Annotated in this window: 35 protein-coding genes and 2 pseudogenes; 23 read left to right on the top strand and 14 right to left on the bottom strand. The window is 42.5% G+C overall.

Going from position 1 to position 54,398, the window contains the following annotated elements; translation table 11 throughout:
• Positions 1-500: 500 nt before the first annotated feature.
• Positions 501-779, top strand: coding sequence for a helix-turn-helix domain-containing protein (locus QWZ17_RS25560; protein WP_290308174.1), 279 nt, complete (start codon positions 501-503; stop codon positions 777-779).
• Between the two features lie 50 nt (positions 780-829).
• Here QWZ17_RS25560 and QWZ17_RS25565 read toward each other — a convergent pair whose 3' ends face one another.
• Complete coding sequence (locus QWZ17_RS25565) at positions 830-1,711, bottom strand: universal stress protein (RefSeq protein WP_290308175.1); 882 nt, start codon at positions 1,709-1,711, stop codon at positions 830-832.
• 160 nt (positions 1,712-1,871) lie between these two features.
• Between QWZ17_RS25565 and QWZ17_RS25570 the strand changes: the two genes are divergently transcribed.
• The 5 genes from QWZ17_RS25570 (at position 1,872) to QWZ17_RS25590 (ending at position 12,839) form a co-directional block, all read left to right on the top strand.
• On the top strand, positions 1,872-2,621 hold the full coding sequence (locus QWZ17_RS25570; RefSeq protein ID WP_290308176.1) for an adenine nucleotide alpha hydrolase family protein: 750 nt from the start codon (positions 1,872-1,874) through the stop codon (positions 2,619-2,621).
• Positions 2,622-3,825: 1,204 nt separating this feature from the next.
• A complete protein-coding gene (locus tag QWZ17_RS25575; RefSeq protein WP_290308177.1) occupies positions 3,826-7,983 on the top strand; it encodes a PKD domain-containing protein in 4,158 nt (1,385 codons plus the stop codon).
• A 14-nt stretch (positions 7,984-7,997) separates the two neighbouring features.
• Positions 7,998-11,834 carry a DUF6443 domain-containing protein gene (locus QWZ17_RS25580; protein WP_290308178.1) on the top strand — a complete coding sequence of 1,279 codons (3,837 nt, stop codon included), beginning with the start codon at positions 7,998-8,000 and terminating at the stop codon, positions 11,832-11,834.
• Positions 11,831-12,256 (top strand): hypothetical protein, encoded by a 426-nt coding sequence (locus QWZ17_RS25585; protein ID WP_290308179.1) that lies wholly within the window; start codon positions 11,831-11,833, stop codon positions 12,254-12,256. The genes QWZ17_RS25580 and QWZ17_RS25585 overlap by 4 nt, the downstream gene beginning before the upstream one ends.
• 175 nt (positions 12,257-12,431) lie before the next feature.
• Positions 12,432-12,839, top strand: coding sequence for a hypothetical protein (locus QWZ17_RS25590; RefSeq protein ID WP_290308180.1), 408 nt, complete (start codon positions 12,432-12,434; stop codon positions 12,837-12,839).
• A gap of 1,419 nt (positions 12,840-14,258) precedes the next feature.
• Here QWZ17_RS25590 and QWZ17_RS25595 read toward each other — a convergent pair.
• Genes QWZ17_RS25595 through QWZ17_RS25620 form a run of 6 tightly spaced genes read right to left on the bottom strand, consistent with a single transcriptional unit; the run spans position 14,259 to position 24,498 of the window.
• Entirely contained in the window at positions 14,259-16,601 is a 2,343-nt protein-coding gene (locus QWZ17_RS25595; protein ID WP_290308181.1) for a glycoside hydrolase family 2 TIM barrel-domain containing protein, read from the bottom strand.
• A 7-nt stretch (positions 16,602-16,608) separates the two neighbouring features.
• Positions 16,609-17,634, bottom strand: coding sequence for a glycoside hydrolase family 53 protein (locus QWZ17_RS25600; RefSeq protein ID WP_290308182.1), 1,026 nt, complete (start codon positions 17,632-17,634; stop codon positions 16,609-16,611).
• A 60-nt stretch (positions 17,635-17,694) separates the two neighbouring features.
• Positions 17,695-18,759, bottom strand: a complete 1,065-nt coding sequence (locus QWZ17_RS25605; RefSeq protein WP_290308183.1) for a glycoside hydrolase family 53 protein — start codon at positions 18,757-18,759, stop codon at positions 17,695-17,697.
• A gap of 39 nt (positions 18,760-18,798) precedes the next feature.
• Complete coding sequence (locus tag QWZ17_RS25610) at positions 18,799-19,842, bottom strand: glycoside hydrolase family 53 protein (RefSeq protein ID WP_290308184.1); 1,044 nt, start codon at positions 19,840-19,842, stop codon at positions 18,799-18,801.
• Between the two features lie 8 nt (positions 19,843-19,850).
• Positions 19,851-21,362, bottom strand: coding sequence for a RagB/SusD family nutrient uptake outer membrane protein (locus tag QWZ17_RS25615; protein WP_290308185.1), 1,512 nt, complete (start codon positions 21,360-21,362; stop codon positions 19,851-19,853).
• A gap of 19 nt (positions 21,363-21,381) precedes the next feature.
• Positions 21,382-24,498, bottom strand: a complete 3,117-nt coding sequence (locus QWZ17_RS25620) for a SusC/RagA family TonB-linked outer membrane protein (protein WP_290308186.1) — start codon at positions 24,496-24,498, stop codon at positions 21,382-21,384.
• Positions 24,499-24,760: 262 nt separating this feature from the next.
• Here QWZ17_RS25620 and QWZ17_RS25625 point away from each other — a divergent pair, with 262 nt between their 5' ends.
• Entirely contained in the window at positions 24,761-28,903 is a 4,143-nt protein-coding gene (locus QWZ17_RS25625; RefSeq protein ID WP_290308187.1) for a hybrid sensor histidine kinase/response regulator transcription factor, read from the top strand.
• A gap of 1,461 nt (positions 28,904-30,364) precedes the next feature.
• Here the strand turns inward: QWZ17_RS25625 and QWZ17_RS25630 are convergent.
• The gene (locus tag QWZ17_RS25630) at positions 30,365-31,174 is read right to left on the bottom strand and encodes an alpha/beta fold hydrolase (protein ID WP_290308188.1); all 810 of its coding nucleotides are present in this window, start codon (positions 31,172-31,174) and stop codon (positions 30,365-30,367) included.
• 23 nt (positions 31,175-31,197) lie between these two features.
• Positions 31,198-32,001: a LuxR C-terminal-related transcriptional regulator gene (locus QWZ17_RS25635; RefSeq protein ID WP_290308189.1), complete on the bottom strand. Its 804-nt coding sequence runs from the start codon at positions 31,999-32,001 to the stop codon at positions 31,198-31,200.
• Between the two features lie 220 nt (positions 32,002-32,221).
• On the opposite strand from QWZ17_RS25635, the gene QWZ17_RS25640 reads away from it, so the two are divergent.
• The 5 genes from QWZ17_RS25640 to QWZ17_RS25660 all read left to right on the top strand — a co-directional run bounded on the left by QWZ17_RS25640 (position 32,222) and on the right by QWZ17_RS25660 (position 37,485).
• Positions 32,222-32,905: a hypothetical protein gene (locus QWZ17_RS25640; protein ID WP_290308190.1), complete on the top strand. Its 684-nt coding sequence runs from the start codon at positions 32,222-32,224 to the stop codon at positions 32,903-32,905.
• A 109-nt stretch (positions 32,906-33,014) separates the two neighbouring features.
• Complete coding sequence (locus QWZ17_RS25645) at positions 33,015-35,465, top strand: redoxin domain-containing protein (RefSeq protein ID WP_290308191.1); 2,451 nt, start codon at positions 33,015-33,017, stop codon at positions 35,463-35,465.
• A 441-nt stretch (positions 35,466-35,906) separates the two neighbouring features.
• Positions 35,907-36,653 carry a hypothetical protein gene (locus QWZ17_RS25650; RefSeq protein ID WP_290308192.1) on the top strand — a complete coding sequence of 249 codons (747 nt, stop codon included), beginning with the start codon at positions 35,907-35,909 and terminating at the stop codon, positions 36,651-36,653.
• 254 nt (positions 36,654-36,907) lie between these two features.
• A complete protein-coding gene (locus QWZ17_RS25655; protein ID WP_290308193.1) occupies positions 36,908-37,171 on the top strand; it encodes a helix-turn-helix domain-containing protein in 264 nt (87 codons plus the stop codon).
• 2 nt (positions 37,172-37,173) lie between these two features.
• The gene (locus tag QWZ17_RS25660; protein ID WP_435404587.1) at positions 37,174-37,485 is read left to right on the top strand and encodes a hypothetical protein; all 312 of its coding nucleotides are present in this window, start codon (positions 37,174-37,176) and stop codon (positions 37,483-37,485) included.
• A 1,185-nt stretch (positions 37,486-38,670) separates the two neighbouring features.
• Here the strand turns inward: QWZ17_RS25660 and QWZ17_RS25665 are convergent.
• The 4 genes from QWZ17_RS25665 to QWZ17_RS25680 are packed head-to-tail and all read right to left on the bottom strand — an operon-like array spanning position 38,671 to position 41,618.
• Positions 38,671-39,141: an ArsB/NhaD family transporter gene (locus tag QWZ17_RS25665; protein WP_290308195.1), complete on the bottom strand. Its 471-nt coding sequence runs from the start codon at positions 39,139-39,141 to the stop codon at positions 38,671-38,673.
• Between the two features lie 5 nt (positions 39,142-39,146).
• On the bottom strand, positions 39,147-39,914 hold the full coding sequence (locus QWZ17_RS25670) for an SLC13 family permease (protein WP_290308196.1): 768 nt from the start codon (positions 39,912-39,914) through the stop codon (positions 39,147-39,149).
• On the bottom strand, positions 39,911-41,029 hold the full coding sequence (locus QWZ17_RS25675; RefSeq protein ID WP_290308197.1) for a metallophosphoesterase family protein: 1,119 nt from the start codon (positions 41,027-41,029) through the stop codon (positions 39,911-39,913). The genes QWZ17_RS25670 and QWZ17_RS25675 overlap by 4 nt, the downstream gene beginning before the upstream one ends.
• 4 nt (positions 41,030-41,033) lie before the next feature.
• Positions 41,034-41,618, bottom strand: a complete 585-nt coding sequence (locus QWZ17_RS25680) for a hypothetical protein (RefSeq protein ID WP_290308198.1) — start codon at positions 41,616-41,618, stop codon at positions 41,034-41,036.
• Positions 41,619-41,878: 260 nt separating this feature from the next.
• On the opposite strand from QWZ17_RS25680, the gene QWZ17_RS25685 reads away from it, so the two are divergent.
• The 11 genes and pseudogenes from QWZ17_RS25685 to QWZ17_RS25730 form a co-directional block, all read left to right on the top strand.
• Entirely contained in the window at positions 41,879-42,190 is a 312-nt protein-coding gene (locus QWZ17_RS25685) for a hypothetical protein (RefSeq protein WP_290308199.1), read from the top strand.
• Between the two features lie 95 nt (positions 42,191-42,285).
• Positions 42,286-42,906 carry an RNA polymerase sigma factor gene (locus QWZ17_RS25690; RefSeq protein WP_290308201.1) on the top strand — a complete coding sequence of 207 codons (621 nt, stop codon included), beginning with the start codon at positions 42,286-42,288 and terminating at the stop codon, positions 42,904-42,906.
• Between the two features lie 74 nt (positions 42,907-42,980).
• Positions 42,981-44,159, top strand: a complete 1,179-nt coding sequence (locus QWZ17_RS25695; protein WP_290308202.1) for a FecR family protein — start codon at positions 42,981-42,983, stop codon at positions 44,157-44,159.
• A gap of 177 nt (positions 44,160-44,336) precedes the next feature.
• On the top strand, positions 44,337-47,630 hold the full coding sequence (locus QWZ17_RS25700) for a SusC/RagA family TonB-linked outer membrane protein (protein WP_290308203.1): 3,294 nt from the start codon (positions 44,337-44,339) through the stop codon (positions 47,628-47,630).
• Between the two features lie 24 nt (positions 47,631-47,654).
• Positions 47,655-49,277, top strand: a complete 1,623-nt coding sequence (locus QWZ17_RS25705; protein WP_290308204.1) for a RagB/SusD family nutrient uptake outer membrane protein — start codon at positions 47,655-47,657, stop codon at positions 49,275-49,277.
• Positions 49,278-49,303: 26 nt separating this feature from the next.
• A complete protein-coding gene (locus tag QWZ17_RS25710) occupies positions 49,304-50,269 on the top strand; it encodes a glycoside hydrolase family 18 (protein WP_290308205.1) in 966 nt (321 codons plus the stop codon).
• 16 nt (positions 50,270-50,285) lie between these two features.
• Entirely contained in the window at positions 50,286-51,449 is a 1,164-nt protein-coding gene (locus tag QWZ17_RS25715; RefSeq protein WP_290308206.1) for a DUF1735 and LamG domain-containing protein, read from the top strand.
• A gap of 21 nt (positions 51,450-51,470) precedes the next feature.
• Complete coding sequence (locus QWZ17_RS25720; RefSeq protein ID WP_290308207.1) at positions 51,471-52,913, top strand: BT_3987 domain-containing protein; 1,443 nt, start codon at positions 51,471-51,473, stop codon at positions 52,911-52,913.
• Between the two features lie 174 nt (positions 52,914-53,087).
• Complete coding sequence (locus QWZ17_RS25725; protein ID WP_290308208.1) at positions 53,088-53,267, top strand: hypothetical protein; 180 nt, start codon at positions 53,088-53,090, stop codon at positions 53,265-53,267.
• Between the two features lie 35 nt (positions 53,268-53,302).
• Positions 53,303-53,553 (top strand): annotated as a pseudogene (locus tag QWZ17_RS29710) (glycoside hydrolase family 97 N-terminal domain-containing protein).
• 1 nt (position 53,554) lies between these two features.
• A pseudogene (locus QWZ17_RS25730) lies at positions 53,555-53,809 on the top strand (glycoside hydrolase family 97 N-terminal domain-containing protein); the annotation flags it as partial.
• A gap of 313 nt (positions 53,810-54,122) precedes the next feature.
• Here the strand turns inward: QWZ17_RS25730 and QWZ17_RS25735 are convergent.
• Positions 54,123-54,398: hypothetical protein (locus tag QWZ17_RS25735; RefSeq protein ID WP_435404588.1), on the bottom strand; the 276-nt coding region annotated here is incomplete at its 5' end.

A 54,398-nucleotide genomic window follows, 5' to 3' on the forward strand; every position in this document is an offset into this window, starting at 1 on the left:
ACAATAATAATAACCCTTATTATTCTGTTGATGCCAATCTAAAGGAAATGACAACGTTTTTTATCTATATGATAAATTAAAAAGATGTGTACACACAATAGATAAATGGGAGGGCAATGAGTTTTCAAATAACTTTCAAATCTGATTTTTTAAATTCATTGCTGTTTGGGCTTTAGCCAACGGTTAAAGAAAGTAAACATAAACGTGGCTTTAGCCCCAAATTGCATAGCCGGGTTTTAAAAGCGGTTTTCCGATGATTGTAATAAAGCAGGGCATGCCTCACCTAACGGTGTTACATAGCGTGTAATAGTTAAGGTCACAAATTGTATTGATAAACAGCATATTGGCTTTAGGCTTTGTGCATTCTGCTTTTAGCATCAATATAACACTATCCTAAAACAGCGCCGGATAATTGCCAACTTCAGATTTGCTTCAAATTTGGGCAATAATTTAGAATAGGTTTAATAATAATTTGCCTGCACACCGTTACCCCCAAATAAATGGTTAACCCATATCAATACAGATCATCCAAATCCCGAACCACAAAACAACAGGAGTTATATGACCAGCTAAGTGATCAGATAGTTGGTTACATCAGCACCCTCGCCAATGAAAAAGATGCCGAAACTATTTGGCTGGAAATGCGCGAAGAAGGATACCCGCAAAGCAGGAGTGCTTTTAATAACAGGTTAAAAAGATTGGTTAACGCAGGCCTTGTTGAGAAAATATCTATAGGGTATAATAAATATTTCTATAAGGCAGTACAGACAAGGGCGTAAGCGGTGCTTTATGAATTAGTTAACTTAATTAAACTGCCTGTAAATTATCGTTAATTGGCATTTGATCTTGTGTTAAAAATTAACAAAGGAATATCAATCAACGCCAACATGCTTTTAGTGTGGCTTCCTTTAAACATTCGTTGAAATGTGTTTAAATCGTGATGAACCATTGCTAATACGTCAATCTTTTCTTCGTTGCATAAAAGCTGCAAGCCACGTTCGGGCGTGTCGTCAATTACTGTTTTGGAACTCATTTTTTCAAAGCTGCCTTGGCTAATAAGTGCATCGAGGCTGTCTTTTACGCATTTTTCAAAAAGGGGGGTATGTGCCTGCTCATCATAAATATTGGCAAGCATTACAGTTGCATTTAGTTGTTCGGTAATGGTGTTTAACAACTTTAAAGCAGTTACATCTTCGGCAGCAAATTTCAAATCTGTCGCAAAAGCTACTTTTTCGATATTTTTAAATGCAGCATTGGGTGGTATCAGCAATAGTGGCAAATCAATATTATTAATCATAATGTTAACGTTATTTCCGCTCAAAACATCGCCTAAAAAACTACTTTCATGCGTGCCAGCCACTATCATTGAAATTTCATTTGCCGGTACAAGCTCTTTAATTACACTGCTAACGGCACCAAAACTGCTATGGATAGCAATTTGTGGTGTAAAGTTATCTGTGTTTTGCAAAGTTTCGGCCCAGGTTTCAAGCTGTTCCTTAAGTAGTTTAAGCATATCAACACTCTCCTCGCTTAATAAGTTATACTCTTCTATCGGCCATGCTATGGTATACGCACTTGGAATTTCTGCCGGTACAAGGTAGGCGTTGCATAACACAAGGTTGGCTTTTAAGCTATTTGCCAGTTGGAATGCATAATGAGCAGCATGGGTGGCATTGGGCGAAAAATCAGTTAAGGCAATAATTGTTTTCATAACAAAGTGTTTTGTTTATAGTGTAAAATTAAGTTGCAGTTTATTGTAAAAGAGTGATTTATATCATTGTTGTTATTGATTCAGATCAACTAATTGCGCATTTAACTTTACTTACTTTGACTAACATTCGGTTGCGATTAACCTAAAAATATATTTGACTATGAAAACTATTTTGGTAATTAATGATCAGTCGGTGGGGGCAGTGAATGCCGCCTTATTTGCGATAGATATTGCTAAAAAGATGGAGGCTAATATTTTACTGGCGAATATGAATGAGGTATGTGAGCCATCACAACCGGCGCTGGTAAAAATTGCAAATAATGATGAAGCAGATACTGGTGAACAGCCTTTTTTATTGATTGATAAGCTGCGGAACGGCTGTAATATGGATGGGGATTTTAAACCATGCATCGATGTTATAAGTTTTGATGGTTTAACAGATGATGAAATGATTAGCAGCGTTATCAACCACAATATCTGGCTCATGATAAAAGGGTGCGCGGATGGTTTTGGCAATCTCGAGGTGAAGAAACCTAACATGCAGGCTATTTTAAATAGGGTGAGATGCCCCTTGCTCATTGTACCCGAAAATTACACCGGGATTGGGTTTAAAAATATCGTTTATTGTGCAGACCTGAGATTTTGCAGAGCTGTTGTTGCAAAATATCTGGCAGAACTGGCTCAGTGTTATCTTGCCAAACTAATGTTTGCAAATTTATCAGCTAAAGGGCTGCCGCATATGGAAGATAGTTATGCGCTTACTGTGTTCAAAGAAGAAATATATAATAAAGTGCATTATGACCAGTTGTATTTCAATAATATAAAGGAGCGCGATTTATGTAAAGCTGCCGATGTGATGATTAATACCATGAATGCCGATCTTTTGGCGGGAATTGAACAAGCCTTGTAAGTCCTTAAATTATAATGAGTTATAAATAGCCAATAGATCATTCAACGATTTATACAACTACAGATTTGGCCATTAATCGTTATAATACAAATATATAAGTGTTCTATCTAATAGTGAAACTTTAAAAAGATTTTAATGATGGAAATTAACTTAGATTTTTTATTAGAGAGAAGGAGAGATTTGTTTTAACCCTGTTTTTCTGCGCTTATCGGTTTTCCCGAATGGTTTTCAATTTCGTACTCACCGAATTACTTACCACTTTTTGTTGATAAGTATATAGCAGTAAATGCTACATACCAATATACGAAAAAGAGAAAAATAATTCTTTTTAAATTATGAAACCTCTGTTCGAATTGATTACTCTACCCCCCCCCTGTAGTCGAGGCCATAAGTGATAGATTGACCACGTCCGCAAATCAGTAAATCATCCTTTAAAAAATCATTAAAGTCCCCAAAAACGGTGGAGTGTAATGACAGATATTAAACCCGTTCCATGTACCTTGATTTGAAGTAAATTTTCAAAAAGTTTATTTGGCGGCGTTTTATTAAATAGTTCAGTAATTCACTAAATATCAACTGTGTAACGTGTATCAGTGTCGAATGTCGCGTTCTCAATTATGGGGCAAGGTATACTTAAGTACGGCAACGTGACGGATGGCTTCTAAATTGTTTATCCCTCAACAAAAAACTGTTTATTAGAATTGTAGCTGTCTTGGTATGGCTTAAAGGTTTGCTAATTAGATGCTGAATTACTACTTTTTTTTAACATATGTCTGAAAAATCGGGGCTAAGCTGGTTATTGTGGTTTAATAAAGCTAGTCTCTATTTAAAATAAATTGACCGGTCGCATTTATGCAGCCGAAGCGGGAAGTCATACCTTAACCTATTGAAAAAAAATGCTTAAAAGTAGTTGCCGTGATCTTTTAAAATTAAGATTTGAAAAAGAATGTTATTAAAGTGTTTTTTTTACAATTATTTTTTATATTTAAAACGCCAAACATAAACTTTAAAACAAGCCTTAACATGATTCCAAACTTCCAATATATCGGTACAAACCGTAATAATCTCATTCGACAGGATAATATCCAATTACGATAGTTTATTGATTTCCTATCAATGGCGACCAAAACTTTAGGGTTAGCTCTAAAGTACAATTTTGAAACCTGAACGCAAGCACTATAAAATGTGCTTTTCACATGATCATATGAAACCTATAACCAAATTAATACTATTCTTACTGTTATTATCCATCAACAGGTCGCTGGCGCAAATAAGTGTTCCGGTCGACCTGCAAAGTGGCAGGCCCATCATCAATATTCCTATTTACACAGCAACGGTCGGGGATATTTCTCTACCGGTAAGCCTTCATTACACAGCTGGTATACCCGAAACCCAGGAATACGGCAGCGACAATTATGCCCTTGGGATTGGGTGGGGCTTAAGCGCAGGCGGAAGTATTATACGTACGGTTAAAGGTTTACCTGATGATTTTCAGGGAACCGGTGCGGATACCAGGATGGGTTGGTTATATGGAAGCGGTGCTTCGGCGGTAAATAATTTTGCCATTCAAAGCCGTACCAATTGTGCAGGGGATGCTGCCAATTACAGCACCTTATCTTCATTCACCAATAATAATACGGATACAGAGCCGGACGTTTTCAGCTTTAATTTTGGTGGCTACTCCGGGCAATTTGTATTTAATAACAACAAAGTCATTCAGCTGTTGCCTTATAATGATTTAAATATACAGCCAACTTACGCGTCCAGCGGCGGTGCCATAACTTCATTTACAGTTACCACACCGGATGGCACCCAATACTTGTTTGCGCCGACCAGCATTGTTACTCAAAAAATTGTTCCTACAGGTATTTATAAATCTGTGGCATACCTTAGAGATCAGCTTATAAAATATATTACATCGACAACCTATACCACCGAATGGAGCCTTACACAGGTAACATCGGCAACAGGGGCAACCATTACATTAAGCTATGGGGGGACGAACAATCAGGGGATCAACCTGGATTATACTACGACAATTTCCAGCCCTACCGATATCTTTTTAGCTAACGGGGCCATAAACACCGCATACAGGAGGAGTCTGTTTACTACACAGAATTCAACCGAGGTGAAATTGCTGAACGGTATTACTACAGCTAATTATGTATTGTTGCTCAATTATTCGTGGAACCCGGGCGTGAAGGTAGTTCCCGGCGGGCCTAATGGGGTAACCAATTATCCTTACATCATATTATCTATCAATAATTTCCAGCTTAACAGCAAAACTGGGCCGCTGATCAAAAACATTAATTTATACTATGCCAAAGTCCAGGGACGTACGTACCTTCAATCATTGAACGAATCTAACGCCTGTCTGTCCACACCATTTTACCAGTTTGAGTACTCCGGTACAGTTCTTCCAGCTACGGTTTTCAGTTCGTCAGTCATCACACCAAGCGCAGTTTTACCTGTTCCTTCCACTGATTATTTTGAGCAGGATTACTGGGGTTATTACAACGCAAACGGGGCAAAAAAACTCGTCCCCAATTTATATGTTTACCCAAACGAGCCATTGCAGGAAAAATACAGGATAGAGCAGATCCCCAATTACCAGGGCACATCTTATTATGCTACCGGTGGTGCAAACCGGGCTGCTAACCCGGCTGCTGTAGCTGCAGGCTCTTTGTCGAGGATCACTTTTCCCACAGGTGGAAATGTTAAAATAGATTATGAATCCAACCAATATTTTGATAGCAAAGCAAATCAGACATTTAACGGCGGAGGGATAAGGGTTAAAACAATAACGATGCACGATGGGATCAGCGCTGCTAGTGACATTATTAAAAATTATTCTTACACGGGAGGAGCCCTGCTTAATCGTCCTCAATTTGCATTTTCGGTACCGGTTTATCAGGACAGTACAGCAGGGGCTTTGCATACCATCGATCAATATGCCGATCCGCAGACCCAGGCTCAATATTTCATGGCTAGATCTGAATATGACTTAAACCCTTATACTTTCGATGCGCCAAACGTTATTTATCAATCTGTAAAGGAAAGTCAAACGGGGCGTGGTTCTACGAGTTACCAGTTTTTGCAACCTGCTACCTATGCCCAGCTTACCTCGCCCGAGTATGCTGCCCCCTATCAATGGCAGGCTGTTAAATCACAATATGCAACCACAAGCAATCCTTCAACCTCTGCATGTATGAGCCAGGGGACGATGATGGATGGTTATTATGGTTTCCCGTTTGCACCTAACCCCAATTACAATTTTGAAAGGGGCCTGTTACAAAGTGTAAAGGTTTATAATGAAACCGGGCAGCTGCTTAAGGAAAAGGACTATCAATACACGCCTGTTTTTCAAAATGCAACGCCAAACGCAATTTATGGCCTCGCTGCAGATTATTTTACCTACAGCTTTACCGACTCACTTACCAGGGCGTATGCTTATAGTAAATATGTATTGTACTCTGGGGTGAATAAACTGCAAAGTGTCCAAAAAGATATTACCTACGATCCAGGTACCAACTTTACCAAATCGGCAACCGTGGAAACCGATAATTTTTACACGGGCGCGAACCATCTTTTACTGAATAACACAACTACATCGGTCAGTAACGACGGAACGAATTTTACCATCTATAAAACCCGTTTTAAATACCCCCAGGATTTTACCAATACGAGTACAGGAGGTGGCGCTGATGCCATGACAGCCGCATTGCAAAACCTGAAAAACGCCTTTATCCATAATACGGTTATTGAAAAAATATCCTCCATAACCAAATCCGGGGGGAGTGAGCAGGTAACCGGGGCTGAACTAGTGAAGTATAATACTTTTACGCTTAATTCGGTAGCCAGGCCGCTTCCTGCACAAGGCCTGATTTTAAAGACGAATACACCGCTGACCGATTTTATGGAATCCGGTGTGAACGCCAGTTATCAGTTCGGCTGGGATAACAGGTATAAAGTTACAGGCAATTACCTGGAATTTAATAAAAGCTCAAACGCCGCCTCTGTTTCTGATCTACAGCAAAATCTGTCGGGGATACACTACGATCACACCGGGCAGTTCGCGGTGGCCGCCATTAATGGTGCGACAGCCAATCAGGTGGTTTACTCGGGCTTTGATTACCAGTACCAGGGACAACCGTTCGCGTCTGAGTTAACCACCACTGCTGATAATCCGTATGCCTTCGTGATCAGCACCTTATCCGGTGTATCGATGACTAACGGGCGTGCAGGAAATGCCATTTCCGTACCTTCTGGTTTCACTTTTTCAAAAACGGGCGTAAATAAAGGTACAGCCATAAACTATACCTTTTCATGCTGGGTACAATCCACATCGGCGGGCAACCTGACTGTCAGCCTGAGCGATGGCTCGGGCCATGCGGTATCCAGATTGGTGGCGTATAGCAATACCTCCGGGAGCTGGGTATTTTGTAAACTTTTCTTACCGGTCAGTACGCTCAATGCTGCTTTTAATGTCAGTGTAGTTAACAGCACAGCCATTTATGCTGATGATATGCTGTTGTACCCTTCTTCCGCACAGGTATCACTTTCCAATTATGATTACCTGCATATGCTCAAATCATCCGATACAGACCCTCATGGCAATACTATTAATTATCAATACGATACATTCGGGCGACCCACTATTACAACAGACAATAATCAAAACATCTTAAAGCAACTTTCTTACGTTTATAATATTTCCCCGATGGTGAGTACGTTTTTTAACCTTCCGGCGCAAGCTTACGTAAACGCAACCATCAACTTATCTGCAACTGTACCAGCATGCGAGGCAGGCACGACCACCAGGACATGGAATTTTGGTGATGGTTCGTCGGCTACGGGAGCCAGTGTCTCTCATGCTTACAATACAGCAGGTACCTATAATGTCAATTTAACCGTATCTAATGCTCAGTACCAGCTAAGTTCCACCCAGCAGATTACCATTAATCCCAACACGCCGCAACCTTCTTTTGGACTGTATGCCTGCGGAGCGGTGCTTTATAATGTATGCAACAGTCAGGTAATCAATTATGGTTACAGCAGTTCGGGTACGGTTTGCGGTACCAGTATGCCGGTAGGTACCAATACCTTTACCGCCGCCAATTTTGTCGGCTGTAGTACGGGGACTTTTACCTTTGAAATGGCTTATGATTACGCACCCAATAATTGGTTGGCAGTTTCCTCGGGGAGCGCCCCTACGGCAAGTTTTACATCGCATTATACAGGAAGTACGCCGTCATCGCAATCCTACACCATGCGATGTACCTTTACTCCTAATTGCGGTTCCGGCAGCCCATTAGTGCAAACCTATCACATCGGCTACATTGCACCTAATTGCAACAACTAATAATGCAGCTTATCATGAAAAAACACCTAACCTTCCCATTTTTGTTTATCGTTGCTGCAAGCTTGCTGTTTAGTATACAAGGCTTTTGTCAAACAGATAACCCAGCGCTGGTAAGCAATAACAACATACGAACCGATATCATCAAGGTTTCAGGCGTAACCTCGGCAAGCCAGATTTCACCTTCAAACTCACAAAGCCGTCTCAGCTACATGGACGGTTTAGGACGACCTGTGCAAAGCGTCGGCATACAAGCCAGTCCTTTACAAAAAGATATAGTACAGCCGCTGGCCTATGATAAGTACGGCCGGCCGGCTACCGTATACCTGCCCTATACGGCTACTACGACAACCGGGGCCTACCAGTCAACGGCGATTACCGATCAGGCATCTTTTTACCAACAAAGCGGGCAACAACGGGCTACCGACAACGCGCCCTATGCTGTTACAGTCTATGACCAGTCCCCGCTGGACAGGGTAGTAGAGTCCGGCGCTCCGGGGACAAACTGGCAGCCAGGGACGCATACGGTTAAACCTGTATTCAGGCTGAATGTGGCAGCTGACAATATCAGGATATGGACAACTGCTGGGCCCTCGGCAGGATATTATGCAGAAACTACGCTTTCGGTAAACGATGTCAGCGATGAGGGGGGCCACCATATTTTAACTTTTACCAATAAATTAGGCCAGACGGTAGAAAAGAAAGTACAGGGGGATAGCGGCACCTGGCTTGAAACAGTTTACATTTACGATGATCTGGGAAACCTTAACTATCAATTATCTCCCGAAGGAGTAAAAAGGCTTTATGCAGGATCTGTAAGCTGGGGTGCTACCTTTACAGCAACCTGGGCCTGCGTTTACAGCTACGATGCCAAAAACAGGCTGGTAAGCAAACAGGCAGCCGGTGCGGCGCCGGTTTATATGGTGTATGACAGCTACAATCGTTTGGTGCTCATGCAGGACGGGCGCATCAGGAATGCCTACGGCACTGCGGACAAATGGTATTTTACCAAATATGATGTATATAGCAGGGTAATACTTTTGGGGTTGTATACCTATGCAACGCCGCCAAACGCCACGGGAACCACTAACCAGCAAAAGCTTCAAAACTACCTTGACGGACTTGTTTACGATAATACAAGCACGTTTGCCTATGAAAAGAGACAGGCTGGCACCACTTATGGCTATAGCAGCCAGTGCTTCCCGGCAACAGTAGCCGACGCAGATGTGCTGACAGTGAATTACTACGACGATTACGATTTTAATAATAATGGCACACCACCTAATCAGTTTGTAAACCCCAATCAAAGCGGGTTTGCAACTGCGTGTACCATAGACGCAGGGGGAATGCTTACCGGTACTAAAAAGCGGATAATCAACGTTAGCGGAAATAACGGTGGCTGGATAAATCAGGCTGTTTTTTATGATAATTTTGGCAACCCTATTCAAAAGCAGACCAATAACCTGATTAATCAAAGCGCTCTGGATATCAGCAATATCGCTTACGATATATATGCCGGCCACATTACCCAAACCCTGCAGGCAAAAACACAAGGCACCGCCATTAAAGTATTGACCACTCCTACCTACGATATACAGGGAAGACCGCAGCAGGTAAGCATACAGATCAATAGCAACGCCCCGAAGGTTATAGCCGTCTATGAGTATAACGAATTAGGACAGCTGAAGGACAAAAAGCTGGGCAATACCACAGGCAGCAATTATCTGCAAACGGTAGATTTTCGCTACAACATACGGGGCTGGATAACGGGCATCAATAAAAGTAACCTTACCGACGACAGCGGAACGGCTACCAATGACATCTGGGGGATGACGATTTTGTACGACCAGGCAGACGCTTCGGGCGGGATAGTAAACACGCCAAGGTATAACGGCCAGGCATCGGCCATCAAATGGAAGGCTAACGATGTGTCCTCCACCTCAACCAACCCGGTACGGGAACGGGGATATGCCTATGCCTATGATGCGATTGGCCGGTTATTATCTGCTCACTACACCGCCAATGGCGGCACTTCGTGGAACGCCGAAATAAGCGGTTATGATGAAACTATAACCAGCTATGATCAGAATGGTAATATTCAGGGCCTCACCCGTAATACCCTGGCATCAGGCGCTACAGTTGCCACAACGATAGATAACCTTGCTTATGCCTATAAAAACGGCACTGTTGGCAGCAATCAACTTGATGCCGTAAAGGATAATGCCACAGGTACTACGGCCACCATGGGTTTCAATGACGGAGCCAATACTACTGGCGAATACCAGTACGACACGAATGGCAACCTGACAGGTGATGCCAACAAAAGCCAAACCATTACGTATAATGATTTGAATAAGGTAAGTAAGATAGCCGTAACGGGTGGCGGAAGGATAGAGTATATGTATGATGCATCGGGCACCAGGATAAGGAAAACGGTTTATAACAGTTCCGGGACGGTAATTAATCAGCTGGATTATATGGACGGTTTTACTTATCAGAACAGTGCGTTAAGCTACTTTAACATGCCCGAGGGAAAAGTCGATGTAAGCGGGACAAATTTTACCTACGAGTATTTTATTGCCGATAACCTGGGTAATACAAGAGTAAGCTTCGTTGACAACGGGAGCGGCATGGCAAAAGTGGTACAAGAGAACGAGTATTACGCTTTCGGTATGACTATGCAGGGTATGGTGGTACGCACAGCCCAGCCCACAAATGCAAATAAACTATTATATAACGCTGGCAACGAGTTGCAGGACGACCTGGGATACGAGAATAGCTACAGTACTTTTTACCGGGACTATGACCAGGTTTTGGGCCGTTTTAATGCCATCGACCCTATGGTAGATAAATACGCGGACTGGACACCTTACAATTTTGCTTTTAACGACCCGGGAAACAAGAATGACCCCGGTGGTGATGACCCGAATGTAAGGTTCCTTTCTCCTCTTGCGCGACAGGCGGTACAAGGGGGGTGGAGTCCGGCATTGCCGCCCCAACTTCCCTCACCTGACCAGCAGGCCGCACAGATGTCACAAATGGCTGCGGGGGGCTGGTATCAATTCATACAGGATGCTCAGTCCTGGGAACAGGGCGCCATAGAGGTAGCAGCGGAGGCGTCAGCAAATGAAACTGCCCAACTGAATTTACAAAATACAGTTAAAAATGCGATGGCAACGCCGGGGGATACGAGGATTTCTAACAACGGAGATGGCACATTCTCCGTAACGCCCATCAAGGTACAATTGGTATACACAGAGACCGGACAGATCGATCCGCAAACAGGAGAACATTTTAATGTAGAAACATCAAATTACCACTATGAAATTGTTGCTGCTTTCGACAACAATCAAAGAAGAGATCCCCCATTAACACATGCTCAGGAATTGGCAAAATATGGTTACATTTTACAAGGGTTTTCAGCGATTGGAGGAGGGGGAATCTTAAAAGTTGGTAAAACCATTGAAATAGGATCAATTACCACAAATAAGGGATGGGTACAAGATTACATGACGGTCTACAATACTAAAACGGCACTTGCGCTTTCGGGATCAGTTACTTATTTTAATGTTTCAAACAAACCGGGATTTACTAGTACATTTTCTGATTGGGCAGGGCCGGTAACAGAATGGGGGGGCAATTATGGCATTGTGTCATTATCATTTGGCTCCTCAACAACTTATACTACTTGGTCTTTGGGGTTTGGCCCCGGTGTATCTCTTCCGGAAAAAGGAACGGGAACATATAATTATGGCATTACTTATTTACTAGGCTCTCCCAGGTATATGGGACCTACTCAAAACAATACAGGCCCTATTTCAAACTGGTATATTAACGGAGGATATAATCAATGATTAAAATAAAATATGAAATTTCTACAAAAACACAAATTCAGTCTAAGATAATAAAAGAACGATTCTTGGAACAACTAAATAAGAAAAATAGTTATCAAATTATGGAGAATTATCCGAATATCGTTAAGTTTAGAAATAATATTTGGAGGGTAGGGTCACGTATGAATTCGTTTGGTACGGTAGACGGAGGAATCCTCGAAATTCAAAATGGGGAGGAAAATACGGTTAGATTTTCTTATTATATTTCGTCTGTTTTTGATTTTCTCATGGTAGTTTTTTTTCTGTTTGCTTCTTTTTTTGTAGATTATCATATCGTTTTTTTAATCCTGCCAATTTTAATAATCTTCATTTTTAGAATTATAAATGTCAAAAGTATAGGTCGCGAGATGTTTAACAATATTTTGCTTAACAATGCTGCCTAATAATGACTCTGTTACTGCTGATAGTCTATTGATCTGTTATTGATAGACTCTTGTTTTTCATATTTGTAAGTTCAACTACATTTAGAGATAAAGAGGTAGTAAAACAGGCAAAAAACCGTTCGCTATTTGATATTTTTGTATAAAGCTCACTTGTATTTTAAGATAATTATTAATAATGATGAAACGAAAACTTAGTGTTAAAGCCTTAATAGTTTTATTATTCATGGTTTCTTGTGCCTACAACTCAAAGATTGCTACAGTGAAAAATAATACGTCGAGCACTGTAGCTTGTGCATTACTTAAAAATGGAATTATGACGGACAGTTTGCTTTATAGCGATACATCATATATGGGATATTTGATTCAACCCCAACATTATGATACGTATACTCTGCCCGATAGCAATCTAACTAATGCGCCAAATTCAGCGAAAACGTATATTTATATACTCAAATTAGACTCTTTAAATAAGTTTCGAAAACTAAAGCTTGTGAATGGAATTTTGACACATTCCTTACTGAAAAAAATTGAAGTTCAATTGAACAAAGTTCAGGAACCTGTAGATACCATTTATGTAAAATGATTACAACTGGCTTTGTTTTGGCTCCTTGGTGTCACCTAACTGAATACTGTTGTGTGTTCTCACCAACATAGATTCGTGATCTATCATGTATTAGCCAAGGATATTTTATCAGACCTAACCATAACCATATCATTGGGCTTTATTGGGAGTGCTTAGCCAACCAAGCACAGCAAACTTTTCAGTTTTCGCGACGCAAGCAAGATTTCCTATCAGCATACGCCGGCTTTAATGAATTATACAATTGGCAGTTCGCTCCCCGTCCGGAGAAGTTGGAGCAGGCGCAGGAAGTGTTACAGCGCCTGCTCGAACTTGCTGGCATCTCGTTTGAGGAACTGGAACACCCAATCGAATAAACATTGAAGACAGGTCGTTCTGTCGGTGCAGATCTTTCAAAAACAAGGGGATTGCGATCATAAAACCACCCAATCCCCCACGAGGGTCGTTATTATTTGGGCATCGGTGTTGGATACATTCCAGTATTGCTGGAGATCATATAAATAAAATAATATTAATCCGCCACCTGTAGACGTACCCAAAGTTGCAAGGGAAAAATACTTTTCAGAGACGGAGCTTATGTAAGAATATGAAGATTTCTTTTTTGATTCTTGATGGGGCTTCTGGCCTTGTACATCATCATAGTTTCGGTTCAATTTTCGAAAGGGCATAGCTCTGGATTGTTGTAAGGTTTTAGCTAAATTATGACTTTTTAATGCAAATTTGATGTTGCTTGCTTTGCAGATGCCGTCACAAGTATAAAGAAAATCACTTTTTTAGATAGAATCGACTTGAGAGGGTCAGCTGAAGCTTTTTTAGTCGAGAATAGATGAAAAAAGACTAAAAATCACAAAAAAAGTCAGTATTTTTATAAAAGGCAATTTTGAAAAAGTTTAAAAACCGCATTTTTGATATCATAGACAAGGATTTTGGGAATGATTTTCCGGCGAGAAACTCTGCCAAAACACTGCCAAAATCACTTAAAAACTGCAAAATGAAAAATCAAAAACCGCTCTCAGAGCATCAAAAACGTAGTTTGAGTAATGCAATAACGGCTCTTAATAATCCGATATTCTCCACATTGATGCATTAGCATTTAATTCTTTTTTACTGACGACAGGATTTTATCATCCGTGGACATAAGGTAGCGCTTTGTATTAAAAGGCGAAGAGGTGAAACAAAAGAAACCGGGGCTATCATTACAAGGGATTGGAATTTAGTACAAAAGGGCACAAGGATGGCGACAGAGGTGACAATTCACTACTTGCCGCGTATTTTGATACAGATTGGTTACAAATCTTGCAATATAAAAGTAAGCATTTAAAATGTAACAGTAAAATATTTGCTCATCATTATTGACATAACCACGGTAGGTTTACTTTTCCAAATTTGACATAGTAACAACCTCAAGTTTTTACTATGTTTCTATTTGATCTCTAATACTCCAGGAATTAAATTATCCGCAGCGGCCGAGAGTTTTAATGCTCCCGCTTTTATCCCGGTTGTTATTACAAATGCTGCAATGCCTGCTTCAGCATCCACTATTTTTTTTCCAACAATATTTCCGTCACCGCTCAAGCTTAATTTTACTTTCTGTTTTGCATCCGGAATAATTGTTCCGTTTTGATCAACGATAGCGGCATAAACAAAAAGTACATCATTTTTACCGGCGATCAATTTTCGCCCGCTGTAATCAACCGAGAGCTTCACAGCATAAGGAATTGCGGGAGTTCTTCGTTCGGCGCTTTCAACTACCGATCCATCTAAATACCCCTTCGCTACCAGGCTGCCCGCCTGATATGCTATATTGAAAGTGAAAGGGGCGTGCCTGAGGTTACTGCTCATTTTGCCGGTATCGGGAGTTTGTTTTCCTATCAGCTTTCCATTCAAAAACAGTTCTACCTGGTCGCAGTTGCTATAGATCTTCACGCTTTCTGTTGCAGGATCATTCCAGTAATTGGCGATGAATAGCATGGGCTTGCTTTCCGCCGCGTCGCGCTGGCTTTGGTAAAAATAATAAGCAAACTTGGGCAGCCTGAAAATATCCATAATGCCCGATGATTCAATATCCGGCGCGTAGCCTCGTTTATAATCAAACATCAACCAGTTGGCATCACCGGTAATGTTCCCGTTAAGGTTGTCATTATGGGCCTCCTGGAAATTTACAGCCTGTTGCAGCATCCGTTTTTCGCCATCGCCACGCAGCTGGCGCGAAGTTTTTTCTTCGGCGGTTAAATCTTTGTATTGGGTTTGATTAAAGCCCGCGTTTTGCGCGTAATACTCCCAGTCGCCATACTCGGCAATCAGGATAGGTTTGCTGTTAAACTTTTTCCAGTAATCTGGCGCTTTGGCATGCTGGCGGGCGGGGATAAATACATCATACACGGCGTTCATCCAGCCACAGGTATAGGTATCGGTGTATGGTAATTCGGTATGTACAATGGCATGGGCCTTTTCCATGTAATCGCGCGTCATATCGGTTTCGTTCAACGATGCTTCCCATAAAATAATAGAAGGGTGGTTTCTATCACGATGGATCATATCGGTAATGTTTCGCAGGCTGTTTTGCTGAAACGTAGCATCGCCAAAAAACTGCCAGCCGGGGGTAGAATCCATTACAAAGATGCCCAACTCATCGCAGGCCGCTAAAAACGCGGGCGATGGCGGGTAATGCGAGCATCGCACAAAATCAAACCCGGCCTGCTTTATTTTATAGACATCGCGGTATTGGGCGTTATCTGATAAGGCATAACCTATATAAGGATATTCCTGGTGGCGGTTGGTACCACGCAATACATATTTGCTGCCGTTAAGATAAAAGCCATCGGTTTTAAAGCTAATTTCCCTGATGCCGGTTTGTATGGATACAGAATCAACCAAACGCCCATCGCTCAACACACTCACCACCAGCTTATACAATTGCGGATGCGCCGGCGACCATAAAGCAGGCTTCGGCACTACTAATTGCTGCTGTATGGTAGTTGTGCCATTTGCATCAATTACCTTCAGCGCTGCGGTAGTAGTAACAACTTGCTTGCCCGAAGCATTATAAAGTACCGCTTTAAGCTGCACGCGCTGTGCTTTAGTTAAATCGTTTTTCAACTCGGCTTTTACAGTCAGGGTTGCTTTTGCCGATGAGATATTGTCATAATGGATCAGCACACCTCCTCCATTTACATGGTTTGTTTCTATAGCATCGGTTAGGTATACCTTATTTTTTTTGATAAGCCAGGCATTGCGGTAAATGCCGCTGTAAAAATTAAAATCGAGATCTTTGATGGGTTTGCCCGGCGGAATTACCGGGTTATCCTGGTTATTGAGCCTGATGAGCAGGCAATTTTGCTTGCCAAATAAAGCCTTAGCTGTAATATCAATGTAAACCGGCAAATAGCCGCCGATGTGCGTTTGCAGGAGTTTGCCGTTCAAATAAACATCGGCCAGGTTCATGGCCGCGTCAAGGCGGATGGCGATATGTTTGCCGGCATCGCCTTTATCCAGCCTAAAAAACTTGCGGTAAAAACAAATGCCCTGCCATTGCTGCACAGTTTTAATAACCGGCTCAATGTTGGCAGTATGTGGCAGACTAACCGCCTGCCACGCTACCGCTGTTTTAAGGGGATTAAAAAGTTGTTGATTAATACTGGTATCGGCATTTTTTACAAACTCCCAGTTATTGTTAAAAAGCGTTGTTGATATGGCCTTATCCTGCTGTGCCTTGGCAACAGCCGCTGTAAAAGCGATAAGGGATATTAAAATAATTTTCTTCATTTAGGTATTACTGGCTGATGTGATAAGCTTTGCTGATGTCATCATAGGTTTTGATGAACGCGTTTGTATTGCCCTGTTTATCAACAAAGGTTTCGCCCCAGCTAAAGGGTTCCCAAATAAATGAGCCTTTAACCTTATTGCCCGGTAAGGATAAGGCAATATCATTCACCTCCTGTTTATGCTGCGAATATTCGGCTACTATCACATCTTGTTTGTAGCGGGTGGTTAAGTCGGTAAGGTTTTTCTTCAGGCTATCGGGTGTGCCGTGCCACTCGGGATAATACGATTCGCCGATGATGTCAAAATTCACGCCCCGTTTAAGCATGTTATCTAAAAAGTATCTCGATTCGGCATTTTGGCCGCCACAGGCTATGTGCAGCATAATACGGATACGCGGATCAAAAGTCCTTACGGCGCTGGTACCTGCTTTTAAAAACCCGGCCAGGGTATCCAGGTTTTTGAGCCTACCATCGGGCCATAAAATGCCGTGGTTTATTTCGTTACCTACCTGCACCATATCGGGCAGGGTACCTTGCTTTTTAAGCTCTTTTAAAACCAAGGCGGTAAAGGCTTTGATAGAGTCCTGCAACTGTTGGTTGCTGGCATTTTTCCAGGCTGCAGGTTTGTATTGTTTGGCCGGATCGGCCCAGGTATCGCTGTAATGAAAATCGAGCAGAAAACCCATACCTGCCGCTTTGATGCGCAGGGCCATTTTTTTGGTATCTGCCAGGCCGCAATAACCTTTTGGCGAATATCCGCTATCTGCCTTAGGGTTATTAAAGATACGTAGCCTTACATAGTTAAAGCCATGATCTTTTAAAATGGTAAAGGGATCTTTGTTTACCCCATTATCATAAAACTTACGCCCTTCGGCTTCTAATTGGGGTATAAAAGAGATATCGGCACCTACAATCTGCTTAAATTTAACAGGTGAAGTTTTAGCCGGTGAAAGTTTATAAGCCGATAAAGCACCAGTGAGCAGCAAGCCTGCCGTCAACATCCCTAACCTGTTAAAAGTGATTTTCATTTCCATATTATTATCGTATAAATTTAAAACAAACCGGGCGTGTTATCATACGCCCGGTTTTTATCTTTAATGCACAAACGCATCCATGGCAACGGTAGGCTTGCCGGTGCTGTCAAAAGCGCCCATGGTATAGCCTTGCCAGCTTGCATAAGCTTCTGGCTCCCAATAAAACACGCCCAAGCCGCCCGATACCGATTTTGTTTTGGTGATCAGATCGGTAAGAAATGATTTACAGGTTGTGGCTGCCGTAACATCCATCCCAGCCTCGCAAATCATTACCTGTTTGCCATAACGGCTTACCATATCCTGCATATTGGCCAGGCATTGGCTGTTGATAGATGCCCAGTTGCTGGTTGTTGGGTAGATAGAAAAGCCGCAAATATCCCAGCTGGCACCATTGGCTTTAAGGCCATCAAAAATCCAGCGGGTGGTGGTATTGTTAAAACCATTAGCCACATGCACAATAACTTTTGCCGATGGAAAAACAGCCTTCGTAGCATTATAGCCACTGTTAACCAGCCAGGCAAAGTTTTTAAAATTGGTAGCCGATACCGATGCCCGGCCATCCTGCCATAACATACCATCGCTGGTTTCATTACCTACCTGTACCCAGGTTGGGGTAATGCCGGCGTTTTTTAACGTAGTTAACGTATTATAGGTATAATTATACATGGTGTTCATGAGGGTGGTAAAATCCAGGCTTGCCCAGGCGGCCGGCTTGGTTTGATTACCCGGATCGGCCCAGGTATCGCTGTAATGAAAATCAATCAGGATGCTCATACCCGCCGCCGCGGCCCTTTGGGCTTTGGCCACTACGTCGGCAGTGCTGTTATAGGTTGATGACGGGTTTACCCATACCCGCAAACGGATGGCGGTAATCCCTTTACCTTTCAGCACGGTAAACAAATCCTGTTGGGTGCCGCTGCTGTTATAAAACTTTTTGCCCGATGCTTCCATCTGTGTAACCCAGCTGGCATCAGAGCCATAAGCAAAGGTGCTTGTAGCCTCCGTTTTTAATTTAGATGTCGCGGCGGCATCTGTCGCGCCGCTTTGTTGTTTTGCGCCTTCTTTTTGGCAACTCATGCCCAGGCAAAGCACAACTGCTGCCGATAGGGCGGTGATTTTTCTCATAATGGATTGTTTTTTGGTTTATAGATTTGGTTTTAATTGCTATTTAAAGGCATCCAAAGCAACCGTTGGCCTGCCCGAAGCATCAAAAGCGCCCAGCCCGTAACTTTGCCAATTGTAGGCTTCTGGTTCCCAATAAAATACACCCAATCCCTGGCCACCGCTCACCGTATTTACTTTGGATAACAGATCGCTTAAAAATGCTTTACACGTTGTGGCCTCTGTAGCCGGCATCCCTACTTCAACAATCATTGATGGTGTACCATAGCGGGTAAACATATCATTCATGTTGGCCTGGCATTGCGTGTTATAACTTTGCCAGTTTGTTGTTGAGGGATATAAAGACATGCCTACGATATCCCATTTTGCGCCGTTGGCTTTTAGCCCATCAAAAAGCCAGCGGAATACGGCATTATCATAACCATTTGCCAGGTGTACAATTACTTTGGTGCTGCTGCTTACCGATTTTACCGCGTTATAACCGCTGCTTACCAGCGCCGCGAAAGCGGCCATATTTGTGGAAGCGCGGCCACCTTCCCAGAGCATCCCGTCGTTGGTTTCATTACCAACCTGCACCCAATCTGGCGTTATGCCTTTTGCTTTCAGCGCGTTCATTACAGATAGGGTGTAGGTGCTCACAGCCGCTTTTAATCCGGTAAAATCAAGGCCTTGCCAGGCCGCGGGTTTAGGCTGTTTGCCGGGGTCGGCCCAGGTATCGCTGTAATGCAGATCGATCATGATTTTCATACCTGACTTTTGCGCACGCAGGGCTTTGGTTATCACATCATCGGTGTTGCACCAGCCATCGGCCGGGTTAACCCAGGCCCTCAGCCTAATGGCGTTCATGCCTTTATCTTTTAATAAAGCCATGCAATCCTCCGCCGTGCCATCGCTGTTATAAAATTTATACCCCGATGCCTCCATCTGCGTTAGCCAGCTTACATCGGCACCTTTAATAAGCGCCGATGTACTGCTTTTGGTAGTATCTGTTGTATTGGTGGTTTTGGTGCCCGATGCCGGGTTATCCTTTTTGCAGGCGGCCAATGCCAGGAATGCAACACATACTATTATATTTTTACCTTTCATATGTTGGTTTAGTAACCGGCTGTTTGTGTTAATTTGCCCTTACTGGCTGTAATTTCATAAGTAGGTACCGGGAACAGGTACGGACCGGCGGTTTTACCAACCGATGACAGCGCGTTTTGCCATTGGCCGTGCCTCACCAGGTCCATTTTACGGTAACCCTCAAAGTAAGTTTCCCAACCCTCTTCTTTCAACACCCAGGCATCAAAAGCCGCTTTGCTTGCCGTGGCAGCTACCGGCATATTGCCAATTGCAGCGCCGCCATGTGCCAGCCTCACCAGGTTTACTAGGCCAACGGCTTCGGCTGTAGGGCCGCTGTTTTGGTTAATAGCCTCGGCTAATAAAAGCATTACATCACCTAAACGGGCTTTAGGAATATCATTACCCTGGTAAGCATCTACGGTGGCACCGCCATTGTCAGGATATTTGGCAACAACCGGGCCCGATAAGCCGTTGGCCTGGTTACGTACCATACCGCTTTTATTGATATAACTGGCTATTAAAAGCGCGCGGCGTTTATCGGCGGGATCAAATGAGTTGTAAAACGACCATGTGCATGATATTGGCGCATCGCCACCAGCAAAAGAATCTTTTACACGGTTGCCGGGATAATCTTTAGGATAGGTGTAAAAATCCCAGGGGTTAAAGCTGGCGTGGTTTTCGTTACCGTCCTGATCCGGCACGCAGGATACCGCCCACATAGTTTCGGTGTTTTTTTCTGTCGATTCATTAAATAAGCTGGCGTAATCATTCACCAACGTGTAACCCATACCGGTAATTTGCCTGCCTGTTTTTTCGGCGTTTACAAAATCTTTTTCGTTCATGTAGGTACGCATCAGCACAGTAAGCGCTATGGCCTGGTTAAACCTGCCATAATCTGAAGGCGTTTTTGGCAAATTGGCCGCGGCATAAGTTAAATCGCCCACTATCGAGGCCAGGAAAGCCTCCCTGGTGGGGCGGGTTAAATCAGTCTCGGCGGTGGTATTGATCTTGCTGGCGTCTAATATCACCGGTACCGGGCCGTATAACTGCAACAGGTAATACATGTTCCATCCGCGAGACATGCGGGCTTCGGCAGTCAGTTCTTTTTTGGCATCATCGCTGATAGTTGATTTATTGATATCATCAATAATTTGGGTAATGCGGGTAACAAACCTGATTTTTTCAAAATGGTTATTACCTGTGCCCTGGTTAGCCAAAAAGGTAAAACTGGCGGTGCTAAACTGGGTAAAAATACCACCCCAGCCTGTCCATATATTTAAATTATCTGTAGGATAATCAAACATCATGATATCGCCATACTCGGGGCTAAACCAATCATTTTGGTAACCTGCCGGATCATTATAGCCCCATTTTGATTGAAATGGTTTGTAAACCTCGGTAACGTAGTTTACAAAGTCGGCCTCGGTTTTTGGAAAGTTGGTGGTAGATAGCGAACCATAAATTTGCGGCTCCAATCCTTTTTTGCAGCTGCTTACGGTTACCGCGGCGGCTATTAAACATATGCTTATAATTTTTTTCATGTTGATTGCTGATTATAGGTTAGAACCCGGCCTTTAAGCCAAAAGAAAACGTCCTGAACATAGGGTAAGGCGCATAGCCGCCTTTTACGCTGGCATAGCTCACCTCCGGGTCAACACCTTTGTATTTGGTAATGATGAACAGGTTTTGGGCATCGGCAAAAACACGTACCGATTTAGCAAATTTGCTTAGCCATGGCGAGGTAATGGTATACCCCAGGGTAAGGTTGCGGCAGCGTATAAAATTGGTGCTCACCAAATTGATATCACTCCCTTGTGGCAAACCTGTAGCGTTTTCAATGTAATTAACACCCGGCCTTGTACCGCTTTGGTTTGCCGATGTCCAAACGTTAAGCGCCTGCACGGTACCGCTTTGTGTGCTTGATACGATGCTTGCCGGATCGGCCCAGGCATAGTTGTAGTTGATAGATTTACCACCAAACTGGCCGTAAAAGAAAATACCCAGGTCAAATTGCTTATACCTGAAATTGTTACCAAAACCAATACTGATTTTAGGATCGGGGTTCAGTTTATAAATATCACTGCCGGTAAGTTTACCGTCGCCATCAGCATCTACATATAAAGGCGAGCCGGGTAAACTGGCACCGCCCGCGGTAGGCTGCGATGATGGTATAGTTTGCCCGGCCTGGATCAGCCCCTTGGTTTTAAAATAGTAGATCTCATCTACCGGGTCATTAACTGCCTGGTAGGTTACGCCCTGGTAAGTAAGCAGGTTATCATACACAAAACGGCTTTTCCATTTGTAAACATAGTGCGATACATTGATCACCGAGCTCCAGCTAAAATCTTTAGATACCAGGTTTTGTGTATTTAGGGAGATATCATAACCTTCCCTGTACTGGTGCCCGCCATTAACCGGCTGGGTTGACAGGTAAGAAAGCGGCGCGGTTGGACCTGCTGTTCTCAGCAAATTAGTAATATCATCCTTAAATACATCAACAGAACCCGTAACGCGGTCTTTAAAGAAACCAAAATCCAAGCCTATGTTTTTGTTCTCGGTTTTTTGCCAGGTTAGTTCGGGGTGATCGATGGCATAGCGGGCAATAGTAGCATAGTTAGCGCTGCCATTGTTAAAGAAAAGCGTATTGCCATCTGGCGCGTAACCACCGTAACCTGCCGCGCCTATGGTGCTGCCTGTTCTACCGGCACTTGCACGCAGCTTAAGCTGACTTACAAACTGTACATTTTTCATAAACTCCTCGTTGGTAATTTTCCAGCCGATAGAAGCTGATGGGAACGAGGCATATTTGGTATTAGGGAAAAACAAGCTGTAACCATCATAGCGGTATGATAGTGTTAACAGGTACTTATCTAAAAAGCCAAATGAGCTACGTGCAAAATACGAACGTGTTTTGCTTGCTGTTTTTAAAGATGTTATACCGATGTTGGCGGTTTCGGCAGATAGATTGGTAGCACCTATTACATCGGCACCACCGGCACCCTGGCTGCCAAACGCGTTGTAAGTACTTTTGTACTGGCCTGCGCCAGCAACCGCGTCGATATTTAAAAAGCTGGTTACATCCTTTTTGAAGGTTATGGTAGCTTCTAAAGTCTGGTTTTCGCGGTTGTTATAGTTCATGGATGCCCTTGACAGGTTTTGCGAGAAATAGAAAACCGTGCTTGGCACAAAAAAGCTGCGGTTGGCCGCCTCATAATTATCGCCAAATAAAATATGACCTGCCAAAACACCGGGGATAACCTTCAAATCGGCAGATAGATTGGCGTTTAGGGAATGGTAATTGGTATTGTCCTGCACATCAAGTAAGGATACCGGGTTGGCAATAACGCCGTAACGGGTATAAGCACCGGTAGCATCTCTTACAGGTACCGTTGCAGGGTAACCTAAAGTGGCCTGTATAATACCAAAGCCTTGTGTGCCCGAGCCACCGGTTTGCCCGCCCGATGACGAGTTCATATAGCTGTTGGTATTACCGGTAAAGTTGGCGTTAATGGTTAAAAACTTAGCCGGGGTAAATGACATATTAGCCCTGCCGGTATATTTATTAAGTCCGGCTCCTTTTAAGGTACCTTCTTCATTATAATAGCCGCCAGACAGGTAGTAGGTAGCCTTTTCGCTGCCGCCATTGATATTAATCTGGTGGTTGTTGATGTTGCCTGTACGGAAAATCTGGCCCAGCCAGTTGGTACCGTCGCCAGCGGCAGCGATATCAGCAGCCGAAAATTTGGGTGCAGGAATGCCCGATTGTGGGTTAGGACCATAAGGTGTTTGTTGTTTACCGGCCAGGTACTGATCTGTAATTAATTGATTGTACAGGGTTTCGTACTGGTTGGCTTTTAGTGGCTGCAGGTAAGGGTAGTTTTTCTCGAATGAATAGCTGCCGTTGTAAGTGATGTTCAACCTGCCCGCTTTACCTTTTTTGGTGGTAATGAGGATAACACCATTGGCAGCATTAACACCATAAATAGCGGCGCTGGCATCTTTCAATACTTCGATAGATTCTACATCGTCGGGGTTTAAACCGGCAAGACCACCACGGCTTACGCCATTGGTTTCACCAGCGATGGTACCGTTGCCCGGCTCCAACGCGTCGCCCGGGAATATCACACCATCAACCACATAAAGCGGGTTGCCACGCCCCCTGATAGATAGGTTAATGTTACCACCGGGCTGCGAACTGCCCTGTGCTACCTGCAAACCTGCCGCCCTGCCAAACAATAGCTGCGGGATAGAGTTATTGGCCGATTGCGGGATCTTTTTAGGGTCGACCTTGGTAACTGCGGTAGTAATATTTTGGCGGGTAGTTGTACCATAACCAATTACCACAACCTCGTTAAGGCCGTTTTGGCGGGTTTCTAATACCACATTTAAGGATGAGCCAGAAACCGTGATTTCCTTTTGCTCATAACCCAGGCCGCGGAATAACAATACCGCGCCATTGGCCGCTTTAATGGAAAATTTACCGCTGGCATCTGTAGCAGCACCCTGGGTAGTGCCTTTAACCAGCACCGAAATGCCGGGCAACGCGGCGCCATCGTCTTTAGCGGTTACGGTGCCCGTAACCGTTTGTTGGGCATAAACACCAGAGATGGATACTGTTAGCAGGATAAAAGCCAGCCAACAAAATCTTCTCCAAAATTGGAAAGTAGCATTTTGCATATATATAAGTTTAATTGGTTTGAAAAAAACTTTTCCCGGTTTAAAAGAAAAGCCATTGGTTTATTGGCACAAATGACAGATAAATAGCGCAAGCCGACTTGTTCAAATCATCATACTTTTGGTCCAAACTGTTATACTTTTTAATCAAACGACGCTTACAGGGTGTTTATAGCTGTATTTTTAACATTTATTAATTATCATTGTATCAGCCAAAGGAAAACCGGTTTTACCAGCCGGTTAAAAATCAATTGTACTGTTACCCATGTTAAAAAAATACCCCGCCCTTTTTAAAAGCGTGGCGATATTAAGGCTTAGCACTTTAATGTTATTGGTAACGTGTGCCGTTTTTGGGCAGGCACCCAAACTTAAATTCAGCCATATTAATAGCTTCCAGGGCTTATCAAACAGTACGGTTGAATGCATTTACCAGGATAGCCGGGGCTTTATGTGGTTTGGTACCCGTGATGGCTTAAACCGTTACGATGGCTACCAGATCACTGTTTTTAAAAACAACCCTGTCGATGTCGGCAGTATCAGCGATAATTACATCCGCTGTTTATATGAGGATAAGCAGCACCGGCTATGGATAGGCACCAGCAACGGGTTAAACCTGTTCAACCCGTTTAAAAACACTTTTGCCCGGTACAAATACTCGGCTACAAATAAGCTAAGCATATCCGGCAATACCATTAATTGTATTTACAACGATAAGCAGGGCAACCTTTGGATTGGCACCACCGATGGCAGTTTAAATCTGTATCAACCTCAAAATAATTCATTCGGCCATTTTTACGGCACTGCTACCGGTGCTGTAAACTGTGTTTTTGAGGATAGCAAAAACACCCTGTGGATAGGTACCGAAAGGGGCCTAAAACACTTTGACCGGCGTACCCACTCATTTAATGACGCTATTAGTTTACCAGGTTATAATGTTATAAACCTGCCGGTAAATACCATACAGGAAGACCACGCCCATAACCTTTGGCTGGGTATTGAAAACGGCGGCCTAATGGCGCTTGATTTTAATTCAAAAGCGGTTAGACGCTATCAACACCACCAGGATGCAGATGGCAGCCTGGGTAACGATCAGGTTAAATGTTTGCTTATAGATAGAAAAGGGAATATCTGGGCTGGCGGTATTAACGGCGGCCTTAACCTGTTTAACCCACAAAACGGCTTGTTCAGCAACTATCAAAACGTTTCTGAAAACCCCGGCAGTTTGTCGCAAAGAACCGTATCGGCTATTTTTGAGGACAACCAGAGTAATCTGTGGGTGGGCACTCATCGCGCGGGCGTTAATTTATACACGCCCAAAGCCAATAAATTTAAGCTACTGCAAAACGAACCCGAGCACAACAGTTTAAGTTATAACGATGTACGGGCATTTTGCGAAGATGAAGCACACCAGGTTTGGATAGGCACCGATGGCGGCGGCATTAATATTTATAACCCGGCAAAAAACACCTTTAGCTATTACCGCAACAACCCCAATAACACCCAAAGCCTGGCTGCCGACGCGGTACTTGATATTTATAAAGCCAATGAGGCTAAAGTATGGGTAAGTACCTGGGGAGGCGGGCTGAATTGCCTTGATAAAGCCAGTGGAAGCTTCAGGCGTTTTACTAATAATGCCGCTGATAAAACCAGCATCAGTTCCAACTATGTGCAGCAATCTTTTAAGGATAGCGAAGGCAATTTTTGGGTAGCTACTTATTACGGTGGGCTAAATGTTTTAAATGAGCAAACCCTGCAATTCAGCAGGTTTACCCAAGCACCCGATGGGAAAACCAGGATACAAGGCAACAATATAGTGGCGCTAAATGAAGATCATAACAAAAACCTGTGGATAGGCACCGACGACGGCGGCTTAAACTGCTATAACCTGCGCAGCAAAAAAATAAGCCACTACTTTAACAACCAGGAAAAACTGCCCGATCTGCGGGTTATTTTTATTGATCATACCGGCAGGGTCTGGCTTGGTCAAAACGGGCTTTACCTGTTTAACCCCAATAAAAACAAGTTTGAAATTTATACTGATAAAGCCGGCCTGGGTATAGATATAATAAAGGCGATACAGGAAGATGCCACCGGTAATTTTTGGATCTCGGGATCAAACGGTTTAACCAAATTCAATCCGGCAAGCGGCGCGTTTACCCGGTATAACATTGCCGATGGCTTGCAGGGCCAGGAGTTTGAGGCGGGCTCATCGCTTAAAGCAAAAAACGGCACCCTGTATTTTGGCGGTGTAAATGGATTTAACGTTTTTAACCCGGCGGCTATTAAGGCTAATCCTTATTTACCACCGGTATACGTTACCGCTTTGCAGGTGTTTGATAAAATAATGAAGCCCAATACGGCGGGTTCGTCACTTACGAACGATATCAGCCTCACTAAAAAAGTTAAACTATCTTATAAACAATCCAGTATCGGTCTGCATTTCGCGGCGTTAAACTATACCGCCACCGAAAATAATAAATACCAATACCGTTTGGATGGATTTGAACCTGGATGGCATTTTACCAACGATGGCAAAGCTTCCTACACCAACCTATCTCCCGGCGATTACACTTTTATAGTACGGGCCGCCAATAACGATGGCTTATGGAACAACCAGGACACATCATTAATGATCACGATTACGCCTCCGTTTTGGGCTACTTGGTGGTTTAGGGTGTTAATGGGCCTGTTTTTTATGGTAACGGTTTACCAGTTGCTGCGCTTTAAAGAGAACCAGGACCTGCGTAAACTGGAAGAATCCCGCAGGGAGGAAATGCACCAGTTGCAGTTGCAGTTTTTTACCAATATCTCGCATGAGTTTCGTACGCCTTTGTCGCTTATATTAGGTCCGCTGGAAGCCTTGCTGCAAAAAGGTAGATCAGAGTCGAGCCAGTTCTATGAGGTGATGTACCGCAACGCCAACCGGTTGTTGCTGCTTATTAACGAACTCATGGATTTCAGAAAGGTAGAAACCGGCACCTTACAATTAAAAGTGATGGAGGGTAATCTGGATAGCTTTGTGGCCGAACTTGCAGCGGAATTTAATGAAGCAGCCAGCCAAAAAAATATCAGCCTGAAAATACAAACGGGTAAAAATACCACCGCTACTACCTGGTTTGACAGGCAGATATTGGAAAAGATAGTACTTAACCTGCTTAATAACTCTATCAAATACACACCGGAGGATGGTTGCGTAATTGTTGAGGCGTTAGATAGTTTACAGGGTTTTAAATCGTCGCATGAAAATGAACTAATCCTTAAAAACAGCTTCAGGGCGGCAAAGTATGCCTACATCCGCATTTCTGATAACGGCATCGGGATTTCCAAAGAATCTATCCAGCATCTTTTCGAAAGGTATTACCGCATTACCGAAACGCATTTAGGATCGGGCATAGGGCTGGCCTTTGTAAAAAGCCTGGCATTACTGCACAAGGGTGATATTTACGTATACAGCCAGCGCCATGCCGGTACCGATATCATTATTGCCCTGCCGGTTGCCCAGGGCGATTACCAGGCCAACGAAAAATGGACCGCAGCCTCCCAACCGGGTGGCACCCGGCTGGAGAGCATTCAGATGGAACCGCCCTTACCTACGGGATCACTGTATCCCTCGAAAGCAGGCCCCGCTGGCAAGCATAAATACAGGATATTGGTTGTGGAAGATAACGACGAGATCCGCGCGTTTATCAAAAACTCGCTCGAAGAGCATTACACCATCACAGAAGCCGTTGATGGCAATGCCGGTTTTGCAGCCGCCAAAAGCGAATTTCCGGACCTCATCATCAGCGATGTAATGATGCCGGGCATGAACGGTATAGACCTTTGCCAGGCGGTTAAACAGGATATTGATACCAGCCATATCCCCCTTATTATGCTTACCGCCAAAACCAATTTACAGGCCGAAATAGAAGGGATCGATTCTGGCGCCGATATGTATTTGCCCAAACCCATCAGCATTAATTTGCTTACCCTAAGCATCCGCAATATTTTTGAGCAAAGGCAAAAACTGAAAGACCGCTATCAAAAAGACCACCACATTGAAGCGCGTGCGCTTGTGCATTCATCAAAGGATAAAGAATTTATTGATAAATTACTGGCCATTATTGATAAAGAACTCAGCAACCCCGACCTGGATGTTGACAGCCTTTGTGAATCCATAGGCATGAGCCGCACCAAGCTTTACCATAAGATCAAAGAAATATCCGGCCAGGCACCAAACGAGTTTATAAGGAGTATACGGCTTAAAAAAGCAGTGGAAATTTTAACCCATGAAGATGTGCTGCTAACAGAGGTGATTTATCGGGTGGGCATTCAAACACAATCCTATTTTACAAAAGCGTTCAAAAAAGAATACGGTAAGACCCCGACACAGTTTATTCAAGATCTGTCCAAAATAAAACTTCATTAAATCGCGTAATCGAATTAAGCTGATAAGCAAGCTACAGCACAGGAAAAAACAATTGATACGTAAATGTCAGCAGATCGTTGTCATTGATCAGATGGGTTTCGTGATGTTAATATGAATTTTGAGATGGTTTAGTGCTGATAGAGTACTTTGGCATTTTCCCATGCAAAAAATTTTCAATGAGGTTTTCTACTTCAATTTGAGGGATTACAAATCTATTACCAATTGGATCAAAAAAGCTTCTTTCATAATTCATTGAGGAGTATGAGTAATTTGTTCGATTATTGCAGCTATTGTTTTACTGTCGACACCTTCATTTTAGTGGAACGTATATTCAACTGATTTTTCTATCCTTCTGCCGTCCGGATGTACTTCAATGTATTTTTGCTTGAACTTGGTGCCTTTTCTTTTTTGCAGCAGATACGCTACAACAGCTACTAACATAGGGGTACTAAAAGAAAGAACGTAAGTTGGAATATCCCCCAATGAGTTTTTCGGGATTTTTGTTTGCTCGAAGCTTGTCTCCCTTGGCCTTGTCGGATCAAATACTTCGGATGCTGACCATCAATAAATTTATATTCAGTAATCATTAATAGTAAGGTTTAAACAAATTCAAGGTAGGTATATTTTTCGTATTTCACTTATCCCTAATAATAAATCCACATGATTAAAACAAAAGTATTTTCTACTTCCAGATTTTCGCAATCGAACATGTTGAGGGTGAATGAGATAAAAGCTTGGCTGTCAGAGATAGTGATGAAGAAAAGCCACAGCGAATGGCGCACACTCACACCCGCAGTCACTCCGGCTTTTAAGCCCGTAGGGGAAGCTTTTCGAACCCCTTTTTAGCGGATTTACGGCTTTTGGCCGGATGAAATAATCCATCTAACACCGCCCAGCCCCATTTACACTTAACCTTAGGCAACCCGTTGTGCCGCGATTTTTTTTCTTTACAAAGAAAAGAAGCAAAAGAAACAAATACTAACTATTCTTGGTTGCATCCCTGGATAGACCACATTATATTGACCGCTCTTCGTCAATTTTGATTTGACCACTTTTTGTACTGACAGCCAATTTATTGTTAGGAATTTGCAAATTGGCGAAGAGGGGTCAAAGAAATTGGCATTTCCACATAACATCGAGGAAGCTATTGCAATGTAAATGCAAAAAATCTGGAGCTTTGTGTGGATTAAGCAGCGGGGGGAGTAGCCCATAAACGCGCACGTGGAAACAGGGTGGATAAAGGCCAATTATTGTAGACATATAGAATTAGTTGGTCAGATTAAGTAGGTAAAGCCTTTTTAGGAGGGCATATTTATATATGCCAATAGATACTTATACAAGTATGTGCAACCTCGTCTTATTATGAAAGTCATTTCGACTTTTCTTTTAAACCAAATTTCTTGATTTTTTTCGCCGTTTTTAAATTTTCAATAATCGAGTTATTATCAGTATCAAAAGTGGTCAATATAATATGGCTTGTTTCTGAAAGCAATCTATTGCAAAATTCTTAATTAAGTCAGCAACTACGCTTGGCTGATCAAGGTACGCAAAATGTCCGGCGTCCTTGATCAAGATAATTTCGTCCATCCATTTTTTTATTGTTGATTTATTGAGATAGTTAACGTTGTTTATCTTTTCCATCTCACCGTAAACGATGGCAACAGGTATATCTATATTTTTATTTTCTAAGTTCCCAATTTCATCGCCCCATTCTTCAGTGGCTATAGCTTTACCTAATGTTGATCTGAATAAAGGATCGGTGCTCCAAAAACTGTCTCTATACTTCTGCTTCATTTCTTCCGATATGCAGTAAGCTATATCATCAATGAAGGCATTTAATTCCTCATCAGTAGGGTATGATATGAATGACGCTGCTAAATTGGGGTTGGGTTGTAATATGTCCGATGTGGTAAGCCCTTTACCAATTACACATGCCCCTGTTAAAAATAGTCCCTTGCAGTTAATCAGGTTTGGCATTATTTCTGAAACGAAGTTAGTAGCAATTGAGCAGGCGACAATAATATATTCAGAATATTGAAACTTTGAGATGAACTCATAAATCAAAGCGCCCATACCCTTTAGTGTATATTCCGTTTCAGGGTTTAAACTTCTATCTGATTTTCCATGCCCGGGCAAATCCAAGGTTACTACCGTATAACCGTTCAAGGCGTCTGTATTGATTACATTATCCCAGGTTTCATGCGATGATGAATTTCCATGTAAAAAAATAATATGTTTATTTCCTGAGCCGGTAGTTTGACTATAAAGCATGATTGTTAAAAGCTATTTTATAGTTAGATGATGCGGTTTCTAATGGAAAATGCAACAAGTTCAGCCACATTTTTGGTGTTGGTTTTTTTTAACATGTTTTTACGGTGGGTGATAATAGTATGCTCACTAACAAAAAGCTTGTCGGCTAATTGTTTACTGCTCCATCCTTCGGCTAGCCATTTCAGTACATTTATTTCCTGATGAGTAAGTAAAGTATCTTCTTCATGAGGGTAAAAGTGATTGGTCTGGAGATTAATGGTATTAAATAATCCATTATCATGATCTGTTTTTTCGATGGTATGCAGAATAACCCTATCAGTTTTAAAGTTAGTAATATCCATCACCATACCCATCGATATTAATGGTATGCCGCTTTCCTGGGAGGTAAGGTATGAGCCGCGCTGCAATATCCATTTGTATTTACCTGATGCACTCCTGACACGGAAAGTGTAAGAAAAAATGTATTCGTTGTGAAGATTTTGGGCCGTGTTTTTTAAAAATTGCATGTTAGCGCTAAATACCTTTTCATTGTAGACCTTAAAGTCATCCGCATGAAACAAATTCATAACCAAGCCCAAACCGCTCTCTATAAATTCCCTGCTGTCAAAACCTATCACTGATTTAAAATTCTCCGTCATCAGCTTGTAGGATGCTTTTGAATAATCAATTGCGAAATAAGTTGGTAAGGATGGGAATGAAAAATTACTCAATTCGCGGAATTTACCCAGCATACCCTGTATTTCCTCCTCATCGGTTTGCTCCCCGTTGTAAAATGCGTTCTGAAGATGGCCCTTATAAGTAAAATCAAGCGGGGAAGATAAGCGCATAATTGGTTTTGATGATTAAAAATAGAAATAAAGTATTAAAAATGAATAATTTATGATAGTTATTTTCGAAAAAAAAGCAATAATAGATGCTAAAATTAAGTCAACAGAAAAATCCCAACAAATGGGGATTTTTTAGTGATGGTGTAAATAGGAGATTTATATCAAAATCTCAATTTACCCTTATAAAAGAAAAATCATACAGTATAAAAGCAAGTAAAAAATGAGAAAAGCCCTTTTAATTGTCGTATTTATTCTAAGTCTTGTTAGTGCAAAAGCACAACAAATACCTGATTTAGGGACGATAACTTCTTTTTATCAGGATACTGCTGCAAACTGTGCCTCCATTTCTGTAATAAAATTGGCCATGGCAAAATATGGAGGCAATGGGGTATTTGAAAAAGTAGATACCCTAACAGATAAATACCGCATTCAATTCAGAGATGGTAAAATTCTTGAACTTACCAAAATAGAAGAAGCCATCATAGGTAAAATGGATGGTTTTGCCTGTGGTACCAAAGCAACTATTTATAAGAAGGCAAGGTTCATTTATGCAGCGATGGCAAAAAATAAAATGATGACCGATACAATCAAGTATAAGACGATAGAAAATGCCGCATTTGAAATTAAAATAGTCTGGTTGCTTTTTAAAAAGAAGATTTTTGTGTTGGCAGAGGACACGGAAAAAAATCTTTCGTATTTGGGCTTAGAAAATCTGTGGATAAGCAAACTTGCTGGTGAAGTAAGTAATTATCCCAATATTATTATTACCAACTCGCGGCATTCTGCTTATTCCAGCTTTGGTTTTTACGACCAGTACGGCAAACCAATCGAGAATTCAAGATTTAGCGGTAAGCATGGCGGATTTCCGATAAACGAAAAATTAAATTACATTTTGAAAGATTAATAAAAGAAACATTTAATAAGCTGGGTTTCAGTTATTCTATTTATGAGTCAAAAATATAGGTATTCATCGTTGCGCTTAATAAAATCATCAAGAACAAAGTAAACAGATAATGAAAAAAATACTTTTTATTTCCGTAATTATTCTAAATATAACACTTACTGCCTATTCGCAATCCAAATCCTGCTACAATGACTGGGGTTTTTGGCAAAATCTCAACACGCCTGGTGCCAATACCAATTTTCGAATATCGTTCAAACAGCCTATATCAAAAAAGGAAGACTGCCAATACATTTGGTATAGGTTTGAAAATCTGTTTGCTATTCCGGATGCTTACCTAATGTTTAAGGTAGACTATAAAAAACCAAACGGGGTAACCGGAACGGAGACATTCTCATATGTCAAACTTGATAAAACTGGTGTTTTTACCGATTCAGGGAATTTTATGGTAGGATATGAAGTGATAAGGGTTTACAACGTGATGTACAAAGAATTACCCGGAAAGAAAAAAGCAAATGAAAACCCGCTACCTCAATCTTCGCAGGACAGAACAAATAAATTGCTTAATGAGCCTTCAAAGGCGAATAATACTCTGCGACCCAGGGCAGCTGTAATTGGTGACAGGGCAGAAAATACCCGGCCTAACGTAGAAGCGGTTGCTTTAACAAATAGCAACCAAACAATGCAACAGGTGCAGTACCAAAATAAAGCCAACGCCTATATTAATGACGCCCAGTATAATACCAACGATATTAACAAGGCACTTGACCTCAACTTAGCGGCCATCAACGCCCAGGCCAGTGGCAACCGGGCCGAACTACAGCAGGTGCAGCAGTTACAACAACAGCAAAGCCAACAACAAATGCAGCAGTTAGGCGATCAGGTAACCAACGTGATAAGCGGCATAATGGACAGGAAGTTCAGGAAAGACCAAGAGAATAATGCCGATATGACTGCTCGGATTAACGAATGGTCGGCCGAGCGAAAGGCAGCGGAGCTACGCAAACGCGACATGGTGAAAAATTTTGGCGTGGTAATAAACAGTACACGTAAGATAACGGAATTAAGCCGGTATCCTATGCGACTATTGCCCGGCCTCATGTTGTTAAACAGTTTGCACGCACGGTTGGATTCGGTGCAGGGCGATCAGGGCAGCGTAGATGCTGATGGAACGCTTACCTTCAGAAATAAGCCTATGGGAAAAATGCATGGCATACCCGATGATGTATTGAGCATGCCTTATTACTCGGATGTTTACGAACGCAAAACAATATATCTGGATAAAGTGAACAAGGATAAATACGCCGAAAAGGTGGGGGATTTTTATAAAAGTTATTTTAATGCCTTAGCCTATTTAAAAGGCGATGCCAAAAACAATATAGCTGTCGACGTACTAAGAGCATTAAATTTATTAAAACATGCAGAAAATTTATATTTAAATAAGGATCAAATTGTTACCGAACGCAAGTACCTGCACCATAAAGTATATTACGAGATTTATTTCGGAGACCTAGGGGGCTCAACAATACAGCTTGGCTTTATCGGCCTGGCGCAAATGGATGCTTCGGTAACTATCGGTAATATTTATGCCGATTCAGCCGCTGTTACCCATAATTCCGCCTACACAAAAAAAGCCTTTGAGCAATATGATAGGGCCATTAATTATTATTTAAGTAATCTGCATGCCTATGCAGCGGATGAAAAAAATTCGAAACAATATGACATTGAAAATTACCGCGCGGCTTTTCAGCATGCTTATTACAATATGCTGCTTACTACGATTAAAATTGTTGATGCAACCTACAACAACGCCTCTGCGGATGAAAAAAAATTTGCAGAGCAATGTACTGCACGATGTTTAGATTTATATGTTAAATATTACGATGTAACCACTATTGCAGAAAATTTACAGAAACAGGGAAGCAGTTACCTGGATCAGAATTTGTATAATACCGCAATGCTATTATTGAAAAAGGCCGCCGATCAGGGCGACGACATCGCCATGGTACAAATAGGCAGTATGTATGAAAAAGGACTGGGTGTACCCAAAGATTTTGACAAGGCTTTTGAATGGTATAAAAAAGCCCTCGCTAAAGGAAATACAGCCGGCAATTCTTTTATAAGGGTATTGACCAACGTACTGTCGTTCAAAAACACTAAAGCCAACAATTTCACACAAACAAATACGCAAAATATTCCATTTAGCTTGTCGCAATTCAAGGGCAAATACATATTGCTTAATTTTTGGGCAAGTTGGAACAGGTGGGACCGTGCCGAAAATAAAAACCTGGCAAGTGTTTATGAAAAGTATAAAAACCAAAATTTTACTATCGTAAGTGTTTCTTTAGATTATAACAGAGAAAACTGGCTGGCAGCCGTTGCAGAGGACAAGTTAACATGGACCAACCTTAGCGATTTAAAAAGGTATCAAAATGCGGTGGCGTTACTTTACAAAGTTGAATCCATACCGGCAAACTTCCTGATCGCCCCATCAGGAAAAATAATTGAAGTAAATTTAATAGGTGACGATTTAACCGCTGCGCTTGGTCGTATCATTAAATAAGTAGGGGCTTCTATTTTATTTATTCTAATCCCCCCACACCTCAGTGCAAATGTTATGTGGGTGCATGCGGGTTAACTTACTTGTGACTTTAAGACAAATACTTTGTAAAGCAGGTCAATTCCTACTCAAAACCTGCGCTAAGTGCTAAAACTTATTAATGAAAAATATTACTACATAAGAATTAATTGACTATTTAAATCTAAAATATTAATGGATTACACGATTAAGGAACAATTTAAACTGAAGCGAAAGATAAATTTTGTCAACGACGAGAGCCTCCTCCACCGCCTAAAAAATTGTCTCAAATAAATTATCTGGATACAACGGCTTTACTTGATAGCCCATAGGGGAATCGAACCCGTTTCAATAATTAATATCTCCTTTTAAATCAGATAAACTAAAATTATAATATATCGTTTATAAAAACATATTATAGTTTTTATGAGTTCAGATAGCTATTTTAAATTCCGTGGCCGCTTTGAGTTATTTCCTGATCGTTACGATATTGGCTGGCTGATATTTTCAGACAAGATTTTCGGTTTAAATTTCTTTGTTAATAAGGTCTATAAGATCAAACAAGATGAATATGCTTCGTTTTACAATCACCAATTAAATTACTTCCTGGAAAACAACGCTGGCAACGAAGAAGCTTTTTTCGAACACGTTTATGACATCATAAACACCCGGATCAAATTCTATAAAGGTTTGAAGCCATCTGCACAGGGATTGAAATTTACCGCCAAATTGGAAGTTTTTCTGAAGTATTTAGAAAGCATTGACAAGTGGCATAAAACGCAACCTTTGGAATCGGTCATCAGCGATAAAAACAAACAGATTGACCAGTTAGAAAGAAGGATCAAAGAACTTGAAAACCAGATTAAAGAATTCATGAAATACGAAGCGGGTGAAAAGATCGTCATCAGCAAAGACGGCATGCCGGTATTTATCGATCTGATTGACCAAATAAGGGAACTGAAATTACCGAATGGCAATAAGCTGGTGAACAGCCAAACGGCAAGTCCCTGGTACAAACTGGTCGCCAAGCACTTTCTCAATGGTGATAAACCCATAGCTATCGGCACCGCCCAGAATTACTTCCCGGCTGATAAGGATAATCCACCACCGAAATACACGATCATTGCTGAAAAAGACAAACTCTTCAAAATTATTCAAAAGCCTAAGAAATAGGCTTTTGTCTTTTTATCCATGACCAAACGCCCCCAATGGTCATTCATTTTGCCCTTTTTGCTTTCACATTTGCCTTCATACCGTTCAATGACCCGCTTTGTATCCGGGGATTGAACAGCTAACCTGCTGTGCATTGTGATCTAGCGCCTGCACCTGGAAAGTGCGGATCATAATTATCCATACTAGGGATAAAGTTTCCTGCAATGCAAAATACTTGCAGGTATTTGAACAACGATTAAAACAAGGAGGAACAGATGAATGTGGAACTGATCACCAAAGGGGATTTACTGGAATTTAAGAGCGATCTGCTCAACGAAATTAAAAGGATCATACATCCGGGACAGGCCAGTACCAAGAAGTGGCTGAAGAGTGCGGAGGTAAGAAAGCTTTTAGGTATTTCGCCTGGCACACTTCAAAACCTGCGGATCAACGGTACACTGCAATTTACAAAAGTCGGCAGCATTATGTACTACAAACTGGAAGATATCAACAAGATCTTGGAGGGTGATGGCAAATGAAGTTGAATAAGAAAATTGTTAAAGAACTGGCTGGCTATGCCAGCCTGCTTAAGCGAATGGAAAAGGACAACCGCTTACTGCCAACCCATCTCGGTTTGTTCACAGGCTTATTTATCTGCTGGCAGCGGAATGGCTTTGTAAGTCCGTTTGGTGTGACCCGGAAAACGCTTATGGCGTTTTCCAAGGTCGCATCCATTGCAACCTATCACAAGTGTATCAAAGAACTCGACGAATATGGTTATATCCATTATGAACCCTCTTATCACCCCAGACTCGGCAGCCAGATTCACTGGCCCACCGATTTGGAAGTGTAGCCCGATACTTTGTATCGGTATAGCTGTATACCGGGCTGTACGGATAGTTGCATATCGGAATAACCAGTTATCCCGATATACGGATAAACAGATATATAAATCCGGTGCAGCTATTGGCTGCACCGGTAATGATTTGTTTTGCAAATCAGGAAGAAAAGCGAAGTGAGCAAGCGGAGGTTGGGCAGAGCCCTACTTTGCTTGTCCTAAGCTTCGCTACGGGGGACGTATAATACTTTAGAGCGCTTGCGCCTATGTAATAAAAGAAAACATGATACTCAGCGGTATCCCGCATAGAGGGATCAAGGCATAAATGTATAAATAGCTATGCAGTAATATGGAAAATTAGCATATAAGATATCAGTGTAAGATCAGTGAGATACCCGGTTGCGGTAGACCAGAAGTTTGAAAAGATTGCCCTTAAACTGGGCAGAACAAAGCGGCAAGTGTTTATCTAGATGGTCGACTACTTTTATAAAAGCAAGAAAGCCCCGTTGCTGAATGATGAGTTGTTAAAGAATGCGCTGATGAAAAACCACCAGCAGTATATTGGTTTTATCCGAAACCAGGAAAATATGCTGCTCATTCCGATCAAAACGGAAATGGACAGGATGATTGTATCACAGGTTAAAATCATCGAGAGTTTCAAAACGCAAGTCCTCATACTTTTGCGATTACCGTGACGCTGAGTAATGGCGTAGCGATCGAAACTGTCGCTAAAATGCTGGGGCATACGACCCTCCGGCAGACCCAACACTATGCTAAAATTTGCACGGTAAAATAGGTATGGATTTGGCGCCGTTACGTGAAAAATATCTGGTTACTGCGCCGGAGCCTTAAACAGAATTGGAACATGCTGAAGCGATATAGGATACGGTGAAGCCGGTGCCGGCATTGGCTAAGTACAATTATGTATTGGTAACATCTTAATTTTTCAAACCTGATATTCCAAATTGACATGTCAGGTTTGTGGTACCAGAGAACAAAATGAGAGAGGCTGTAAGGTCAGATTTGGTGACCTTACAGCTTTAAATACAAGCTTTAAATAATCATCATGAGTGAGTTTCGCCTGACAGATGAAGAATTTAAAAACTTGCTATTCCAAAATGGGACAGCAAGTTGGGGCGGAACACGTTTAGCAACTCAATGGCTCCCGATTACCCACATTACTACTCAATGCAAGAATTATCATATCCAAAGGGAGAGTAAGGTTATAATCAGCGCCGTGGTCATAATCACACTCCCCAATCTTAAGAATGTCCAGGCCTTGACTTCCTGAGCTTCTCGTCTCAAAGCAACCAACCATAAAATTGTTGCCAGAGAACCCGTGATGGAAAGGTTCGGGCCCAGGTCTACGCCAATTAAAACAGCACTTTTTACCATTTCAGGCGTATGCCCGCTTTGGATAACACTTCCGGCAATCAAACCCGCCGGCAGGTTGTTCATCAAATTACAGGCAAATGCAACGACAGATCCATTCAGCCATATTGCTGCCGTTTCGGATCTGGAAACGATATGATTTAAAAGCAGGGACAATTGCTGGGTCATACCAGTTTTATTCAAAGCTTCAACGATCACAAATAGGCCTGCCACTAGTGGCAATACCGCCCATGATATGCCTTTGATGATAGTGAAGGGGCTTTTTTTTGCCCTGGCCAATACGATTACGGTGGTGATAACGCCGGTGATCGCCGTAGGTAAACCGATTGAAAGTTTGAGGCTGAAGATGCCAGTAAAATTACCGCTGTCCCGCAGATGCCGAATAAGGCAGTTTTGCCGCCCGGAGACAATTGAGGTAAGTCGATGTCCCTTGTAATCCTACCTTTTAAACTGCTGCGTTGCGTAAAACGGAGCATGAAGTAAGTTACCGTGATCGAACAAACTGATGGGATCAAATATTGTCCCAGCCAATGCAATAATGACGGCATGTGCGTGCCGTAAATAACCAGGTTCGCCGGGTTAGATATGGGTAAGACAAACGATGCAGCATTGGCAATGAAAGCGCAGATCAGCAAATAAGGCAAGTTTTTTTCCACTTTAGCCGCCTTAACCGCTGCGGCAACCGCAGGAGTTAACACAACTGCCGCAGCATCATTTGACAGGAATGTAGTTATGACCACGCCGACAAGATAGATCAATAAAAATAATCTTCCTGATGATCCTTTAGCCCTTATCGTAGCATGAGCTGCCAACCAGTCGAAAAGCTTTTCTTCCCGGGCTGTTTCAGCAAGCAGCATCATCCCCGTCAAAAACAAGTAGACATCCAGTCCTTTGCCAATGCCGGTCAATGCATCCGATGGCTTAATCAATTGAAATATCAATAGCAGTGTTGCCCCGCTTAAGGCATAAATAGCTTCGGCAACTTTGAAAGGACGGATGATCACACTTGCAATAGCCAAAAAAGAAATGACCCAGATTAAGGTGTGATTCATGATGGCTTACCGTTACTGTTGGGCCCAAGTTGAGTACCAAAAAGGCCATTTTCCGGCCAGGCGCCGATGGTATCTGCATCACTGCCATCCCGAACAAATTCACCTTGGGTATAATCGTTCGTTGGTGGTTGAATAGTCCAGATACCGGGTCGGCCTGTCGCGTCGGTAGCTTTAACAGTCAACTCATTTATCGACCTATCCTTCACCTGAATGGTTGCTTTCCACAGATTACCTGTTTCAGAAAAAAACATCTCTTGCCAATCCGAAATACCAATCCTGTATTCTGCTTTTATCGTTTTCCTTGAACCCAAAATAACAGCTGAAATTTCCTGATCTCCCCGGACCGTCTGATTATCTCTATTCAGTAAACGGTGATCAACCGGCCCGGTAACCATGACGAGGGGAAATGGATCGGCGAGCTGTTTAAAACGCCAGCTGACAACACCATCATGAATAGCTGTAAGCGAATAACCAACCGGTCCTTCTTCGATTTGTCCGGTTGAGCGGGTTGCCGTAAATATGGTTTGCCCGTTGTTGGTGATTTCATTATAATGGGTATGCCCCATATCAACCAGCAGTACAGCATGCTTTTCCAGTAAAATATTCAATAACTGACGCTCTGCCGGCTCTTTCAGGTCGGCCGGAAAGGTGTGCATAAATAAAAGTATGGTTTCTCCCGCATTGCTGGCCGCTTCCAGTTCATTTTGTAACCAGTGAAATTGCTTGTGGCCAATCCGAAAGTCAGGCCCACCATCACCCGACCCGCAAACGTCAATAAACAAACATCGGTTATCCTTGTGCAATACGGATAGCGGAAGCTGCCTGGTTAATGGTATCTGATACATGTTATCCAGGCTTCCCTGCTCCATGTCATGGTCACCAGCCAGGATATAAACAGGGACACTCAGCATTTTTAAGGCCGCGGCCACCAGTTTGTATTGTTCAGGTAAACCGTTATCGGCGTTATCACCTGGCAATACAACAAAGTCAAGCTGATCACTGATCTCTGTTTCTATCTGCGCTACGATCGATAGCAGGTCAATATAGTTTTGTTCTTTGGCTTTCGTGATATGCAGATCACCAATGTGTGCGAAAATCAGGGGAGATGAGTTCATGTATTTATTTTTTTGAGCGATATTCCTGTCCGTCTATCAACAATTTTTGGATATGAAACACATCGTCCTGGTTTTGATTAACGAAACCCGGATCCGTTCTTTTAATTCCGGTTAATTCTAATGTCGAACCCGGTTTTATGATTTCCGCAAGTGCCTGGTCTTCTTTGTGGATATGCACTAATTGCTTCCCGCTTTTAATACCAACCAGCTCGCCTTTTTTCCCTTTAAGAAGTTCGAAGCCGGAAAATGTCAATGTTTCCGTCAGCGGATCGCCCTGGTTTTTTTGAGGTTTGATTGTTTCAATGACCAGATCTCCCCCGGGTATTCCATTAATCGCCAGTAATTTAAGTTTGGGCTTTTTATCGCCTTTGGGTTCGTGCTTAGGCTTTTCCTCTTGGTAAACAGCTTTAATAAAACTGCCCTGACCGGCTTTGGCTATAACGCTTTTTGCCGCATGAGGCGGAAAACTAATTTTTTTGGTTCCATTTTCTATGGCCAGTTCCAGGGCAGAAATATCCCCATGTTTGTTTGCCAGGTAACTTTTGACGATCCCGCTGGTCTCGGTGTGTTCTTGATGTAATGTTTCCATGTTTTATTTAATTATAGTAGTTAACCTGATTGATTGAAGCTTGTTCGCTCATGATAAGCGTATGAAGAAAATCTTGATACCCCGTTCGCAAGCAATTTCTTTGGCTTTTTTACTATCTTCAAAAGTCATCCGGATAAACGGGTCACCAGCAACCAACTCTGTTACAGCTAACGAATTTTAACATAGTGTTCCTTTCGCTCTGTAGTGTTCTATTCAAGTTTGCTAAATGCAATTTTATAAAAAAGCGAATAAACCGTTCCGTGGTATTTTCCCGTGAAGTTATGGAGGATGTCCATGTTTTAAAACTATTAAGAGAGCATCGCGAAAAACGGCAGTTCGACTTTATAAAGCGGCTGCTTACAGCGGGTGAGATCGAAAAAACTTTTATTCTTCGGGATGAAAAATTGGTTGACAGCCTGATTTGGATACTGATCAGCACGATGCGCGTGATCACTGTTGACTACTGTTCCGGCAGGTTAATTTGCGATGTGGAAGACATCCCGACAATGTTATGTGCCATGTTAACGCCCTATCTGGTAAAACCAGCCCCAACTAACGAATTTTTGAATTGATAATTACAGAAGAAAGAATAGTTTGCATTGAGGTAAGCGCTGAATTTAATAATTAACTAACAATTAGTTATATTGGCCTATTATAACCAATTAGCGTGTCTTCTTATAATACTTACAGCGAAGAAAAACTTCTTTTACTATTACAAAAAGGCGATCACGCTGCTTTTACCGAAATTTATAACCGGCATTGGGAAAGTCTGGCTGATGCCGCTTATCAGCGGCTTCATTCCCATGAGGACGCTGAAGAAGTAGTTCAGGAGGTATTTGTGAACTTATACATCAGACGTGCGGAAATCTCACCTGCCGGGTCCTTGATAGCTTATCTTAAAACGGCACTTAAATATAAGGTGATTGATGCTTACCGCGTTCAGCAGCTGCATTACAAAAACATTGACAATATCATCCAGGAAAACGCTGTCCCCGATTTAATGCCGGATGATGAGTTAAATATAAAAGAGCTGCAAAAAAAACTGTTGGAGTTAGTTAGTAAACTTCCGCCAAAATGCAGGGAGGTTTTTGTTAAAAGCCGGTTCGAACACTTATCGCATCAATGCATCGCGGATAGAATGGGGATCAGTGTCAGCACGGTAAAAAAACACCTGAACAAGGCGATACATATTCTTAGAAACGAATTAAACAGCGGCCATTTGGAATTGATGATCATTTGCGCGCTGGCTTTATCGCATTCCTGTTTGAAATCAATTTCGGCCTTGTAATTTTTCTATCTGTAAATCAATTAGTTGTAAATTTTCAAAATTATTTTAATTTGGAGATAGAACCTTGATGCCAGTTGTACGACTACATTGATATGGGCATGCATCAGGGAAACAGCGATGAGCGTATCATTTTGCTGATTAACAAGTTAAATAAGGGAACCGCTTCTGAATCAGAGCGCCGTGAAATAGATGAGTGGTATGACCATCCTGCCTCTGCCGCCAAATACGGCGACGGTATGTCTCTTTCACAAAAAACAAGGGCAAAAGACAGAATATTTCAGCATATAAACGCGCAGATAGATCTTCACAGGCCCAGTCCTCACCGGCGTGTCTCTTTTCCTTTGATCAGAAGCATGTCCATCGCGGCAGTCCTGCTGTTGATAATAGGAGCCGGACTGTTTTACTTTAATCCGAAAGGTAAACAAAGCACGTCAGAAGTACAGGGAACAAGTTACGGAGTTAACCACAACACCAGCAAAGCTTTTTTAACTTTAGCTAGTGGCAGACAAATTGTCCTCACCGGTGCGAAGAACGGCATGTTGGCCAGCCAGGGTAGCGTAACTATTAATAAAAAGACAAGCGGTCAGATAGTATACCGCGCAGACGACCAAAAAACCGGCGCGACGGAATTTAATTCCATGACTACAATGCGCGGTGGGGAATATCGTCTTACCTTGGCTGATGGCACCAATGTCTGGCTCAACGCCGCATCGTCGCTAAGGTACCCAACAATATTTTCAGGTAAGAACCGGGAAGTTGAATTATCGGGTGAGGCATATTTTGAAGTTGCCCATGACGCTACACATCCGTTCAGGGTGATAACAAAAAAACAAACTATTGAAGTATTAGGTACGCATTTTAATATAAATGCCTATGATAAGGAATTGGTTAGTAAAACTACTTTATTGCAGGGCGCGGTGAGGGTAATGGTCAGGGGAGCATCCAGGACCCTTAAACCCGGCCAACAGGCGGCGGTCACGCTCAATAAGATCAATCTCGAAAACGTTGATGTGCGGGAGGCCGTAGCCTGGAAGGACGGCTTCTTTGAATTTACCGATACTGATATACAAACCATTATGCGTCAAATATCCAGGTGGTACGATGTGGATGTTGTCTACGACGGAAAAATAACCGGGGAAACCTTTACAGGCCGGGTATCTAAGTTTCTGAGTGTTAATCAGGTATTAAAGCTTGTCCAATCACCAGGAGTTCACATAACCTACGAAGGAAGGAGGATTATGGTTAAAGAATAAACATTTGGCCCTGATCCATAAAAAAAGCTATTAGTGCTCGAACACTAATAGCCATAGCCTGGATCATGTTAACAAAATTGCGATCATACTAACTTATAAACCAGTTTACAAATGTATAAAAATTATACTCCTAAACGTGCTGCGCCAACCCGGTGCATTAATAAATTATTGCTCATTATGAGATTGACGACCCTGATTTTACTGGTAACCCTTATGCAGGTTAGCGCTGCTTCGATGGCACAAAAGATCAGCCTCTCTGAAAAAAACACTTCGTTAAAAGAAGTTTGTAAGAAGATCAGCTTGCAAAGCGGGTACAGCTTTATCATCAGCGGCAGCGAACTTAAAATAGCGAAACCGGTTTTTATCAACACGACTGATACCGACCTGCGAACTGTTTTAGATGAAATATTTAAAACACAGCCTTTACAATATCAGCTGCAGGATAAATCAATTATCGTTAGTCTGCGCAATCCCCAGGTGGCTGCTACCACTATCAGCAGAACGACTGCGGCCCGGTTTACAGTTAAGGGAAAAGTGACAGACGGAAAAGGGACCGCCCTCGTAGGGGTATCTATCAGGTTAAAAAACACGACCAGGGGTGTTTTAACAGACATCAACGGTGATTTTAGCATCGATGCTTCCATTGGAGATATTTTGGTTGTTTCCTACATCAGCTTTAACACCGCTGAATTCAAGGTGACAGACCAAAACCCGGTAAGGATCACGTTAAAAGAATTAAACAATGAATTGAATGCTGTGGTTGTCACAGCGCTCAATATAAAGCGATCTGCTAAGTCACTGACCTATAATGTTCAGGAGTTAAAAGCCAGTGATGTTAACGCCCAAAATGACGGTAACTTTGTAAATAACCTGGCCGGTAAGGTTGCGGGTGCAACCATTAATACCAGTTCTGCGGGTATAGGAGGGTCGGCAAGAGTTGTCCTGCGTGGTACCAAATCGTTAGGTAACGACAAGAATAACGCGCTGTATGTAATCGACGGTGTTCCGCTTTTTAATTTTAACGGTGCAAGCGGAGTACCGGATGTATTTAGCGGGGCAAACAGTAGCGGCGATGGTATTTCACAACTAAACCAGGATGACATCGAAACCGTTTCGGTTTTAACAGGACCTGCAGCTGCGGCCTTATATGGTAACAATGCGTCAGGAGGGGTTATACTGATTACCACGAAGAAAGGCGCTGCCGATAAAACCAGTGTCAACTTTTCCAGCAGTACGAGTTTTTTCAGCCCTTTTGTTTTACCGAAATTTCAAAATACTTATGGATCAACACCAGGCGGGTTTGACAGCTGGGGCGCCAGACTGGCAACGCCTTCAACCTACCAACCCAAAGATTTTTTCCAGACAGGTATGTATCTTGATAACAGCGTGAGCCTATCAACGGGAACACAAAAAAATCAGACCTATATATCCGCGGCCAATACCAATGGTAAAGGTATTATCCCTAATAATGAGCTTGACAGGCTTAACCTTACCTTACGCAATACGGCCAATTTTTTTAACGATAAGCTTACCATGGATTTGGGCGTGATGTATGTGCAGCAGGCCGATCAGAATTTGCTCACGCAAGGCTTGTATAATAACCCGTTGGTGCCCATATATTTATTCCCGAGGGGAGATGATATCATTAAATACCAGGTTTATGAACGCTATGATGCGACGCGGAATTTTAAAACCCAGTTTTGGCCGTTTGGTGATCAGGGATTTGCTATGCAAAACCCTTATTGGATTGTAAACCGCGACATCAATACCAACAAAACCAAGCGTTATTTACTGAATGCATCAGCTAAATATACCATCAACAGCTGGTTAAACGTCGTATCACGCGCCAAGTATGATAATACGCAGGTAGTAAACGAATCAAAGTACTATGCTTCCACATCCGGCATTCTTGCAGGACCTGATGGTGCATATTTCAGGAACGTAAGCAACCAGACCCAAACGTACGCAGATGTGTTGCTGAATGCCACTTATAAACTAAAGGACTTTAGCGTAAACGCGTTTTTAGGCGGGAGTTACGACGACCGGCAACTTTTAGTTAATGGTTTAGGCGGCAACCTGATCACGCTTCCTGATTACTTCACCTTAACCAATGTAGACCTTACCAGCGCCAAAGTGCCTTTTACATCCGTACATTCACAAAACCAGGCAATCTACGAAACCGCACAGTTCGCTTACAAAAGCGGTTTGTTCCTGGATATAACAGGCCGCACCGATTGGAATTCAGCCTTATCAGGTTCAACTCAAAAATCATTGTTCTATCCTTCTATAGGCCTGTCCGGCGTTATAACCGATCTATTCGGAATTAACTCAAACACCTTATCATATCTGAAAGTTCGGGGATCTTACAGTGAAGTAGGTACTCCCCCCAACCCATATCTGACTAACCCCCACTATGATTTTACCAACCAGACGGTAAATACGTTGGGTATACAGGTTTCTCCTACACTTCAGCCGGAGCGTACCCGCTCATACGAAGTCGGAATTAATACCAGGTTATTTAATAACCTCATCAGTCTTGATGTTACAGCTTATAGATCCTCCACTTATAAACAGATTTTTGACTACAGTGTAACCAATACATCCGGTAATGGAGCATCGACACTGCGCGTCAATTCCGGCCAGGTAGATAATAAGGGCATCGAAGCAAATCTTGGAGTCAATGCCCGGTTCGGTGAGGTAAAATGGACATCCAATATGGTATTTTCCCTTAACCGGAATAAAATCAGGTCCTTATTCAGTTATGCGGACGGCAAAGGTAATACGGTGAAAGTTGATTCTATAGTGGCAGCGTCAACCGGTAGTTATTTGCAAAGGCCCACTGTTGGTGGTACGACCGGTGATATTTACGTGAACACACTGGCAACTGATGAACATGGGTTTATCGTAGTTGATCCGAGAACAAGACAGGTTACGGCGGCGAATAATACCTATATATATGCAGGTAATGCCGACCCGAGATTTAACATCGGTTTTCGCAACAGCATTTCCTACAGAAATCTCACCCTCGGTTTTTTAGTGGACGCACGGATTGGAGGTATCGGCGTATCTGCCACCCAGGCACTGCTTGATCGGTACGGCGTTTCTGAAGTTTCGGCCCAGGCACGTGATGCAGGTGGAGTAATGGTCAACGGTGGTCTTGTACCTGCTAAGGATTACTATGCTGTAACAGGTGGAGGCGTTTCCGGTTTAGGCGCCCCCTATGTATACAGTGCGACAAATGTGCGGCTTCGGGAGGCCACTTTAAGCTATCATTTTCCCGCCGGTTTCTTCCGGAATAAATTGAAGGGAGCCACACTTGGCCTTACAGGCAAAAACATTTTTATGTTTTACAACAAAGCACCTTTTGATCCCGAATCAACTGCGTCAACCGGCACGTTTTACCAGGGGGTCGATTTCTTCAGGCAGCCAAGTTTCCGGAGTATAGGCTTTAACGTGTCTGTGCAATTTTAACCGATTAAGTAATTCATAGATAAGATGAGAAAAAATATTTATTTACGCCATCGCTGCATCAAGGCTGCGATAGCGTGTAGCTTACTGTTTTTAAGCTTGCTGGTATCTTGTACAAAAAATTTCGACAAGATAAACACTAATCCCGCGCAGGTTACAGACGATATGCTGAAAGCTGATAACCTGTATATCGGAACCTTTATCGTTCAAATGGAAAAAAATGTTTTTCCGATTGCGAATCCGGGAAGCGGTCCCAACAATTTTGGCGACGAGGTATACCAGATTGTTCAGAACCTGGCCGGCGACGTATTTTCAGGACAACAGGGAGCAAGCAATAACTGGTTCGGAGGATCAAATAACACAACCTACAACCTGATACCAAGCTGGTACGGGGCAGCTTTCGATAGGTCTTACTCCGGCGTCCTGGCCGGTTATCTGCAAATAAAAACAAAGGTGAAAGCAACAGCTCCGGATGTGTACGCCGTTGCACAAATCATTAAAGTTGCCTCTTTTCAGCGCACGACAGATATGTATGGCCCCCTTCCTTACACGCGTGCCGGTGGTGCGGGATTAAGCACCGATTATGATAGCCAGCAGGTTGTTTACCAGACCTTTTTTAAGGAGTTGGATTCGGCACGGGCCGTTTTGAAAGATTATATAGTGAAAAATCCCTCGGGTAAACCGCTCGTAAACTTTGACGCCGTGTATGCCGGAGATTACACTAAATGGGTAAAATTCGCTAATTCTTTACGGTTAAGAATGGCTATGCGGGTAGTATATGCTGATGCTGCGCTGGCTCAGAAAAATGCGGAAGACGCCGTTAACGACTCCTACGGGGTTTTTACATCTAACGCCGACAATGCTGCCTTAGGAACTTACAATGGGTACAATTTTCATAACCCGCTCGAAATTATTACCGACAATTTCAATGACATAAGAATGGGTGCGACAATGGAAAGCTACCTGACCGGCTACAACGATCCGCGGTTGAGTGTTTACTTCAAACAGTCTGATTTTGGTGGTTATCATGGCATCCGTACAGGCATTAACGTTAATGACCGTACCGCCTATGGTAAATGCTCCAAACTTAATGTTACAACAACCACACCCGTACCGTGGATGAGCGCCCCTGAAATATTTTTTCTGAGGGCGGAGGGAGCTTTGCGGGGATGGAATATGGGCGGCGTTGCCGGCACGTTTTACAACCAGGGCGTCAGCGCGTCATTTACACAAACAGGGGCCGGCGATGCCAGTGGTTACCTCAACAATGCTACAAGTACGCCCGTAAGCTATACTGATATGGTTAACGGCAGTAATAGTTTTAGCACAAGTCCGAGCAACATCACCATAAAGTGGAATGATGCTGATCCCTTTGAAACAAAGCTCGAGCGGATCATCACACAAAAATGGATTGCAGTTTATCCTGACGGGCAGGAAGCCTGGAGCGAATTCAGGAGAACCGGCTACCCTAAAATTTTGCCGGTGCTGGTAAACAACAGCAACGGAACCATTAGCACCGATATACAGGTGAGGCGTTTGCCATTTCCTGCCGCGCAATATAACACCAACGCGTCGGGTGTAAAAACAGGGGTGGCACTGCTTGGGGGGCCTGATAACGGTGGTACCAAACTATGGTGGGATAAAAAATAGATCTGAAGGATTTAAGAAATCAAAAAATGGAAAAAGTATTTAAAATATATAGTCAGATGAGTTTGATGTTGGCTTTGGTATTTTGGTTATCGGCCTGCCAAAAACAAAACACGCCGACACCGCTAACATTGCAAAAGCCCACTGTTTACAGCAATGACTATTACGTCAAATTAAGAGCTTATAAGAACTCAGACCATGCCAGGTTTTTTATCTGGCTGGCAGATTACGGCGTAAAGGGGGGCATTTCTGCTTCGCTGGGAGAACGTTTTGCCGGCGTACCCGATAGTGTGGATATAATTAGTCTTTGGGGAGGAATTCCTGATTCGGTCAACAATCCTAATGATTATAAGGAAATGCGTTTTAATCAAAGGGTTAAAGGAACTAAGCTGCTTGATGTTACATTAGTAACGCCCGACCGCTTTGCTTCCTACTCTCAGGATGATAACGGAATTAAACAGTTCGCGTTAAAATTGGTGAAAGATGTTTATGATAATGACCTGGACGGTTTAGACATTGACTATGAGCCTAATGGCAGTATTTTTTCCAGCCCGGATAACTTTATTAAATTGATGGTTTACCTGTCACAATATGTGGGCCCCAAATCGGGTACCGGTAAACTGCTGGATATTGATTATTACGGCGATATCCCCCCGGCTGTTTTGGCACCATATGTTGATTTTGTAGTACAGCAGGCTTATGGTAATGGTTCCGCTAATCAGCTTCAAAATAATTACAATGCCTTAAACGGATATAAGCCAGGTCAATATTTTCCGGCTGAAACTTTTGGCGACTATTTCGCTACCGGCGGTGTTCCTTTTACCAATGTTGACGGAACCGTAGTGACGTCCCTTTTAGGCTTTGGCCTGTGGAACCCAACCCAGGGCCGCAAAGGTGGATTTGGCGTGTTCTACGGACAGCGCGATTATTATAACCCTGCCCCTTATGGATATATCAGGGCAGCGATTCAGGGATGTAATCCGGCAAAAAAATAATTAAAAGTTTAATTTTATGAGAAATCAAAATATTTTCTACAGAAAACGCCTATCAATTTCCCTGCTATCGATCAGTTTGATGATGGTATTATTGCTGTCTGTAATTACCGGATGCAAAAAAGAGCCTGCATATAAGGATGTGGTACTGATTACTGGTGCAGATGTATCTAACGTGATTAATTTTACCGTTGATGGCGCAGGATCAAGCACTGCGATTACGGCTACCGCAACAGGTATGGTTAACCAGGATATCACGGTAGCTTTCAAAACGGATAGTATCTTACTTAAGGCGTACAATACCACTAATGGTACTAATTTTTACGCGTTGCCCGCTGGCACTTACACCCTGTCAGCCAATTCAGGTATTATTAAATCAGGTTCTAACGTATCAAATGCGGTTTCTTTAACTATAAACTCAACCAATAAACTGGTTGACGGACGTAATTATATGGTTCCGGTTACCATAGATGTTACCAAGGGTAATTTGGGCGTTCTTAAAAGTTCGGGAACAGCTTTTTACAAAATAAACAGGGTGGTAACGACCAACGTTGCCGACGTTACTAACGGGCCGTTAAGTGATCGGACTTTCCCCAAGATAGTAACACTTAATAAATTCACGTTCGAATTCAGGGTCAAGGTTTCACAATTTGCCTCCAGTGGACACATTAGCAGGCTTGGATATTTTCAGGATACTTTGAATACCTCGGCACATACATTTAACTTTTTCAGATTTGGTGAATTGTCTGATGCCATCAATCAATTCCAATGGATTAATAACGTAGGTAAGGTTTCCTCAAAAACCTTGTTTGCCACCAACACATGGTATACAATTTCATGCGTTTTTGATGGCAGCACGTGTACGATGTACATCAATGGTGTGGCAGACGGCTCCTTTGCGGCATCAGGACAAAGCTTTATGTTCAATGAATTATCGCTTTTCTATTATGGACAAAATCTGGCCGGGCAAATCAGTGAATTACGATTGTGGTCAAGGGCATTGGCTCCCGGTGAAATTCAGAACGGGTTTTGTGGAGTAGACCCCGCCTCGGCAGGTCTGCTTGCCTATTGGAAGTTTAATGAAGGAACCGGCAATGCTATTACGGATTATTCAGGACATGGGTATTCGTTCTCTGCCGGTTCTAACTATAATTGGGTAGTAGGCATAAAATGCCCTAATTAATTAACCACTAATAAGATAGTAATGAAAAGATTAAATAAAATTTTTATCGGTTCGGGTGTGATTGCCCTTTGCCTGATGTTGCTTTTTTCCTGTAAAAAAGACAATAGCAACATGGTATACAGCCAGAGGCCTGCATCAAAAAACCTGTTCCTTTCGATATCGGGCACAGGTAACCTCAACCGCACGCAAAAAATAGCCGTACTTAGTACAGCTTCGGGAACCGCTGCTGTTGGCCTGAATTTAACCCTACCTTCATCGACAGATATTACGGCCACAGTCGATGTAGATACGACTAAGGTAAAAACTTACAACGCTGCGAATAACACGCAATTTTATGTGCTGCCGGCAGCCAGTTATGCGCTACAAGCGCCTGCCAACGGCCTCACTATTAAAGCAGGTAACCTGTTCTCCGCCGACTCTGTAAAAGTAAGTTTCAAAAACCTTGCCGGCTTAAGGGCTTCCAATTATTTGTTGCCGTTAACTATTACCAGGGTGTCTGGTAATGCGTCGGCTATACTTAGCGATTCTGTTAAAACTGTTTACCTGAATATCACGCTTACGGATGTAAAACAGCCCGTTGTTTCCCTGGCAATTGCAGGCGGAAGTTCAACAACTGTCACCTATCCGGTAGGCGCAAAAGGGTCAGCCAACGCTATCCCGTTATCTGTTCAGATCAGTCCGGCTTCTCCGGATAATATTACTGTTAATACTGTGGCAGACAACACACTTGTCGCTGGTTATGGCAGTGGCTTTATGCCTTTTCCGGATGGCTCATATTCCCTTTCATCGGCAAGCAGCGTCATAACTGCCGGACAGCTTACGGCATCAGCTCCCTTAAATATTAATATACCGGATTTATCGAAATTTGACGGGACAAAAACCTATTTACTTCCGGTAAGTATTAGCTCAGTGTCGGGAGACCCTTATACACTAACAGGAAATAAAACGGTATATCTGCAACTCAATTTCAACAACCTTAACAATTCAAGCAATACCAGTGCCGTTGGGACAAGCATACTGAGCAGGCAGGGGTGGGTAGTAAGTTCATCCGGTAGTTTTGATGGTACACCTTATGGCGGCAGTAATTACATCCCCTCAAACGCAATAGATGGTAATAACGGAACTGATTGGATATCAGACTATTTTAGTGGAGGCAATAGTTCCATTACAATGGACATGGGGGCTTCACGCCGTATTAAGACCATAGCCTACAATAAAGCATACAGCAACGTTCTGCTTAACTATGGTCTTGATACCTATCCTTCATCTGTAAAAATTTACACCAGCACAGACGGAACAACATGGACATCGCAGGGGATATATCAGCCGGTTGCCGGTCAGGGCGGCTCAACAACCGACCCGGTTATTAATTATATCAACTTTTTCAACGCCATAACCGCGCGTTATGTCCGGCTGGAGGTTGCCAATGGTAAAGGATTTTCAGAAATTAATGTTTATGAATAAAGTTAAAGTTTAATTACCTCCGCTAATGCACATTGTTCTTTATGGAGTTTGAGTCGATTAACAAGCGTCGCCGGGTGCGGGTGGCGCTGTGTTTTTTTGCAAATTCTGGTAACCAACTAAACCAACTATTTACACACATTGCTAAACGCTAATTACAAAACAAATAAACTAAACATGAAATTTACCAGGTCGATCCGGGCTTTGAAAATCATTCCCTTTTTACTTTCCGGCACCATGACGTACGCCCAACACACGCGTTCCTATGAGGTCAGCTCGCCGGACAAGATGATCAAGGTTTCATTAAATGGTGTCAGCCAAAGTGCCCCCCTTGCCTTTGGTAGTGTGAAGTTTTAAATTTTGTATAAAAGCAAGGGAAATACAACGAAATACTGCTTCCGTCGGCACTTGGAATAGAAACGACCGGTGAGGTTTTTAGCGGCAATCCGGCTTTGATTACAGCCAGTGCGGCGACTACAGTTCATGAGAATTATCAAATGCTCACGGGCAAACGTAAAAATTGCCGTAACCTCGGTACAGAAAGGTCTTTTGAGTTTGTAAATACAAATAAAAAAAAGCTCAAAATTATTTCAGGGTTTATAACGATGGCGTAGCTTTCAGGTACATTATTCCCGGGGGGTAACCATGACGTCGTCAATGTTGTGACTGAGAATATTTCTTTCCATGTTGCAGATAGCACCGAGCGGTGGACACAGGCCTACACGGATTCATACGAAGACTTTTATAGGGGTAACAAAAATGGAATAGGTGAAAAAAAACAGGAATGGGGCTTCCCTGCTTTATTCAAAATGAACGACCTTCCCGTTTGGATATTGCTGTCAGAAGCGGGTAACACTCAATTTAACTGTGGCGCCAGGTTAAGCAATTTCGAAAGTTAACCGAACCGTGAATCTTAAAGAGGTAGATATAGCTATCGATAACACTCCATTTGAAAGAACTTATGTCCATCTGTTCTGCTAACGCATAATTAAAAATTGACGGATTAAAATATCGTTCGACAAATCCTGAAAAGCCGTTTGTATAGGGTATTCCCAATTCGTCCATTGCTTTTTCTGAGTAGAGGTCGTAATTTGTAGTGAAGATGTTTGGCTTAGGGAGATTGCTATCTCTTAGAGAAAGTTTGCGATAGAAATTTTGATAGTTATTTAAGATTACAGTGTCTTTACCCTCGTTATATTTATTTAAGCATTGTTAGAGAATGAAGTGCTTTGTGGCATTGATGACCTGATCGACCTTAGCTGGTTCCGCTTCATTTCTAGTCTGATCAAGATAAAATCTTAAACTGTAAAGTGTTCCGAGAAATATTTCCAGATTGCTTTTAAAGGGTTCAGTTGTGTAATCAATCTTGTATTCTTTTAAGATCTTTTTACATTCCTTTGATAGCGTGTATATTATGGAGATGTTGACCACCCTGTTCCGGGCCAAATTGACCACTGGGTTAGCTGACTTTTGAGTTGCAGCAAATGC

Source organism: Mucilaginibacter flavus, assembly GCF_030409315.1.
In the GTDB taxonomy this organism is placed as follows: Bacteria; Bacteroidota; Bacteroidia; order Sphingobacteriales; family Sphingobacteriaceae; genus Mucilaginibacter; species Mucilaginibacter flavus.

Coding starts and splice junctions, on each gene's coding strand:
- QWZ17_RS25560 (WP_290308174.1), top strand. CDS start 501: ATGGTTAACCCATATCAATACAGATCATCCAAATCCCGAACCACAAAA.
- QWZ17_RS25565 (WP_290308175.1), bottom strand. CDS start 1,711: ATGAAAACAATTATTGCCTTAACTGATTTTTCGCCCAATGCCACCCAT.
- QWZ17_RS25570 (WP_290308176.1), top strand. CDS start 1,872: ATGAAAACTATTTTGGTAATTAATGATCAGTCGGTGGGGGCAGTGAAT.
- QWZ17_RS25575 (WP_290308177.1), top strand. CDS start 3,826: ATGAAACCTATAACCAAATTAATACTATTCTTACTGTTATTATCCATC.
- QWZ17_RS25580 (WP_290308178.1), top strand. CDS start 7,998: ATGAAAAAACACCTAACCTTCCCATTTTTGTTTATCGTTGCTGCAAGC.
- QWZ17_RS25585 (WP_290308179.1), top strand. CDS start 11,831: ATGATTAAAATAAAATATGAAATTTCTACAAAAACACAAATTCAGTCT.
- QWZ17_RS25590 (WP_290308180.1), top strand. CDS start 12,432: ATGATGAAACGAAAACTTAGTGTTAAAGCCTTAATAGTTTTATTATTC.
- QWZ17_RS25595 (WP_290308181.1), bottom strand. CDS start 16,601: ATGAAGAAAATTATTTTAATATCCCTTATCGCTTTTACAGCGGCTGTT.
- QWZ17_RS25600 (WP_290308182.1), bottom strand. CDS start 17,634: ATGGAAATGAAAATCACTTTTAACAGGTTAGGGATGTTGACGGCAGGC.
- QWZ17_RS25605 (WP_290308183.1), bottom strand. CDS start 18,759: ATGAGAAAAATCACCGCCCTATCGGCAGCAGTTGTGCTTTGCCTGGGC.
- QWZ17_RS25610 (WP_290308184.1), bottom strand. CDS start 19,842: ATGAAAGGTAAAAATATAATAGTATGTGTTGCATTCCTGGCATTGGCC.
- QWZ17_RS25615 (WP_290308185.1), bottom strand. CDS start 21,362: ATGAAAAAAATTATAAGCATATGTTTAATAGCCGCCGCGGTAACCGTA.
- QWZ17_RS25620 (WP_290308186.1), bottom strand. CDS start 24,498: ATGCAAAATGCTACTTTCCAATTTTGGAGAAGATTTTGTTGGCTGGCT.
- QWZ17_RS25625 (WP_290308187.1), top strand. CDS start 24,761: ATGTTAAAAAAATACCCCGCCCTTTTTAAAAGCGTGGCGATATTAAGG.
- QWZ17_RS25630 (WP_290308188.1), bottom strand. CDS start 31,174: ATGCTTTATAGTCAAACTACCGGCTCAGGAAATAAACATATTATTTTT.
- QWZ17_RS25635 (WP_290308189.1), bottom strand. CDS start 32,001: ATGCGCTTATCTTCCCCGCTTGATTTTACTTATAAGGGCCATCTTCAG.
- QWZ17_RS25640 (WP_290308190.1), top strand. CDS start 32,222: ATGAGAAAAGCCCTTTTAATTGTCGTATTTATTCTAAGTCTTGTTAGT.
- QWZ17_RS25645 (WP_290308191.1), top strand. CDS start 33,015: ATGAAAAAAATACTTTTTATTTCCGTAATTATTCTAAATATAACACTT.
- QWZ17_RS25650 (WP_290308192.1), top strand. CDS start 35,907: ATGAGTTCAGATAGCTATTTTAAATTCCGTGGCCGCTTTGAGTTATTT.
- QWZ17_RS25655 (WP_290308193.1), top strand. CDS start 36,908: ATGAATGTGGAACTGATCACCAAAGGGGATTTACTGGAATTTAAGAGC.
- QWZ17_RS25670 (WP_290308196.1), bottom strand. CDS start 39,914: ATGAATCACACCTTAATCTGGGTCATTTCTTTTTTGGCTATTGCAAGT.
- QWZ17_RS25675 (WP_290308197.1), bottom strand. CDS start 41,029: ATGAACTCATCTCCCCTGATTTTCGCACACATTGGTGATCTGCATATC.
- QWZ17_RS25680 (WP_290308198.1), bottom strand. CDS start 41,618: ATGGAAACATTACATCAAGAACACACCGAGACCAGCGGGATCGTCAAA.
- QWZ17_RS25700 (WP_290308203.1), top strand. CDS start 44,337: ATGAGATTGACGACCCTGATTTTACTGGTAACCCTTATGCAGGTTAGC.
- QWZ17_RS25705 (WP_290308204.1), top strand. CDS start 47,655: ATGAGAAAAAATATTTATTTACGCCATCGCTGCATCAAGGCTGCGATA.
- QWZ17_RS25710 (WP_290308205.1), top strand. CDS start 49,304: ATGGAAAAAGTATTTAAAATATATAGTCAGATGAGTTTGATGTTGGCT.
- QWZ17_RS25715 (WP_290308206.1), top strand. CDS start 50,286: ATGAGAAATCAAAATATTTTCTACAGAAAACGCCTATCAATTTCCCTG.
- QWZ17_RS25720 (WP_290308207.1), top strand. CDS start 51,471: ATGAAAAGATTAAATAAAATTTTTATCGGTTCGGGTGTGATTGCCCTT.
- QWZ17_RS25725 (WP_290308208.1), top strand. CDS start 53,088: ATGAAATTTACCAGGTCGATCCGGGCTTTGAAAATCATTCCCTTTTTA.